The organism is Mesorhizobium sp. WSM3860, from assembly GCF_002294995.1.
In the GTDB taxonomy this organism is placed as follows: domain Bacteria; phylum Pseudomonadota; class Alphaproteobacteria; order Rhizobiales; family Rhizobiaceae; genus Mesorhizobium.
The window spans coordinates 56,851-112,726 of the sequence record NZ_NSGF01000015.1 but is presented as its reverse complement, the minus strand read 5'-3'; the positions used below and the strand labels follow the sequence as shown (position 1 = coordinate 112,726).

Below are 55,876 nucleotides of genomic sequence, written 5' to 3'. Positions count from 1 at the left end.
GCCTGCCGGACGCCGGCGGCGACATCATTCACGAGCTTGGCGCCGACCGCTTGTTCCTTGACGGTCTCGTTTCGGTCTGGCACCCTTGACAACCATTGGGACGAGCCAAATAAAGCAATAAAATCATCCTGATATTTGACCGCAGTGGTTTACGGGGAACGTTCATGATCAAGTCCGAGCTTGTGCAGATCATTGCCGCGCGCAACCCCCATCTTTTCCTCCGCGACGTTGAAAACATCGTCGGCGCGATCTTTGACGAGATCACCGACGCGCTCGCCGAAGGCAACAGGGTCGAGTTGCGCGGTTTCGGCGCCTTTTCGGTGAAAAACCGCCCTGCCCGCACCGGCCGCAACCCCCGCACCGGCGAATCCGTCGAGGTCGAGGAGAAGTGGGTGCCGTTCTTCAAGACCGGCAAGGAGTTGCGCGAAAGGCTGAACGGCGGCAAATAGGCGCTGCGCCGGCAGGTCGGGAAACGAGGGTTCGGCGTTTAAGCCACCTCCAGGAGATTTGATGTTCAATCGCGTCATGCTCGTCGTGGTCTTCGTGCCGCTGGCCGTCATCCTGATCGCGCTTGCCGTCGCCAACCGCGGTCCGGTCGCTTTCACGCTCGACCCGTTCCATCCGGGCAATCCGGCGCTGACGCTGAATTTGCCGCTCTTCATCTTCCTGTTCCTGGCCTTGGCCACCGGCATGATCGTCGGCAGCATGGCGACCTGGGTGAAGCAGGGCCACTACCGCAAGCTCGCGCGCCAGCGCGGGCTGGAGGCCGAGAACCTGCGCCAGGCAGTGAGCCGCGCACCCGCTGCGCCGAAAGGACCGGCGCTGCCCAAGCCGACGAACTGAACAGCGCCTTACGGAGCTTTCGATGCTGACTATTTCGGCCGCCGAGGTCGACCGCGCTCTGACCTTTTCAGGTCTGGTCGAGACGCTGCGCGCCGCCTTCCGCGAAGGCGCCGTGCAGCCGGTGCGTCACCATCACGCGGTCGAGCGGCCGGACGGCGCCGCCTCGACGCTTTTGTTGATGCCGGCCTGGACCGACTTCGACGCGGCCGGCACCTCGGCCGGCGGCCATATCGGCGTCAAGATCGTCACCGTCTCGCCGGACAACAACGCCATCGGCAAGCCGGCGGTGATGGGCCTTTATCTGCTGCTCGACGGCGTGACCGGCGAACCCCAGGCCCTGATCGACGGCCAGAGGCTGACGCAATGGCGGACCGCCTGCGCCTCGGCGCTCGCCGCATCCTATCTCGCCCGCGAGGACGCCTCGCGGCTCTTGGTGATCGGCGCCGGCGCGCTGTCACCTTTCCTCGCCAAGGCGCATTCGGCGGCCAGGCCGGTCAAGTCGATCCGCATCTGGAACCGCACGCCGGCCAATGCCGAAAAGGTAGCGGCGGCGCTGCGCGCCGAAGGCCTCCCGGCGAGCGTGGCCGGCGACCTCGAAACCGAGCTTGGCGAGGCCGACATCGTGTCGTCGGCGACGATCACGACCGCGCCGCTGATCAAGGGCGCGCTGTTGAAGCCCGGGGCCCATGTCGATCTGGTCGGCGGCTTCACGCCGCAAATGCGCGAGAGCGACGATGATGCAATTTCCCGCGCTCGCGTTTATGTCGATACCCGCGCCGGCGCCACCAAGGAGGCCGGCGACATCGTGCAGCCATTGGCTTCCGGTGTCCTGAAGCCTGAAGCGATCGTCGCCGACCTGCACGAACTGGCGCGTGGCCAAAAAGGCGGTCGGCAGAGCGACGACGAGATCACGCTGTTCAAGTCGGTCGGCGCTGCACTCGAGGACCTTGCTGCCGGTATCGCCGTCTACAAGGCGCTCAGCACAAGCCCGTAGGGGAATAGGGTAGTGGGCAATAACGAAGCACACACCCTATTGCCTATTGCCTATTGCCTATTGCCCTACTGTCCTGCCTCGTTCGGCCAGTAGACACGCAGCCGATGACCATCGGGATCGAGCGCGACGAAGGTGCGGCCGAAGTCGAGATCGACCGGCGCCTGCGGTATTTTCAGCCCGCGTCCCGCCCAGTCCGCATGCGTGGCGTCGACCGCGGCCGAATTCTCCACCGCAAGCACGAGCTCGCCGCCTCCGCCCGCGGCGGCGGCCGCCGGTTCAACCGTGTGGCGCGACCACAAGCCGAGCCTGAAGCCGTTGTCGAGGACGAACATGGCGAAGGTGGGCGAGGCCTCGACCGGCTGGCGCCCGAGCAGCGAGGCGTAGAACGCGCCGCTCTTCTCGGGGCTGTCGACATAGAGGATGACGAAATTGGGCGTGGTCATGTCGGTCTCCAAGGTGTCTGAACCTTGGCCAAGCTAGACCATCCCACTGTCAGATTCTGGCAGCAGAAATCAGTCAGCAGACTCCTGCGCCGTCTTCCGCGCCGATCCATCGAGCGTCGCTCGCCATTCCTTGAGCATCGCCTGGCGGCGGCGCGGATAGCGGATCTCGGTGGCTGTGAGAGCGGACATGCGGTCGGCGCGGAAATGCCGGAAATCCTGGCGCAATTCGCACCACGCCACCATCACCCGCACCTTGTCGAAGAAGCCGAGCGCGAACGGCCAGACCATGCGCTCAGACGCGGCGCCGCCAGCGTCGCGGTAGAGGAAGCCGAGCTTGCGCTCGCTGCGGATCGCCTGCCTGACGATGCCGAGATCGATCGCCTCGCCGCTCGCTGAACTCGGCCCGACCAGCAGCGTCGTGGCGTCGAGATCCTCGCGCAGATCGTCCGGCAGCACCGCCGCGATCTTGGACAGCGCATCCGTCGCCGCCGCGGCCAGCCGCTTGTCCGGCTGTTTCGCCACCCAGCGCGAGCCGAGCACGATCGCCTCGATCTCCTCGTCGGTGAACATTAGCGGCGGCAGCATGAAGCCGGGCTTCAGCACATAGCCCAGCCCCGCCTCGCCTTCGATTGGCGCGCCCTGCCCCTGCAGCGTCGCGATGTCGCGATAGAGCGTACGGATCGACACGCCCATTTCATCCGCAAGCGTGCGGCCGCAGACCGGCCGGCGGTGGCGGCGCAGAATCTGGATCAGGTCGAGCAGGCGTTCGGAACGGGACATGACCGGAGATTTGCCCGTTTCTTCGGGCGAGGTCCATCGCATCGCGATAGAACAGCGCCGGACCATCCGGTTGCGAAGCCGAAGGGCCTATGCCAAAAGCGGCGTGCCGTTCCGGAGATTGTTCTTGAAGTCCTTTCGCGACCGAAACCGCGACAACCGTCCGCGCCAGCCGGCGAATCCCCCCAGCCGGTCGCGGCTGCGGGAGGCGGCTTCGGCGGAGAGGTCGGAGCCGCACCCTCGTCAGGAAACAAAATCAGCGCAGCGTCCTCTTGCACGCCGCGAAGGCCCGTTGCCCGCCGAGCGCCTGCCGCTGATCCTCGAAGTCGCGCCCAATGCCGACTATGCTCTGCTGGACAGCGGCGCCGGCGAAAAACTAGAGCAGTATGGGCCCTACCGCATCGTGCGCCCCGAAGGCCAGGCGATCTGGCAGCGCGCGCTTCCCGCCAAGGAATGGCAGCGCGCCGACGCCATCTTCACCGGCGACACCGACGAGGAAGGCATCGGCCGCTGGCGTTTTCCAAAAACGCCGCTCGGCGAGACGTGGCCGATGAAGCATGACGGCATCGACTATCTCGGCCGCTTCACCTCATTCCGCCATGTCGGCGTCTTTCCCGAACAAGCCTCGCATTGGGACCACATGGCCGGGCTGATCGCCGCGGCAAAGCGACCGGTCAAGGTGCTGAACCTCTTCGGCTATACCGGCCTTGCCTCGCTGGTGGCGGCGCGCGCCGGCGCCGAGGTCACTCATGTCGACGCCTCGAAGAAGGCGATCGGATGGGCGCGCGAGAACCAGGAGAGAGCCGGCCTTTCCGATAAGCCGATCCGCTGGATCGTCGAGGACGCGGTCAAGTTCGCCGAGCGTGAGGAGCGCCGTGGCAGCCACTATGACATCGTGCTCTTCGACCCGCCCGCCTATGGCCGCGGTCCCAAGGGCGAAGTCTGGCAATTGTTCGAGGATCTGCCGGGCCTCACCGATCTCTGCCGCTCGATCCTGACGCCGAAGCCGATCGCCGTGGTGCTGACCGCCTATTCGATCCGCGCCTCCTTCTTCGCCATCCATGCCTTGATGCGGGACGCCTTCGCCGGCATGGGCGGCACGGTCGAATCCGGCGAGCTGATCATCCGCGAGAAATCCGCCGGCCGCGCGCTATCGACCTCGCTGTTCTCGCGCTGGGTGGCTTGAATGGTCCCGCATGATGGAGCCCGGCCCGTTGGGCAGGTCAAGGAAGTCACCAGCCTCGCCAATCCGCTGGTCAAGGACATCAAGGCGCTGGCCCTGAAGAAGTTCCGCGACCAGCAGAACGCCTTCATGGCGGAAGGCCTGAAGCTGGTCATCGACGCGCTCGACCTCGGCTGGTCGATCAGGACGCTCGTCTTCGCCAAGGCCGGGCGCGGCAACGCGGCGATAGAAAAGGTCGCGGCGCGCACGGTCGCCGCCGGCGGCACCGTGCTCGAAGTCTCGGAAAAGGTGCTGGCGGCAATCACCCGCCGGGAAAACCCGCAAATGGTCGTCGGCGTCTTCGTCCAGCAGACGCTGCCGCTGAAGGATATCCGCGCCACGGACGGCGACGTCTGGGTCGCGCTCGACCGCGTTCGCGATCCCGGCAATCTCGGCACGGTCATCCGCACCGTCGACGCCGTCGGCGCCAAGGGCGTCATCCTCGTTGGCGACACTACCGATCCGTTTTCGCTGGAAACGGTGCGCGCCACCATGGGCTCGATCTTTGCCGTGCCGGTCGCGAAGGCGACGGAGCAGGCTTTTCTGGCCTGGCGGCGCGACTTTCCGGGCCTCGTCGCCGGAACGCATCTGAAGGGCGCCGTCGATTTCCGTTCGGTCGACTTTTCGAGAGGCCCGGTGCTGCTCTTGATGGGCAATGAGCAGCAGGGCCTGCCCGACAGCCTCGCGGATAGTTGCGACCGGCTGCTCAGGATCCCGCAGGCCGGGCGCGCCGATTCTCTCAATCTGGCGGTTGCTACCGGCGTCATGCTGTTCGAGATCCGGCGTGGCGCGTTGAAGCTCGACCCCGCTGCCGACACGCGATGAGGAAATCGTGAAGTCCTGGTCCCCTTACGCCCTGCTGGTCGTGCTCGCAATCGCACTCGACCAGTGGATAAAACAGCTGGTGGAAAACGGTCTCGCCTTCCAGGAAAAGGTCGATCTGCTGCCTTTCCTGGCGCTGTTTCGCACCTACAACACCGGCATCGCCTTCTCGATGTTCGCCTCCCTCGGCGACACCGGTCTGGTGGTCATCGCCGCGCTCGTCGTCGCCTTCGTGCTCTATCTGGCGGTGCGCACGCCCGCCGGTCACGTCCTTGCCCGGATCGGCTTCGCCCTGATCGTCGGCGGCGCGCTCGGCAATCTGATCGACCGCGCGGTCTACGGCCACGTGATCGACTATATTCTTTTCCACACGCCAGTCTGGTCCTTTGCGGTGTTCAACTTTGCCGACGCCTTCATTTCCGTCGGCGCGGCGCTGGTCGTCTTCGACGAGCTGATCGGCTGGCGGCGGGAAACCAGGTCCCAGGATCCAGGCAATTGACCTAGCGCGGCCACCGCCGCAAAGTCGTTTCAAACAAAAAACGAGGAGACCAAAGTGTCCGATACCTTCAAAGCCATCCTCGTTTCGCGCGACGCCGAGAAGAAGCAGTCGGTCGAGATCGTCGACCTCACCGAAGCTGACCTGATGGAAGGCGATGTCACCGTCGCCGTCGAGGCGACGACGGTGAATTACAAGGATGGTCTGGCCATCACCGGCAAGGCCCCGGTCGTGCGCCGCTGGCCGCTGGTGCCCGGCATCGATTTCGCCGGCACTGTCATCGAATCTTCGCACGCTGACTGGCGCAAGGGCGACAAGGTCATCCTCAATGGCTGGGGCGTCGGCGAGACGCATTACGGCGCCTATGCCGCCCGCGCCCGCGTCAGGGGCGACTGGCTGGTGCCGCTGCCCGACGGCATGAGCCCGCATGATGCGATGGCCGTCGGCACCGCCGGCTATACGGCAATGCTCGCCGTCATGGCGCTGGAGCGGCATGGCATCGTGCCGGATCGCGGGCCGGTGGTGGTGACGGGGGCCGCCGGCGGCGTCGGCTCGGTCGCCATTTCGATCCTCTCCACCCTCGGCTACCATGTGATCGCCTCGACCGGGCGCAATGCCGAAAGCCCCTATCTGATCGACCTGGGCGCGGCCGAGGTGATCTCGCGCGACGAGCTCAGCCAGCCGGCCAAGCCGCTGGCCAAGGAACGCTGGGCCGGCGGCGTCGACTCGGTCGGCACCCATACGCTGGCCAACGTGCTGTCGATGACGTCCTATGGCGGCGCGATCGCCGCGTGCGGCCTGGCCGGCGGCATGGACCTTCCGACGAGCGTCGCCCCCTTCATCCTGCGCGGGGTCTCGCTGCTCGGCATCGATTCCGTCATGGCGCCGAAAGCGGTGCGCCTCGAGGCGTGGCGCCGCATCGGCGCCGACCTCGACCTCAAGAAACTGTCGATCCTGTCGCGCTCGATCGGCTTCGACGGCATCATCGGCGCCGCGCGCGACATCGTCGAGGGCAAGATCAGAGGCCGCGTGGTCGTCGATCTGTAGTACCCACGAATAGCGTCCGGCGATATCCCGTCCGAAGTTGCCCAAAACCAGGCAAAACTGCCGGATATCGGCATGGAAGACTAAAATTCGAACGATCCGCCGCAATCTTCCATAATCTCTGTCTGGCAAGGTTTTCCGCATGCTCGCGGACTCCGACTTCAGACAGGACAGCAAAGCCGCAGGCGACGGCGGACTGGGTCCTGACGCGCCGAAGCGGCAGGTGCTTGTCGCGCCGCCGCTGGTCCCCGCATTGCAAGCGGAAAGTCATGAAGGTCTGCCGTTCCTGACGATCGTCGCCATGGTCGTCCTGGCCGGGCTGGCGCATCTCACCGGAGCGCCGATCTTCATCACCATCGGCCTCCTGGCGACCGGCCTGGGCGGCCTGATGATGCATCTGCGCAACCAGCGTACTGAGCGCCGCACCGCCGCACTTCTCGACGAGACGGCCGCCCGCAGCCGCGCCGAGATCGAGACCCTCGCCGACCGCATGTGGGAGATGCAGGAGAGCGAGGAGCGTTTTCGCGGTCTGATCGATGCGCTCGGCGACCTCGTCGTCCATCGCGACCGCGACGGCCACATCGTCTACGCCAACAAGGTGTTCGCCTCGCTCGTCGACATCGATCAGCGCGACCTCGCCGGCAAGACGCTTTCCGAGCTCGGCATCGACGTCGGCGTCGTCCCCGAGGCCGCCTTTTCGGATCATGAGTGCCTGAGCTCTACCGATGTCGCCATCCGCACACCGAACGGGCCGCGCTGGTTCTCCTGGATCGAGCTCTCGGTGCGCGACAGAGACAGCGGTGCTGTTTCGCACCGGGCGATCGCCCGTGACATCACCGCCCGCAAGCGCGCTGAATCATCGCTGATCACCGCCCGCGAGCGGGCCGAATACGCCAGCCAGGCCAAGTCGCGCTTCCTTGCCACCGTCAGCCACGAGATCCGCACCCCGATGAATGGCATCATGGGCATGGCGAAGCTGCTTGCCGACACCGACCTGTCGCCCGAGCAGCGTACCTATGTCGGTGCAGTCTCGACTTCCGCAAGCTCGCTGCTGGCGCTGATCGAGGACCTGCTCGACTATTCCAAGATCGAGGCCGGCCGCTTCGATCCCGAGCCGCAGCCGACGTCGCTGCGCGAGATCGCCGACAACATCATCGAGCTGCTGGCGGCGAAGGCCTTCTCCAAGAACATCGGCCTCGGCTGTCACGTCGAGCCCGACGTGCCGCAGATGATCACCGCCGACCCCGGACGCGTGCGCCAGGTGCTGCTCAATCTCATCGGCAATGCCGTCAAGTTCACCGACGCAGGCGGCGTGCTGCTTATCGTCGCGCGCGCCAGCACCGAGGGCACCGACCGCATCCGCTTCACCATCGCCGACACCGGTCCGGGGCTGCGCGAAGAGGATATGGAGCGCATCTTCGAGGAATTCGAGCAATCCGACGGTACTTCGACCAGGGTGCACGGCGGCGCCGGTCTCGGCCTTGCCATCTCCAAGCGCCTGGTGATCGCCATGGGCGGCACGATCTCGGTTTCGAGCCGGCTCGGCGAGGGATCCGAATTCGTCTTCGACATTCCGGCGACCGCGGCAACCCAACCGCCGCAATATCGCCGGGACATCCTCTCGGACCGGCGCGCGGTGATCGTGTCCAAGAATGCGGTCGAGGCCGATGCCATCGCTCGCACCGTCCGCGCGCATGGCGGTGCCGTCGAGATCGCGGCCACGCCGGACCAGGCCGTTGGCTTCGCCGCCGGCTGCAACGTGCTTCTGGTCGATGCCGCGCTCGAGAACAGCGACGGCCGCCTGCTCAAGCGGCTGCGTCAGAGCGGTTTTGTCGACTGCCAGGCCATCACCCTGATTGCACCCGCCGATCGCGGCATGCTTGGCGAATTCCGCGCCAACGGCTACGCGACGTTCCTCGCCCGGCCGGTGCGCGGCGAAACGCTGCTGCGCGTGCTGTTGACCAGCCATGTGCCGGCGCCCGCCGAGCCGCGACCGGAACCGCGCGGCGCCGCGTCCGTCCGCCGCCGCGACCAGGGCCTGTCCGTGCTGATCGCCGAGGACAATGACATCAACGCGATGCTTGCCCGCGCCACGCTGCTCAAGGCGGGACATCGCGTCAAGATCGTCGGCAACGGCAAGGCCGCGGTCGAAGCCGTCACCGACGCCGGCCTAAAGCATCGTTTCGACGTCGTGCTGATGGACCTGCACATGCCGGTGATGGACGGGCTGGACGCGATCGCTGCCATCCGCCGCCATGAGGAAGCGCTTGCGGTGCCGCCGATCCCGATCATGGTGCTTTCGGCCGACAGCCAGGAAAAGACACGCCATACAGTGCTGGCCCACGGCGCCAGCGGTTTCGTCACCAAGCCTCTCGACCCTGATGCGCTCGTCCAAGCCGTTGAGAGCCAGGCTGCGGCGTAACGAATTTTTTAGACTTTCCCGAACGCCTTGGATTGCTTGGCTTTCGCAGCCATAGGATAGCCGGTTGAGGGTATTGCCCAGCCGACGAAGTATTGCCGGGATCGCCGTATCACGGTACTGTCACAATCCTGTTGCACCTACACCGTATCCCCGTGCCAAGAGGGATGGCTCGAAGGAGAATCACTCGTGCATACAGTCATGCCTGAATGCGATACTCGGCCGAACCCCAGCGCCCTTCTCGGCGCGCGTGCTGCCGACGCTGTCGCAAGCGGCGCACCGCTGGGCCGCATTGGCAACCTGGAAGTGCGGCTCGCCCGCAACGGGGCCGAGATCGCCGCCGCCCAGGAAGTGCGCTATCGGGTATTTTTTGACGAGCTTGGCGCGAGGAAGGATTTGTTCCAGGCGCAGGATCGGCGCGATGCCGACCGTTTCGACCCGCTCTGCGATCATCTCCTGGTTTTCGACACCGCGCTTCCCGGCCCGGAGCACCGCCGCATCGTCGGCACCTATCGCCTGCTGCGGCAGGAGATCGCCACCGCGGCGGGCGGCTTCTACTCCGAGGGCGAGTTCGAGCTGACCAAGCTGGTGGCGCGCCATCCGGGCCAGCGCTTCCTCGAGCTCGGGCGCTCCTGCGTGCTGCCGGAATACCGCTCCAAGCGCACCATCGAGGCGCTCTGGCAAGGCATCTGGGCCTATATCAACCATTACGGCATCGGCGTGATGACCGGTTGCGCCTCCTTCCACGGCACTGTGCCGGCCGCACATGCCGAGGCGCTTACCTATCTCGCCCATCACTGCCGCACCGACCAGGCTTGGGATGTCCGGGCGGTGGCCGGCCGCTACTGCTCGATGGACCTGATGCCGATCGAGGCGGTCAATGCCAAGGCCGCGATCGCCGCCATGCCGCCGCTCGTCAAAGGCTATCTGCGCGTCGGCGCCCGCATCGGTGACGGCTGCGTCATCGACCACGAATTCTCCACCGTCGACATTTTCGTCGTCATGCCGGTCAAGGAGATCGGCGCCCGCTACGTCAACTACTATGGCGGCGAAGGCCAGCGTTTCGCGGCGTGAGGCAATTGGTGAATGGTGAATGGTGAATGGTTGGGAGCACACGCCCTGCCGTTTGCCGACTATTCACTATTTACCATTCACCATTCACCATTCACTACTAAGGAATATCCTCCGGCCTTCGCCCGGGCCGGCTCTTATAGGCCGGGAACGACCAGCCGAATTTCAGCGCCCCGCCCCGCACCAGGAATGCCGCCGCAAAGCCGAGCAGGCTGGATGGCAGGGCCGACATGCCAACGAGATCGCCAAAGGTGAAGAGCGCTGCACCGGCAAGCGCCGCCGTGACATAGATTTCGGGCCTTAGCAGCACGGAAGGCTCGCCCGCGATCAGGTCGCGCAATATGCCGCCGAAGGTCGCGGTGAGCACCCCGGTGATGACTGACACGACCGGCGAGCCGGTGATCGCCAGGCCCTTTGCAGCGCCCATCACCGCAAACGCGGCAAGCCCGATCGCATCGAGCCAGAGCAGCAGCTTGTAACGGGATTCGACGCGATGGGCGCTGAAGAAGACAAGCACCGCCATTACGGCGCAGATCAACACATAGCCGCTGTTGGCGACCCAGAACACCGGCAGGTTGAGGATGACGTCGCGCAGCGTTCCGCCGCCGATGCCGGTGATGCTTGCCAGAAACAGGAAGCCGATGATGTCGAGCTCTTTGCGCGACGCGGCAAGCGCGCCGGTCGCCGCGAAGACGGCGACGCCGGCATAGTCGAGCAACTCGATCGGGTTCATGGGGGTGAATAATGAAACAGTGAGCGCGGAATAGCGAGCGACACCCACGAAAGGGATTGACCTTAGGTAAATTAAATGATTGAATAGTTCATTCAAATTATTAGGTGGGCGACTATGTCTCCTCGCCGCTACAGCATGGGTTCCCGGACTGCCGCCTTCGCCAATACGAGGCAGCGGATTCTCAACGCGACAATCAAGCTGCACACCAAGAACGGCATCTTCGGCACGACTTGGAAGGATATCGCCGGGGAAGCCGATGTCGCCGTTGGCACCGTGTACAAGCATTTTCCTACCCTGGATGACCTCGTGCCTGCGTGCGGCGAATTGCTGATGGAGCGCCTGCGTCCTCCGTCGCCCGAAGCGGTGAAGGAAATAATCGGCGGGGCGACTAATCCAAAAGAACGGTTACGCCGGGTCGCGAACGAGCTGTTCGCCTTCTACTCCCGTGGCGGACAGCATCTCGAAAGCGACCTGCGTGAGCGGGAGCTTCCTGCCATCCGGGAATGGGAAGAATACCTGCGGAACATGGTGGCTGGATTCGTGCGAGAGGCGCTGGCGGAGGCTGACCCCGGCGATGATGTCGTTCAGGCAATCAGCTTCCTGTTCGACTTTCCGACGTTCAACGCAATGCGAATACGCGGCATGACGGTGGATCTGGCCGTCGAAACGGCAACGGCAATGGCGCTCTGCTGGCTCAAGGGCAAAGGCCGGACGGGCACGTCTTGAACGAACAGAATGCGGGAGGCGAAATAAAGGGCAACGCTCGATAGCGAAGGAGGAAGTCATGGATACGAAAGTCGTTGAAGTCACCGAATTTGCATTGAAGCCCGGATTCACCGAGCAGATGTTCCTGCAGACCAAAGATGAAGTGAATGACGAGGTGCGGAAGCTCCATGGTTTCCTCAATCGTCGCCTACTCAAATCCGAGGGAGGCTGGACGGAGATATTCGAATGGGCGGACATGGACAGCGCCAAGGCGGCTGGCGAAGTCTGGTCCACTCTGCCCGGCATCAAAAACTATTGCTCGATGGTGAATTCCGCGTCGATCAAGGTCGGCTACCACTCCGTGGCGGCCGCGGCTGGCGGCGAAGGTGGCACGAGCACCCCCCGCGCCTTTTGCAGTCACGCCTTGGAAGGGGAGGCGCGCTGGTGGCTTGGCTCCCTGGCGGTGATCAAGGCGACAGCGGCCCAAACGGCGGGCCAGTTCACCCTGGTCGAAGTGCTCGAGAACGAAGGCGAGGCGCCGCTGCATGTCCATCATCGCGAGGATGAGTCATTCCAGGTGATGGAAGGCGAGATCGAGTTCGAGATCGGGAGCAGGAAGATCATGGCTGGACCCGGCTCGTTCCTGTTTGGGCCACGCGATGTACCGCATCGCTATAGGGTCAAGCGTGGGCCGGCCCGGATGCTGTTCTTCTTTACGCCCGGCGGTTTCGAGGACCTTTTGAGGGCGACCAGTGTGCCCGCTGGCGACAGAAACATCCCTCCGGACGGCGTAGGAATGCCGGACATGGAGACGTTTCCCGATGTGGTCAGCCGCTTTGGGTGTGAACTGCTTGGGTGAAGAAAAGGCAAGCGCTGCGCGGCAAATAAATTGTGGCGACCTTTTTGATCGTCCCCCGAAATCGGACAGGCTTCGGGGGCGGTCGATCATGCCGTAGGTTTTGGAGGCGGTTGCTAACTACTCTCGTCCCTCACGCATCCTTCTCGGCCTGCTCGTTCACCGGACCCGGCTCCACCGGCGCTTCGGCCGCGGCGGCCTTTGGGCCACCCTTGGAGACGCCGACCATCGCCGGCCTCAACACGCGCTCGCCGATCGAATAGCCGGGTTGCACGACCTGGACCACGGTGCCGGCCGGAACGTCGGGGTTGGGCACCTCGAACATCGCCTGATGGAAGTTCGGGTCGAACTTCTCTCCTTCGGGCGCGAGCTTCTTCACGCCGTGCCGCTCCAGCGCCGCCAGCATGGCGCGCTCGGTGAGGTCGACGCCCTCGATCAGCGCCTTGAAGCCGGCATCGCCGGAGGCCTTGGCCTCGGTCGGAATGGCGTCCAGCGCGCGGCGCAAATTGTCCGACACCGACAGCATGTCGCGCGCGAAATTGGCCACAGCGTAGGTGCGCGCATCATGTACGTCGCGCGCGGTACGGCGCCGCAGATTCTCCATTTCGGCAGCTACGCGAAGCGCGCGGTCCTTCAGTTCCTCGTTCTCCTTCAGCAGCCGCACAAGCGCCTCATAGTCGCCGTCGACGCCGCCTTCCGCACGTTCGCCGGAAGCCCGGGCCTCGGAAGCCTGGTTGACTTCGATTTCCTCGGGCGCGCGTTCGTCTTTTGCCTGGTCGCTCATCGCCGTTTCCCGTCATTCGAATTGGTTTGGATTTGCGCCCGATATCGAGGTTTAGGGGCCAAAAATCAAGGGGCAAGCACCGATGACTGTCCTTCCCCGATCGTTCCAAATTAATTCAAATTTTACCGTACCGGACGGCTTTACTTGCCACTGAGAGCCTATGCGGGAACCATTGCCGGGCTGCGAGAGTTTCGAAGCCGACACAGGATTTTGGGACCATGAAGGGCAACATTGGCGAAAGGCGCGCCAAGCTCGCCGACGATATCAGGCGACAGGTTGGCACGGAAGCGACCAAGCGCCTTCTGCGCACGCTGCCGGCATTTCGCCTGGAAAAGGAAGTGCCAAAGCAGTTCACGGATCTGCTCGACCGCCTGGACGGCGCCGAGACGGACAAGGCGGACGGCCAGCGGCAGCACTAGCCGCAGGCCGCCCTTTCCCTAGTTCCATAGCGTAAGGCGCTGAGGAACTACGCGGCCCTGCGCTCGTCGCGCATCAGCGCCTCGCCATGACGGATCTCGGTGCCGAGCACCTTGAGGCACTCCCGCATGAACGCCGCAAGGCCGGGCCATCCCTTTGCCGAAACCAGATTGCCGTCGACATGCACGCCGGTCGGCGACACGTCGATATATATGCCCCCGGCGAGCGTCACCTCGGGCTCGCAATACTGTAGCGCCGCGACCTCCCGGCCGCGCACCACGCCGTCGACGGCGATCAGGATTTGAACGCCGTGGCAGATGGTGAAGATCGGCTTGCCGGTTTCGTGGAAATGCCTGACCAGCGCCTGCACGCGCTTATCGATGCGAATATATTCCGGCCCGCGTCCGCCCGCAGCGTAGACCGCATCGTAATCGGCGGGGTTCACCTCGGCGAATGTCTTGTTGAGGATATAGTCGTGGCCGAGCTTTTCCGTATAGGTCTGATGACCTTCGAAGTCGTGCAGCGAGGTCTTGAGCACGTCGCCGGCCTTCTTGTCCGGGCAGACGACATGGACGGTGTGACCGACCGCATGCATTGCCTGCTCAAAGACGAAGATTTCGTATTCCTCGCTGAACTCACCAACGAGCATCAGTATCTTCTTGCCTGCCATGCCGATTCCTCCCTTTGCCGCCTGTTTATTTCGGAGCGCGAAATAATTATCCTATCCTAAGGGCAAGAGGGCGGAAGGGGAAGTGCAAATCGCATAAGTGGTCTGACCAGATCGCGGCAAAGAGGCCGTGGAAGCAGATCGCCCGCATCCCGGACGTCAAAAACAAGATTCTTGGTCAGACCAAAGCTGCAGGCTCGCTTGCTATCGGACGGGCGCCTTTCGGCTGGTCAGGGCCTCGCGGCGTCAGCCCGGGCGTTTGCGCCGCCAGGAATATTTCGGACCCTTGACTTCCGGCTCTACCGCCGGCTGGTAATAGACCGGCAACCCGCCTGTGCGCCCTTCCTCCAGCCGCTTCAACAGCACCGGATTGGAGACTTCGAACTCGTCGAAGCCGAGCCGCAGCATATGCGGCAACTGGTCGACCAAAACCTGGCCCGTGGCGCGGACCACGCCCTTGAAGTTATGCCGGGTGCGCAGCAATTCGCCCTTGGAGAAGGAGCGGCCGTCGTTGAAGGCCGGGAAGGCAAGCGCCACCAGCGACAGCTGGTCGAGCAGGCCGACGATCTTGTCGAGCGCGTCGCCGGGGAGCAGGAGCACGCCGAGGCGCTCCTTGGCTGACCTGCGGATATCGTAATCGAGCCCGAGGAAAGCCTGCAACGGCAGGATGAAGCGTCCATTGCCGGCAAGCGCCTCGGCGCTCTCGGCATGGGTCCATTCGTCCTCGCAAAAACCCTTCGGGGTCCAGAGGCGGGTTTCCGATTTGGTCGGCTCAGTCATCAAAATTCCTAATGCGCTAAGAATTGCAAGGATATGTCGCTGTGCAGGTCGGCCCGAGTCGGAAATGGTGGACTTCCGAGTACCGGAGCGCAGCGTACTTCAACTGCGTGAGCACCGGAAGCGCAGGAACCCGCCATTGCAGGCCGGCCTCACCTCAGTAGCTGCTATCCTTAAAGTGATGCGTCGGTCAGCGACTTCTCCAGCCCCGACAGATGGATGCCGCACTCGGTCTTGGCGTGCCCCGCCCAGCGGCCGCTGCGCGCATCCTCGCCTGGCTGTACCGGCTGCGTGCAGGGGAAGCAGCCGATCGACAGATAGCCATAGGCGACCAGCGGGTTTTCACGCAGCGCATGCGCGCGCATGTAGTCGGCCTGGTCGGACGTCGTCCAATGCGCGAGCGGATTGATGCGGATGCGCGAGCCGACCGCCTCGAAGACCGGGAGTGCCGCGCGCGTCGAAGCCTGGAAGCGCTTGCGCCCGGTGAACCAGGCGCGGAATGGCTCGACGCCACGCGCCAGTGGCTCGACCTTGCGCAGGTTGCAGCAGGCGTCGGTATCGGTCTCATGCAGCCGGCCGGTCGGATCGACGCGTTCGAGCGCCGCTTCGTCCGGCTTGATCACCCTGACATCGGTCAGGCCGAAATCGGCGACTAGCGCGTCACGGTAGCCGAGCGTCTCCTCGAAATGCTTGCCGGTGTCCAGGAAGATCACCGGCAGCGAGCGGTCGATCTCGGCAATCATGTGCAGGAGGACTGCCGAATCGGCGCCGAAGGACGACACGGCGGCAACCTCGCCGCGGAAGAATTCACGCGCCGAGCGCTCGAGGATCTCGATCGGCTTCAGGTGGCCGAGCAGCGCGTCGAGCCCCGCCGCTTCCGCGGCAACGCCGGCTTCGACGCCGCCGATCCGGTCAAGCGGCCTTGGTTTCGCCAGCATAGAGCGCCTCCTTGAACGGCGCGGGACCGACACGGCGGTAGGCGTCGATAAAGCGTTCGTCGGGATTGAGCCGAAGGCCGAGATAGGTCTCGACGATCTGCTCGATGGCGTCGGTGACCTCTTCCGAGGAGAAGCCGGGGCCGATGATCTCGCCGACGGACGTGTTCTCGTCGGCCGAGCCGCCGAGCGTCACCTGGTAGAGCTCGGTGCCTTTCTTCTCGACGCCGAGGATGCCGATATGGCCGACATGGTGGTGACCGCAGGCATTGATGCAGCCGGATATCTTCAGCTTCAGCTCACCGATCTCGCGCTGCCGCTCCAGCGAGGCGAAGCGGCGGGAGATTTCCTGGGCAACCGGGATCGAACGCGCGGTGGCCAGCGCGCAATAATCGAGGCCGGGGCAGGAGATGATATCGCTGATCAGGTTGGAATTGGCCGTTGCCAAGCCGATCTCGACCAGCGCGTCATAGACGGCCTTGAGGTCGGCGCGCGCCACATGCGGCAGGATCAGGTTCTGCTCGTGGCTGACGCGCAGCTCGTCGAAGGCGTATTTCTCGGCGATGTCGGCAACAGCTTCCATCTGGCTGTCGGTGGCGTCGCCGGGCACCTCGCCGATGCCCTTGAGCGAGATCGTCACCGCCGCATAGTCGGGATGGCGATGCGTCACGACATTCTGGTCGAGCCACTCCGAAAAACTCTTGGAATCGAGCCGCGCCTGCTTCACCGGCGCGTCGCCTTCCGGCCGGTCCGGCAATGCCGGCGGTGCGAAATAGGCATTGATCGCCTGGATGTCGGCTTCGGGCAGCTTCAGCTCCGCGTCCTTCAACTCCTGCCATTCGGCCTCGATCTGGCGGGTGATCTCCTCGACGCCGGTCTCGTGGACGAGGATCTTGATACGCGCTTTGAATTTGTTGTCGCGGCGGCCATAGAGGTTGTAAACGCGCAGGATTGCCGTGCAGTAGGACAACAGCTCGGCTTCCGGCAGGAAATCGCGGATCTTCCTAGCGACCATCGGCGTGCGGCCCTGGCCGCCACCGACATAGACCGCAAAGCCCAGCTCGCCGGCCGCGTTCTTCTTCAGATGCAGCCCTATGTCGTGCGTCTGGATGGCGGCGCGATCGCGCTCGGCGCCAGTCACCGCGATCTTGAACTTGCGCGGCAAGTACGAGAACTCCGGATGCACCGACGACCACTGGCGCAGGATCTCCGCATAGGGACGCGGATCGGCAACCTCGTCGGCGGCCGCGCCGGCGAAATGGTCCGCGGTGACATTGCGGATGCAGTTGCCGCTGGTCTGGATGGCGTGCATCTCGACGCTCGCCAGATCAGCAAGGATCGCCGGAATGTCGGACAGCGCCGGCCAGTTGAACTGGATGTTCTGGCGCGTGGTGAAGTGGCCGTAGCCCTTGTCGTATTTGCGGGCGATGTGACCGAGCATGCGCAATTGCCTGCTGTTCAGCGTGCCGTAGGGCACCGCGATGCGCAGCATATAGGCGTGCAGCTGCAGATAGACGCCGTTCATCAGCCGGAGCGGCCGGAACTGGTCCTCGGTGATCTCGCCGGCTAGCCGGCGCTGCACCTGGTCGCTGAACTCGGCGACGCGGGCCTTTACGAAATCGTGGTCGAACTCGTCGTAACGGTACATGCTTCGTCTTTCAGGGCGCGTCCGCCCGCTTTCTTGTGTTCTATGCCGCCCGTGCCGGAGCCGGGCTCGCCTGCTTGCCGATGTCGGTACGGATGGTGGGTCCCGCGGCGCGGATCTTCTCGCGCAGCCGCACCGGCTCGACCACGCCGTTGATCACGGTCACATCGATCAGGTTGACGTCGACGACTTCGTTGTTGGCGGCGGCCGCGGCGCCGATGGCCTCGAGCCGATCCTCCGCCGCCTTGTCGTGAGCGATGTCGGCATGGCCGACCGTCTCCGCCCAGCCGCCATCGGCGTACCAGACGGCGATACCGTCGGAGAGCCTGTTCGCGGTCAGAACCTTCATTGCTCAACTCCTTCGGCCGCTACGCCGGCCGTATCTTCACGCGTGTGCGCCGCAAGCGGTTCGGATTGCTCGAAATTGGCGCCGGCGACGGCGTCGCCGATGATGGTCATGACCGGACCGGTAAGATCGGCGCGCGCTTCCAGCGACGGCAGGTCGGCCAGCGTGCCGTGGAAGCGGCGGCGATTGCCAAGGCTGGCATTCTCGACCACGGCGACGGCGGTATCGGGTGACAGCCCGGCTTCGATCAGCCGGCCGGCGACTTCGGCTGCGACCGAGCGGCCCATATAGACGGCGACCGTGGCGCCGGCGATGGCGAGCTTTGCCCAATCGGGCAGTGAGTTGCCCTTGAGGTCATGCCCGGTGGTGAACACCATCGAGGACGTCACGCCGCGCAGCGTCAGCGGCAGTTCGAAATCGGCGGCCGCGGCGAAGGCGGCGGTCACGCCCGGAACCACCTCATAGGCGATGCCGGCCTCGCGAAGTGCTGCCATTTCCTCGCCCGCCCGCCCGAACACAAGCGGATCGCCTGACTTCAGCCGCACCACGCGCTTGCCGGCGCGGCCGAGCTCGATCAGCAGGGCGTTGATTTCTTCCTGGCTCTTGGAATGACAGCCTTTGCGCTTGCCGACGGGCAGCCGCTCGGCATCGCGGCGGCCCATGGCGACGATCCCTTCAGGTACCAACGCATCGTAGACGATCGCGTCGGCCTCCATCAGCAGGCGGTGGGCGCGCAGCGTCAAAAGGTCCTCCGCGCCCGGGCCGGCGCCGACCAGCGCGATGTGGCCGGCGGTCGGCGCGTCCGAAGTCAGAAGATCGAGCGCAGCACTATGCGCCCTGGCAAACTCTCCGGCTTCAACCGCCCTGGCCGGGACGCCGGCGAAGAAATCGCTCCAGAAGCGGCGGCGGCGATTGCCCTTCGGCAGCCGCTCGGCAGCAGTGCGGAACGACGACGCCAAGGCCGCCAGCCGGCCAAGCGACGGCGACAGCATGCGGTCGATGCGCACGCGCAGCAGTTGCGCCAGCACAGGGCCGGCGCCCTCGGTTCCGATGGCGATGGCGACGGGCGCGCGGTTAACCAGCGCCGGGGTGAAGAAATCGCAGAGCTCGGGCCGGTCGACCGCGTTGACCGGAATGCCCAGCCGGCGGGCGTCTTCGACGACACGGCGGTCGAGCGCCTCGTCGCCGCTGGCGGCAAACACCATGGCCGCGTCCTCGAGGTGCGCGGCATCGTAGGCGACATCGATGTGGACAGCGCCGGCGGTTGCAATGAAATTCAGAAGCTCAGCATCGGCACTGTCCGCAATGATGCGCAGCGTCGCGTTTGACTGAGCAAGCAGCCTGGCCTTGGCCAGTGCCTCCTCGCCGTTGCCGACGATGGCCACGGCTTCGCCGTCGACCCGCAGGAAGACGGGGAAGGCATTGAGCTTGGCATTGGCTGGCGACATGGCGATAAACAATACGAGAACAGTCTGGCAGTTTTATGCGGACCCGGCAAAAACCAGAAGGCAAGCACTCGCGCATCCCTTGATGGCAGGCAATCGCTTTTTCGCAGCCGCGAAAGGCAGGAGAAAAAAATTCTACGCCGGAGCTTGAGGCGGTCAGGCCCCCGCTCCGAGAGCTGTTGATCCAGCATAATTTTTAGCGCCGGGCAGCCGACACGGCAAAACGGTTTTTTCTAAATTCTACCAATCTAGTAGATTAAGACGCGTCTTGCTGGTGGGTGAGATCGCTGCCGCCTGCAGCACGTCGGTTCATCCGGAACTATCAGGCTCGGCGGCACGTTTCGCTCACGATCCATCCCGTCGGCCGAGCAGCGCTCGCGGGGCTTCGATTTGTGCATTAAGGCAAGGAGGAATTCATGAACATCGAGCTTAAACGCGGTCTCTGGGTGGTCGTGGCCGACGGCGAGAAGGCGCTTTTCCTCCGCAATGAAGGCGACAGCAAGTTTCCGAACCTCGAGGTGGTTCAGGAGATGGAGCAAGAGAATCCCGCCACCAGGGAGCAAGGCACCGACAAACCGGGTCGATATGCCGAAGGGCCACGCAGCGCGATCGAAGAGACCGACTGGCACCGCCTCGGCAAGGAACGTTTCGCAAGCGATATTGCCGACCGCCTCTACAAGCTTGCACATCGGGGTGAGTTCGACCAGCTCGTGTTGATCGCGCCGCCGCAGGTGCTCGGCGAGATGCGGCAGAAGCTGCACAAGGAAGTCAGCGAAAAAGTGCAGGCGGAAATCCCCAAGACGCTGACCAATCATACCGTCTTCGACATCGAGAATCTGCTCAAAGCGGCCTGAGCGGCACACAGGAACGCACAGTGCAGGAGACGATGCCGTGGCCCCCTGATGGCGGCTCGCTCTGATTTTCTCATCCGGCGCCCGATTGCGGCGCCGATCTCCTAGCGGTGGTTGCGTCACCGCCCCTCCCCCGACCATATTGCGAAGGCGGCGGCCCTCGGACGGCGCTTATCGACATCGTGAATTCTCGAAAGGCGCTCCATAGACAATGCCGCATGACACGCCCCTGATCGCCACCATCGTCGCCGGTTTGGGGCTTGCCTTCGTTTTCGGAGCATTGGCCAACCGTTTCCGCATCCCGCCGCTGGTCGGCTATCTGGTGGCCGGCGTGCTGGTCGGGCCGAACACGCCGGGCTTCGTCGCCGACGCCAGCCTTGCCAACGAACTCGCCGAGATCGGCGTCATCCTGCTGATGTTCGGCGTCGGCCTGCATTTCTCGCTGAAGGATCTTTTGTCGGTCCGCGCGATTGCCGTGCCCGGCGCGGTCGTGCAGATCGGATTTGCCACGCTGCTCGGCGTCGGCCTGGCCTGGCTGCTTGGCTGGTCGCTCGGCGCCGGCCTTGTCTTCGGGCTCGCGCTCTCCGTCGCCTCGACGGTCGTGCTGCTGCGCGCCATGCAGGAGCGGCGGCTGATCGAGACCGAGCGCGGCCGCATCGCCGTCGGCTGGCTGATCGTCGAGGATCTGGCCATGGTGATGGCGCTGGTGCTTTTGCCGGCGCTGGCCGGCGTGCTCGGCGGCCAGCGGCAGCCCGACGACCATGCGAGCCTGCTTTGGCTGCCCGCCAGCTACGGCATATGGGGCGTGGTCGGCATAACGCTGGCCAAAGTCGCCGTCTTCGTCGTCGTCATGCTGGTCGTGGGCCGCAGGGTCATTCCCCGGATCCTTCACTATATCGCCCATACCGGCTCACGCGAGCTGTTCCGGCTCTCGGTGCTCGCCATCGCGCTCGGCGTCGCCTTCGGCGCGGCGAAGCTGTTCGGCGTCTCGCTGGCGCTCGGCGCCTTCTTCGCCGGCATGATCATGAGCGAATCCGAGCTCAGCCACCGGGCGGCGGAAGAATCGCTGCCGCTTCGCGACGCCTTCTCGGTGCTGTTCTTCGTCTCGGTCGGCATGCTGTTCGATCCGTCAAGCCTGGTCAGCAACGGCCTGCCGATCCTGGCGACATTAGCCATCATCCTGATCGGCAAATCGATTGCCGCCTTCGTCATCGTCAGCGCCTTCCGCTATCCGGTAGCGACAGCGCTGATGATCTCGGCCAGCCTTGCGCAGATCGGCGAATTCTCCTTCATCCTGGCCGAGCTCGGCGTCGGGCTGAAGCTTCTGCCCGAACAGGGCCGCGACCTCATTCTGGCCGGCGCCATCCTGTCGATCGTGCTCAACCCGCTGATGTTCCTGATCGTCGATAGGATGAAGCCGTGGCTGGAAAAGCGCGCCGGCAAAACGGCAGAGCCCGAGGAAGCAAGGCCGATCGGCCCGGCGACCGAGCCCGGCCAGGTGGCCTCGGTGGCGGCAGCGTCTGAAAGCGAGGATGGTCCGCCGCCGCGGACGGCGCTCACCGGCCATTCCATCCTGATCGGCTATGGACGTGTCGGCAGCCTCGTGGGCGCGGCGCTGAAACAAGCCGCCTTGCCCTTCCTGGTCGTCGACGATGCCGACAAGACGCTGGCGAAGCTGAGGACCGACGGCGTCGAAACGGTGGCCGGCAATGCCGCCAATGCGGACGTCTTCGCCGCAGCCAATCCGGAAGGCGCCAAACGGCTGATCCTCGCCATCCCCAACGCCTTCGAGGCGGGACAGGTGGTGCTGCGGGCGCGCGCCGCCAATCCCGGCATCAGCGTCATTGCGCGCGCCCATTCCGATGCCGAGGTCGAGCATCTCAAGGGTCTCGGCGCCGATACCGTGATCATGGGCGAGCGCGAAATAGCACGCGGCATCGTCGAGGCGGTTACCGGCATGTCACCCGCTCGGTTGGACGACGCCGCTGTCGAGATCGGGCCGCAGCCTGTTTGATCTGCGCGTCCGTGCGCAAGGCGGCCCAGCGGATCAAGCGAATGCCGAACCGCCGTTTTGCGCGATGTCGCTGAGATATTTCGCCGGCGGCTTGCCGAGCGCCTTCTTGAACATGGTGATGAAGGCGCTGACCGATTCATAGCCGAGATCGCCTGAGACCTGCTGCACGCTGGCGCCGGCGGACAGTCCCCCCAATGCGACGATCAGGTGCAGCTGCTGGCGCCAGCGCCCGAACGTCAGGCCGGTCTCTTTCACCACCAGGCGCGCGAGACTGCTCTCGCTGAGCGCCGCACGGTTTGCCCATTCCGCCAGAGTGCTGCGGTCGGCGGGATTTTCGGCCAATGCTTCAGCGATCCGCCGCAAGCGTGGCTCGGACGAGATCGGCAGATGCAATTGCTGGACGGGCATTCGCGGCAACTCGGCGAGCAGAACACCTCCGAGGAAAGCGCATCTCGCGTCGTCCGGCGCGCAGTCCGATAGCTCGACGATCAGCTCGCGCAGCAGCGGCGAGATCGAGAACGTGCAGCAGCGGCCCGGCAGTTCGGCCGCGCCCGGCTCGATGTAGACAAAGAAAATCCGCGCGTTTGCGGTCGCGATGTTGCTGTGCTCCATTTTGCTCGGCACCCACACACCGCAATGCGGCGGCACCATCCATAGGCCGCTCGGAACACGACATGTGACACCGCCTCCCAGCGCGAAGACGAGTTGTCCCTTGCGGTGCCAGTGGTCGGACACCTCTGTCTTGGTCTCGCTCACGTGGACGCGCACGGCGATTGCCGGTGCCAACACTGCATCGACATCGAAATCCGGCCACGGCCAGCGAAGGGGTTGTCTCATATTGCCGGTTTTTAGCGATTGAATGCTACAATAGCTAAATTTTTCCAGCGGAAAAGTCGTTAGGCCTCGGCTTGCGCGTGGCGAGCAACAGTCGACCGCGCTCCACAACCAGCAAGAAGGCACGACCCTATGCTCGTCCTGGTCACTTCTCGCGACACCGCCAACGGACTGAGTCTCGCCGAGTTCGATGAACCTCGGCCACTCGCTAACCAGGCGCTTGTCTCGGTCCAGGCAACCTCGTTGAACCGCGGCGAGCTGCGCCTGCTCGCCATACGTCCCGACGGTTTTGTACCCGGTCAGGACATCGCTGGGTTTGTCGAACGGGCCGCACCCGATGGCTCCGGGCCAGCCGTCGGGTCCCGGGTTGCGGCTTTGGTGGACCAGGCCGGCTGGGCTGAACGCGTCGCCGTTCCGACCGACCGTCTCGCCGTCCTGCCGGATGACGTCAGCTTCGCCTCCGCCGCCACGCTTCCGGTCGCGGGCACGACGGCGCTGAGGACTTTGCGCCATGGCGGTGACCTGGCCGGCCAGCGCATCCTGATCACCGGCGCAAGCGGCGCGGTCGGTCGTTTTCAGATCCAGATTGCTCGCGAGCAGGGCGCCTCGGTGACCGCCGTCGCTGCCTCCCGGCACGACGAGGACCTCCGTGGGCTGGGAGCCCACCTAGTCGTCGAGTCGATAGAGCTGGCCGAGGGGCCGTTTTCGTTGATCACCGAGTCCGTCGGCGGCCAAAGTCTCGCACGCGCGATCGAACGCGTCGCGCCTGGCGGGATCATCGTAATGTTCGGTTCGAGCACGGGTGAGCTGACGCCCGTCGGATTCCGTCAGCTCGTTCCGGGTCACGAAGGGGCGAGGCTTCAGTCTTTCGCCTACTACACCTCTGGCCCCGACATCGGCGCGGACATCGCCTCGCTGCTCGCTCTTGTCGCGGCTGGCCGGCTGGAAACCCGCGTGGCCATGACCGTGCCGTGGACCGACATCGCCCAAGCCTTGGACGCGCTGCGACGGCGCAGCTTCAGCGGCAAGGCCGTTCTCACCATGACCGGATGACCAATTCTTGGAGCATGATCCCGATAAGTGGATTCCGGTTTTCGGACGAGATCATGCTCAAACAAAGAGACTCACACGTGCTGGCCGCCATTGATGTGGATTTCCGAGCCGGTCACGTAGGACGCCTGGCCCGAACACAGGAAGAAGATGATGTCGGCGACCTCCGACGTTGCGCCGAGGCGCCGCAGCGGGATCGTCTCGACGATCTTGTCGGTGCCGGGCGAAAGGATGGCCGTATCGATCTCGCCCGGCGCGATCGCGTTGACGCGGATGCCGTGCGGCCCGAAGTCATGCGCCATCTCGCGCGTCAGGGAACCCAGCGCAGCCTTCGACGTCGCATAGGCCGTGCCGGCAAATGGATGCACGCGCGTGCCGGCGATCGAGGTGACGTTGACGATGGAGCCCTTGGCCGCAGCGAGTTCCTTGAACAGCCCTCTCGCCAGCATGATCGGCGCGAAGAAATTGACCTGGAACACATCGCGCCAGACATGCATCGGCGTCTCGATCGAGTTCATCCGGCCGCCGTCCTTGAGCTTCGGCGAGATGCCGGCATTGTTGACCAGCGCGTTGAGCTGCCCGCCATGCGCCTCCAGTCGGTGGCGGATTTCCGAGACCGCAATGCCGACATCCTCCTGGTCCGCTAGATCGACCTTGATGTGGTCTTCAGGGCCGGCCGGCCACGGGCAATCCTCGGCGAAGGCCTGTCGCGAGCAGGTGATGACGCGCCAGCCCTCGCGCGAAAAGCGCTTCACCGTCGCATGGCCGATGCCGCGGCTGGCGCCGGTGAGCACGATAGTTTTTCTGCTGTCGATTTCGGCCATGGCTTGATCTCCGGCCGGACATGTAGCCGAAGGCGCCAGTCATTGCGAGAGGCGAGTTGCCGCTCAACCTCCGCTGAGGATGTCGAGGATCGACGTCTGCCGCCTTTTCTTCGGGCCGCCGACGTCGCCGGGCGGCACCGGATGCCCGACCGAGGCGGTGGCGCCGCCGTCGCTCGGCATATCGAAGCCGTCGGCATCGACCGTCTGGGCCGGGCGCGCCTGGCGCGCAGTTGCCTGGGCAACGGGCGCCGGCTGACCGACAGACGCTGGTGGTGCCGGCGGCGGCTGTGAAGCATCCGCCGAGGGTATCTCGTCCGGCACGATCGTATCGGGCGGCGTCGACTTCCACGTGCCGGGCAGCGGCCTGACCGGCAAGCCTTCATGCGCGGCGACCATGAATTCGTGCCATGCCTGCGCCGGCAAGGCGCCGCCGGTCACCTTCTTCATCGGGCTGCCATCGTCATTGCCGAACCACACACCCGTCGTGAGGTTGGCGGTATAGCCGACGAACCAGGCATCGCGCGAATTCTGGCTGGTGCCGGTCTTGCCGGCCGAGGGCCAGTTGAAGGCCGCCTTCTTGGCGGTGCCGACTTCGACCGTGCCCGTCATCATCGAGTTCATCATGCCAACGATGTCGGCCTTGAGGACGCGCGGCGCGCTGCCGCCATTGTTCTCGTAGAGCACCTTGCCGCTAGCCGTGGTGACGCGCTGGATGAAATGGATATCTGGCTTGTAGCCGCCATTGGCGAAAGGCACATAGGCGGCGGTCAGTTCCAGCGGCGTGACTTCCGAGGTGCCGAGCGCGATCGAGGTGTTCGACTGCAGCTCGGACTGGATGCCCATGCGGTGCGCCGCCTCAACCACCGCGTCGGGCCCGACTTCCATGGTGAGCTGCGCCGCTACTGAATTCAGCGACTTGGCCAGCGCGGTGGCCAGCGTCACCTTGCCATAATATTTGCCGCCGTAATTGTCGGGCGTCCATTTGCCGATTTTGATAGGGGCGTCGTTGCGCACGCTGTCCGGCGTGCGGCCTGCTTCCAGCGCCGCCATGTAGACGAAAGGCTTGAACGCCGATCCCGGCTGGCGCCGCGCTTCCGAGGCGCGGTCGAACTGGCTGGTCGAATAGTCGTAGCCGCCGACCATGGCCCGCACCGCGCCGGAATCGTCGATCGACACCAGCGCGCCCTGGGTGGCGTTGAGCTTCTTGCCGCTCTCGTCGATAAGCCGGCGGATCGACTGCTCGGCGAGCTTCTGCAGCGTCAGATCCACGGTAGTGTCGATGACGATGTCGCCGCGCACGTCGCCGATCAGGTCGGGAAGTTCCTCCATGACCGTGTCGGCGACGTAGTTCTCCGAGCCGGTCCAGTAGGAGGGCGAGCGCGTCGCCGGGGCGCTCAGCGCCATCTTGTATTCCTTGTCGCCGATCTTGCCTTCCTCGCGCATGGCGGCGAGCACGAGCTGTGCGCGTTCTTCCGCCGCCTTCGGATCGCGCGCCGGCGAAAGCCGCGAGGGCGCCTTGAGCAGGCCGGCAAGAAGCGCTGCCTCGGAAAGTGTGACATCGCGCGCGCTCTTGCCGAAATACCGCCGCGAGGCGGCCTCCACGCCATAGGCGCCCGAGCCGAAATAGACCCGGTTGAGATACATTTCGAGGATCTGGTCCTTGCTGTGCTTGTGCTCCAGCCAGAGCGCCAGCAGCACCTCCTGCACCTTGCGCTCCAGCGTCCGATCCGGCGTCAGGAACAGGTTCTTGGCCAGCTGCTGCGTCAGCGTCGAGCCGCCCTGCGAGAAATGCCCGCCAAGCACGTTGGTGACCATGGCGCGCGTCAGCCCGACCGGATCGATGCCGAAATGCGAATAGAAGCGCCGGTCCTCGATGGCGACGACGGCCTCTGGAATGTAGGGCGACATTTCATTCAGGCCGACGGCCTCGCCGCCCGACATGCCGCGGTTGGCGATGAGTTGCCCGTCGACCGAGACGATCTTGATGTTGGGCGCGCGGTCGGGGATCGACCATGTCGTCGCAGCCGGCATCTTGGCGCCGTAATAGACGACGACGCCGGCCACCGCGATGCCGCCCCAGATGCAGAAGACGAAGCACCAGTAGAGCAGGCGGCCGAAAATGGAAAACAGCCCGCGCTGGCTGCGATCGCGCCCCCGGCCGCGCGATTTCGCCTTGGCGGATTTGCGTTTCGCTGCGGATTTGCGATTTGCCGGCACGACGCGATCCTCCTCGCTGACCGAAAAGCCGTCGGAGGATTTCGCGCGCGGCGAACCCTCGAAGCTCGGTTCGATGCGACTGTCTCTGCGGTTCGCCATTGCGCTGTGCTTGCTGTCCCCGATGCCGATGGCGCTCGGGTTGCAGAGTAGATGCGGCGGTTTAAAGGCGCGTTAAGTGGGGAAAGATCGCAGCAATTGAAAATTAAATGTTTGGTAAGCGCCGGCCGTCGGAGCGCGATCGGCGTGGGAATCCGGCCGCGCTCCCTGAGAATGGATACGGCGGGCGAGCCGGCTCGGACTAGTCGAGCACGGCACGGACCGAGAGCGCCGCTCTCGATGCCCGCATTACGTCGCCGACATGGCAATAGCAGACGATCTCGTGCAGCTGATAGTCGGTCAGCTCGAAGAAGCGTTTTGCTTCGCCGTAAGTGTCGTTCTTCAAACCCTCGTCGTGCAGAACGGGGTCTTCCAGGGCGACGGATATGGGCGAGCCGGCGCCTCGCATGACATTGCGTTCCCGCGGGGCACGATATTCGGTGCCGGTAAGCGCGGTCAGGAGCCGGTTTGGCTCACGTTCGAGAAGCTCCGCCCAACGTGCGAGGCGCTGGGTTCGGCTCATGACGGGTTTGGCGGTGCGGACTTCGGCAACGGCGTGCAGCTGGTCCAGTGTTTGGTGCTTCATGGCAACCTCCTAGAGGCTAGGTTGGTCGGCCCCAAACTCCCTATGCCCAGGATGATATCGCCGAACCGCGCGAACGTCATCTTGTTTGCCGTCCACCCCGCAAGATTTGATGGACCTGTGCGCGGGTCCCGCCATTCTTCACGCCGATGGCCAGAATAGGGAGACGAAACTAGACACTATCCTGGACGTCAAGGACGGGCTCCGCCGCCGTTCGACCGACGATCGACGACACGCCGTAGAAAGCCAGCGCCTGTTCCTGACAAGTCACCGCCACGACCCTGTTCGACCTGTCTATGTCGAGGCCCTTCGGCCCACCCTCCTCGATACTGGCCCTGCCGCGCAGAAAGCTTTCGCTGTCGAGCACGGCGACCGAACGCGACGGCCTGCGGCGTCCCTTCCAGCCCTGGTCGCTTGCATAGACGTGAACCATCGGGCTGCCCGCGTCGGCGACGAGGATGCTGCTGCCGTCCTGCGTGAAGCGCAGGCCATGCGGGTAGTTGGCATTTTCCAGGACACCGGCGGGTCGGGTCTCACGGCCAAGCGGCGCCGACATGTCGTAGATCTTCACGTCGTTGGTGCCGTGGCTGCTGACGGCGACCCACCGCCCGTCATGGCTGAGCGCGATGCCGTCCGGGATGTTGAGGCCCTGCTCGAGAAGAAGCTGATTCCATAGAGCGCGGTATCCCCATCGCCGGTGAATGACATGGCGGGTCACCCGATGCGTGTAGTTGTTACAGACCAGCAGGCTGAACCGGCCATGTGACTCACGCCTGACGGCGACCGAGCCGGGCGTTCTCAATCTGCACAATCGGCTGCCTTTGATCACGCGAAGTGGCGGGATTTCGTGCCCTTGTCCGGCCGGTTCGCCTCGCGGCAGGGCGAAGACTGCAACCAGCCCATCGCGATTGGCGACCACAAAAGTCCGGTTGTCGATGAAATCGAGGCCATGCACCTCGCCCATGCTTTCCGATCTGAGCTCCGTGAAATCGCGGATAGCGATCCTCGGTGCACCGGCCGTCGGCTCGATGTCGATGCGCAGCATCAGGCATCGCCTGCGTCCATATCCGGCGACGGCAAGCAAGCGGTTGTCGGGCGAAAAGCGCAGGTCCTCGGTCCGTCCGATCGCGGCGAGCGCATCGTTCACGGCACTGGTGGCCTCGAAATCGATCCGTGGAATCATATCAAAAACCCACCTCCGCCCCAGCGAGCGAACCCGGATGCAATAAGCGCTATCCGGAGCCGACCGGTCAAGTCCGCGAGATGCGGACGTGGTGAGATCAATTCTGCTGGATCGAAATCCCCTTGTCGTCGATCTTGAGCTCCACGCCTTTCGGCCTGGTCTGCTCGCGATAGACGTAGATGCCAAGCGCGATGACCACGACGACCAATGCGCCAATGATGAAGTAGAGCAGGTTCTGTCTCATCTCGCCCCCTTCTTGCTGCCGAGTCTTGCGCCTGCTTCAAGGCCCTGCGTCGATCGCTCACTGGTCGCTGTCATCATCGCCCGATGCAGGCCGCCAACTGGTCGGATCGACTTTTTTCTGGGTGTTGCTGTCGGTGTAGACCCACCAGCCGCCGTCGCGATATTGCCCGACGGATTCGTTGATCACGCCGTGCTCGTCGTTCCACAGGATCGTGACCTTCGAACCGTCCTTCGGCGCGCTCGCTATCGATTTGCGCTCTGCCATTCATTCCCTCCCATCTCACGCCGATAATGGACCGGCAGGAACGTCGCTCGACGCGCCGGGTTCCGTCAGCTGTGCGCGAAGATATCCTCTTCCGCCCACCCCATCAGGTCGAGCTTGGCGCGCGTCGGCAGGAAGCGGAAGCAGGCTTCGGCCTCCTTGATGCGATCCTCTCGCGCCAGCCGCGCGGCCAGCGCCTCGCGCAGCCGGTGCAGGTAAAGCACGTCGGAGGCGGCATATTCGAGCTGCTCGGGCGACAGCGTCTCGGCCGCCCAGTCCGAAGATTGCTGCGCCTTGGAGAGGCCGATGCCGAGCAGTTCGTTGCAGAGATCCTTCAGCCCGTGGCGGTCGGTGTAGGTACGGGTCAACCGCGAGGCGATCTTGGTGCAGAAAACCGGTTCGGCCATGACGCCGAAAGCGTGATAAAGGACAGCGATGTCGAAACGGCCGTAGTGAAACAGCTTCACCACCGCGTCGTTCCTGAGAAGGCTGACGAGGTTGGGCGCCTCCTTCTGGCCCGGCGCGATCTGGATGACGTCGGCGCTGCCGTCGCCGGGCGAGATCTGAACCACGCAGAGCCGGTCGCGATGCGGGTTCAGGCCCAGCGTTTCCGTGTCGATGGCGACCGCACCGACATTGTAGCGGGACAGGTCCGGCAGATCGTTCTTGTGGAAACGGATGTCGGTCATTCTCTTCTCCGGAGCGCCGCCTGCCGCGCATCCATTTGGACCGCAAAGGCGCCGCATTTGCGCTGGTAAGCCCGTCCTTGCCGCGATCCGGGAAAAAATCAACAGAAAGTTGATTTTCGCTGCCTTCCGCGCGCTCACCTCAGCGTGTCAGAGCATCGAGAATGCGCGCCCACGAACGCTGCCCCTTGTGGAAGGAAGTGAGTTCGTATTTCTCGTTGGGCGAATGGATGCGGTCGTCGTCGAGGCCGAAGCCGACCAGCAGCGATTCCATGCCGAGATAAGTCTGGAAATCGCCGACCACGGGGATAGACCCGCCGCCGCCGGTGGTGACGGCCTGCTTTTCCCATTCCTCGGAGAGCGCATCCTTGGCCTTGGCCAGGAAAGGCGAGTCGTAGGAAAGCTGGATCGCCGGCGAGCCGCCATGCGGATGGAATTCGACCGAGCAGTCGCCGGGAATGCGTTCGCGCACGAAAGCCTGGAAGGCGGTGCGGATCTTCTTCGGATCCTGCTTGTGGACGAGCCGGAACGACACTTTCGCCGATGCTTCCGCCGCGATCACCGTCTTGAAGCCCTTGCCGGTATAGCCGCCGATAATACCGTTGAATTCGGCTGTTGGCCGCGCCCAGGTGAGTTCGAGCACGGAGCGGCCCTTTTCGCCGGCGGGAATGGAAAGCCCGACCGGTCCGAGGAAGGTCTCGGCAGTCTCGCCGAGCCCCTCCCAGGATTTCAGCACCTGCGCGGGCGTCTCCTCGACGCCGTCATAGAAGCCCGGAATGGTGACGCGGCCATCCTTGTCATGAATGTCGGCCAGGATTTTGGTCAGGATCCGGATCGGGTTGGCGGCCGGGCCGCCATAGAGGCCTGAATGCAGGTCGCGGCTGGCTGCCTTGACGGTGACTTCCTCGCCGACCATGCCCCGTAGCGACACGCAGATCGACGGCGTCTCGCGGTCCCACATGCTGGTGTCGCAGACCAGCGCGAAATCTGCCTTCAGCTCGGCGGCGTTCGCCTCGAGGAAAGGCTTGAGCGACGGCGAGCCGGACTCTTCCTCGCCCTCGAACAGGATGGTGACGCGGCACGGCAGATTGCTGTGCACCTGCTTCCAGGCGCGGCAGGCCTCGACGAAGGTCATCAGCTGACCCTTGTCGTCCGCCGAGCCGCGCCCGGCGATCACCTTGCGGCCGGGCTCGATCTCCTTGATCGACGGCGCGAACGGATCTGTTTCCCACAGCTCGATCGGATCCACCGGCTGCACGTCGTAGTGGCCGTAGAACAGCACATGCGGCGCGCCGGCCGGTCCTGCGTGATGCGCCACCACCATCGGGTGGCCGGGCGTGTCGCGCACGCCGGCGTCGAAGCCGATCCGCTTGAGCTCGGCCGCCAGCCATTCGGCGCCCTTGCGGCAATCGGCGGCAAAGGCCGGGTCGGTGGAGATCGACTTGATGCCGAGCAGGCCGAAAAGCCGCTCCAGGCTCTGGTCGAGATTCTGGTCGAGACGGTCAAGGACGGGGGAGAGTCTGGACATTTCTTCAGCCTTTCGATTCTGGCCCGACCCTAAAGGGACGAGCCGAAAACGCAAAGCAGCGAGCGTTGGACCACAGGTTCCGGAGTCGCTAACAGGATGGCTGCAGGGCAAAAAAGAACCGCCGTGGTGGAGGGGGAACCACGGCGGTCTCTACTCGAAACGTTGCGGCAGCCCGGAGAGGGGGGATAGGCTGCCGCAGTTGCCCGGGATAGGCGGGGGACGGGCCTTACTCCGGACTTCGGCGAAAAATGCCGATGCCAGCTATTTGGGTCTGTGAACATGGCGATTCAAGGGCACGAAGATTACACTTTTGTAACATGCCCGTGAGCGGCTGAATTTGTCCGAGACAGTGTCTGTCAGGGGTGTTGCCGGAACCGGCGGTTTGCGCAGCCTTTGGCATGGACCGCGAAGCTTGGCCGCGCTATCCCTGCCGGCATGAAAAAAGGCGATCATCTCTTTCTTGTCGACGGCTCCGGCTATATTTTCCGCGCCTATCACGCGCTGCCGCCGCTCAACCGCAAATCCGACGGTCTGCCCACCAGCGCCGTGCTCGGCTTCTGCAACATGGTATGGAAGCTGATGCAAGACACCCGCAACACCAGCGTGGGCATTGTGCCGACGCATTTCGCGGTCATCTTCGACTATTCGGCCAAAACTTTCCGCAGCGATCTCTATCCCGAATATAAGGCCAACCGCTCGGCGCCGCCGGAAGATCTGATCCCGCAATTCGGCCTGATCCGCCAGGCGACCGTGGCCTTCAACTTGCCCTGCATCGAGATGGAGGGTTTCGAGGCCGACGACATCATCGCCACCTATTGCCGCCTAGCCTGCGAGGTCGGCGCCGACACCACCATCATCTCCTCCGACAAGGACCTGATGCAATTGGTCGGCCCGACCGTCGGCATGTACGACCCGATGAAGGACCGCCAGATCGGCATTCCCGAAGTGATCGAGAAATGGGGCGTGCCGCCGGAAAAGATGATCGACCTGCAGGCGCTGACCGGCGACTCCGTCGACAACGTGCCCGGCGTGCCCGGCATCGGACCGAAGACCGCGGCGCAGCTCCTGGAGCAGTTCGGAGACCTTGACGGCCTGCTCGCGCGCGCCGGCGAGATCAAGCAGGAAAAGCGGCGCGAATCGATCATCGCCAATGCCGACAAGGCGCGCATCTCGCGCGAGCTGGTGACGTTGAAGAACGACGTTCCGCTGAAGGAAGGGCTGGACGACCTTGTGCTGCATGCCCCGGACGGGCCGAAGCTGATCGGCTTCCTGAAGACGATGGAATTCACCACGCTGACACGCCGCGTCGCGGAGGCGACTGTGACCGAGATCGGCGACGTCCAGGCTTCCACTGTCACCATCGAGCGCGCCGACACCGCGCATGGTCCAGACGTCGGCGCCGGCGCGCCGACTGCCTCAGGGCGGTCGGCGACGCCGAACGGCGCCGCGAAGCCCGCAGCACCGGTCAGGGCCGAGGATGCCCCACCGCAGGGCGATACTCCTTCCCTGCTCTCGGCGCTGCGGCTGGAGCAGGCGACGGCGCGCAAGATCGATCCCTCGGCCTATGTCGCCATTCGCGATACGGCCGCGCTGAAGGCCTGGATCGCCGAAGCGAGGGAGGCCGGCATCCTTGCCTTCGACGCCGAAACCTCTTCGTCCGACCCGATGCAAGCCGACTTGATCGGCCTTTCCATGGCAATTGCGCCGGGCCGCGCCGCCTACGTGCCGCTCGCGCACACGAGCGGCAATGGCGACCTGCTTGGCGGCGGCATGCTGTCGGACCAGGTCCCGGTCCGCGACGCGCTGGGGCTGCTCAAGCCCCTGCTCGAGGACCGGTCGGTCCTCAAGCTCGTCCAGGATATGAAATACGACATCGTCGTCATGAGCCGGCATGGTATCGAGGTCGACCCGTTCGACGACACGATGCTGATCTCCTACGTGCTCGACGCCGGCACATCCGGCGGCCATGACCTCGCCTCGCTGTCGGAGAAGTGGCTCGGCCATGCGCCGGGCACGAAGAAGGAGCTTGCCGGCTCGGGCAAGAGCGCCATCGGCTTCGATCAGGTCGACATCGAGCGGGCCGCCGCCTATGCCGGCGAGCAGGCCGATCTGGCGCTGCGGCTCTGGCAGTTGCTGAAGCCGCGGCTCGCCGCCAAGGGTCTCGTCTCCGTTTATGAAAGGCTGGAGCGGCCGCTTGTGCCCGTGCTCGCCCGCATGGAGCAGCGCGGCATTTCGGTCGATCGCCAGATTCTCTCGCGACTGTCGGGTGAGCTGGCGCAAGGCGCCGCCCGGGCCGAGGAAGAGATCTATGGGATCGTCGGCGAGCGCATCAACATCGGCTCGCCGAAGCAGCTCGGCGACATATTGTTCGGCAAGATGGGCCTGCCGGGCGGCTCCAAGACCAAGACCGGCCAGTGGTCGACCTCGGCGCAGCTTCTGGAGGATCTTGCCGCCGAAGGTCACGAGCTGCCGCGCAAGATCGTCGACTGGCGCCAGCTCACCAAGCTTAAATCGACCTATACCGACGCGCTGCCCGGCTTCATCAATCCCGGCACGAACCGCGTCCACACTTCCTATGCGCTGGCCGCGACGACGACCGGGCGCCTGTCGTCCTCCGACCCCAACCTGCAGAACATCCCGGTGCGCACCGCGGAAGGCCGCAAGATCAGGACCGCCTTCATCGCCGAAAAGGGCCACAAGCTGGTCTCGGCCGACTACAGCCAGATCGAATTGCGCGTGCTAGCCCATGTCGCCGAAATCCCGCAGCTCAAGCAGGCTTTTGCCGACGGCGCCGACATCCACGCCATCACCGCGTCCGAGATGTTCAACGTGCCGGTAGAAGGCATGCCTTCGGAAGTGCGGCGGCGTGCCAAGGCGATCAATTTCGGCATCATCTACGGCATCTCGGCCTTCGGTCTTGCGAACCAGCTGTCGATCCCGCGCGAGGAGGCGAGCGCCTACATCAAGCGCTATTTCGAGCGCTTCCCCGGCATCCGCGACTATATCGAGGAAACCAAGGCCTATGCGCGAGAATACGGCTTCGTCGAAACCATCTTCGGCCGCCGGATCCACTATCCGGAGATAAGGTCCTCCAACCCGTCGGTTCGCGCTTTCAACGAGCGCGCTTCGATCAATGCGAGGCTCCAGGGCACTGCGGCCGACATCATCCGCCGCGCCATGGTGCATATGGAAGAGGCGCTGGAGAAGGCGAAACTTTCGGCCCGCATGCTCTTGCAGGTGCATGACGAGCTGATCTTCGAGACGGTGGAAGCGGAAGTCGAAGCGACAATTCCGGTGGTGCGCCGCGTGATGGAGAACGCGCCGATGCCGGCGGTTTCGATGTCAGTGCCGCTGCATGTCGATGCGCGCGCCGCCGACAACTGGGACGAGGCGCATTAGTTTCGCGAGCGACAAACGCCGCGATCCTTGCAAGATGAGCGGAGCGCGGAAACTGCCAATCTCCCCCCTTGCGGAGATGTCCGGCAGGACAGAGGGGGGTGCCTCGCGCCAGCATCAACAGGCCGGCTGACTCATCAAGCCGCCTCAGCCCGACACTTCGCGCAAACCCCGCGAAACTCGATCACCGCCTTCTTGGCGGCGAAGCCGGTCGAGCGCACCCATTCGTCCAGCCGATGATCGACGTCGTGGTCGGACATCTCGGTCACCTGGCCACAGCTGTCGCAGATGGCGAATGCCGTCATCGAATGGCTGTGGTCATGCGGCTCGGCGCAGGCGACGAAGGAATTCAAGCTTTCGAGCCGGTGCACAAAGCCCGACTTCACCAGCGTGTCGAGCGCGCGGTAGACCTGCAGCGGCGCCCGGAAGCCGCGCTCGCGCAACTGGTCGAGCAGCATATAGGCGCTGAGCGGGCCGCTGGCAGCTTCGAGCTTCTCAAGCACGCACAACTGGTTCTTGGTCAGCGCATCCCTTGCCGTCATCTATTCCGTTCCGCTCGTCGCATCGCTTCGCGTGCCGACTGTGCACGCGAACGGCCTCTGGTCCAGAGATAGCGACGAACGCGCATCTTTGCCACTGTTTCCGCAGTTGGCCGCCCGGCGCGGCCACTACTTGCGCGGCGGTCCCTTGCGCTCGGCGGAGGCCGCCCACAGGTTGATGTCGGCCTCGCGCGCATAGGTGTCGATCTCAGCGAGCTCGGTATCGCTGAAGTCGAGCGCCTTGAGAGCGCCGACGCAATCTTCGACCTGTTCAGGCCGGCTGGCGCCGATCAGCGCCGTCGTCACCCGGCCCCTGCGCAGCACCCAGGCCAGCGCCATCTGCGCCAGCGTCTGCCCGCGCCGGCCGGCGATGCCATTCAAAGCCTTGATGTTGGTGACCGACTTATCGTTGATGAAGGCCGGACGCAGCGACTTGCCCTGGGATGCGCGGCTGCCTTCCGGGATGCCGCCGAGATATTTATCGGTCAGCATGCCCTGCGCCAGCGGCGAGAACACGATCGAGCCGATGCCGAGCCCTTCCAGCGTATCGAGCAGCCCGTCTTCCTCGACCCAGCGGTTGAGCATGGAATAGCTCGGCTGGTGGATCAGGCAAGGCGTGCCGAGCCGCCGCAGGATGTCGGCCGCATCGCGGGTGCGCTGCGAATTGTAGGAGGAGATGCCGGCATAGAGCGCCTTGCCCGAGCGCACCGCATGGTCGAGCGCGCTCATCGTTTCTTCCAGCGGCGTCTCGGGATCGAAGCGGTGGGAATAGAAGATATCGACATAGTCGAGCCCCATCCTCTTGAGGCTCTGGTCGAGGCTCGCGAGCACATATTTGCGGCTGCCCCATTCGCCGTAGGGACCGGCCCACATCTCGTAGCCGGCCTTGGTCGAGATGATCAGCTCGTCACGATAGGCGGCGAAATCGGTGCGCAGGATCTCGCCGAAGGCGGTCTCGGCCGAGCCGGGCGGCGGGCCGTAATTGTTGGCGAGATCGAAATGCGTGATGCCGAGGTCGAAGGCCTTGCGCACGATCGCCTGCTTGGTCCTGTGCGGCGTGTCGTTGCCGAAATTGTGCCACAGCCCGAGCGAGATGGCCGGCAGCTTGAGGCCGGACCGTCCGCAGCGGTTGTAGATCATCTTCTCGTAGCGATTCTCGGCGGCGACATAGGGCATAGGGAATCCTTGGAATCAAGGCGGCCGGGATCGCCGCCAGGTGACTTGAATCGATGCTCGCCCCGCACCTTTACCCTCTCCCCGCCGAAACGGGGAGAGGGGGTTGCCACCTACTTTTTCATCACCAGCAGCGCCTTCGCTTCCTTGATGCCGAGCGCCGCCGGTCGCTCGCAGGTCGTCTGCATGGCGACGAACTTGCCGCTTTCGCCGGAGCGCAGGACGCCGGTCATGACATCGACGGCATGCAGCGCCAGCTCCATCGAGCAGCGGTGCGGCCGCCCTTCGCCGATCGCGATCGCCATGTCGGCAAGGCCTGCGGTGCGGTAATTGGCCATCATGCCTTGGCTGTGCATCTCATTGGGCACGCCGAACGGATGATCCCACTTCGGCAGCTTCTTCACCGGCTTGGTGGCATCGGTGAAACGCACTTCGCCGCCGAAGAAATTCGGATCCGGCACGAAGACGGTGCCCGCCTCGCCGTAGAGCTCCATCGGCGCGTGGCCATGGCTCCAGACGTCCCACGAGGTGTTGAGCGTCACCACCGCGCCGTTCGCGAATTCCAGCAGCGCATGGATGGTGGTCGGCGTGTTGACCGGGATTTTTTCGCCCGCGCGCGGTTTGGAGCTGATGGTGCGCTGCTTGGCCGGCGTCGCCGCGAAAGCCGCGACCTGCTTCACCGGCCCGATCAGTTGGATCAGGTTGGTGACATAGTAGGGGCCGATGTCGAGCACCGGACCAGCGCCCGGCTGGAAGAAGAAGTCGGGATTGGGGTGCCAGTGTTCCATGCCGTGGCCCATCACATGGCAGGTGCCGCTGGTGATCTTGCCAAGCTTGCCGCTGTCGATCAGATCGCGCGCCAGCTGATGCGCGCCGCCGAAGAACGTGTCGGGCGCCGAGCCGATGCGCAGTCCCTTCTTCTCGGCACGCTTCTTGAGATCCAGTCCTTCCTTGACCGACAGCACGAAGGGCTTTTCCGAATAGACGTGCTTGCCGGCGTCAAGCACTGCCTTCGACACATCATAGTGCACGGCCGGAATGGTCAGGTTGACGACGATGTCGATGTCGTCGTCTTTGAGAAGGTCGTTGACCGTCTCGGCGCGGAGCTTGAACTCCTTCGCCCGCATCTTCGCCGCGTCCATGTTGATGTCCGCGCAGGCGCGCATCTCGATGCCGCGGAAGAGCGGCGCCAGCGAGAAATACGCCTTCGAGATGTTGCCGCAGCCGATGACGCCTACGCCAAGTTTGTTTGCCATGATGATGTGTCCTAGTAATTCTTGACGGATTCGATCGAGCGACGGGCGAAGCGCTCGATGTCGTTGGGGTTGTCCTGCTCCATGACGAAGTACTTCGTCGCGCTTTTCGCGCGCAACGTCTTGATCAGGCCCGCCCAGTCGATGGTGCCGTGGCCGACATCCGACCAGCCGTCCTCGTCCAGCCCCTCCCCCGGCTTTGCCATATCCTTGACGTGGACGGCATTGATGCGCTTGCCGTGCTTTTCGATCCAGGGCAGCGGATCGGCGCCGCCACGCACCACCCAGGCGACGTCCATCTCCCAGCCGATGTCTGGAGCGGCGGACAGGATGTGGTCCTGCGGCAGCGAGCCGTCGGCGAGCCGCTTGAACTCGAAATCATGATTGTGCCAAGCAAAGCCGTAGCCGGCCTTCTTCGCGGTGTCGCCTACCTCGGCAAGCCGCTCGCCGAAGCCGCGCCAGCCGGCGGCATCGCCCGGCCGCGCATCCGGCATGAGGTAGGGGCAGATCAGCAGCGAGATGCCGAGCGCATCGGCAATTCTGCGCACGCCGTCGAAATCCTTTTCCAGCGCATCGATCGAGAAATGCCCGGTCGGCATGGCGAGCCCGTTCTTGTCGAGCTCGGCGCGGAAAGCCTTGGGATCGTCATAGACGCCGCCGAAGCCTTCGACTTCTTTGTAGCCCAGTTCGCCGAGCATTTTCAGCACGCCGTCCCATGGCTGGAAATTGCGGGCACTGTAAAGTTGGAATGACCAGTTCATCTGTCTGTCCGTTCTGTTTGATGGTTCCGGGAGTTGTGGTCTGGGGGTTAGAGCCTGCTGTCGGTCTCGGCGTCGAACAGCGAGGCGCGCGCCGGATCGAAGCCGATGCGGATCGCATCGCCGTTGCGCAGCGTCTTGTCGGCTTCGACGCGGAAGGAGAGGATCTGGCCGCCGAGCTTCGTCCACACCAGCGTGTCGGAGCCCATCGGATCGACGATTTCGACACTGGACTCGGCGCTGAACGGCATGGCCCTCGCCGCTTCGCCAAAAGCGATATGCTCCGGCCGGATGCCGAACACGCAAGGCTTGGCGGCGCGCCCGCTTTCGTTGTCGAATTGATAGCGGCCGAGCGGCACCGAAACACCGTCGGCCTTGAACACCGGCGCGTCGCTTGCCTCCAGGTGCCCCTTGATAAAGTTCATCGCCGGCGAGCCGAGGAAGCCGGCGACGAAGCGGTTGACCGGGCGATTGTAGATCGTCTGCGGCGCATCGAGCTGCTGGATGACGCCGCCCTTCATCACCGCGATACGGTCGGCCAGCGTCATCGCCTCGATCTGGTCGTGGGTGACGTAGATCATCGTGTTCTGCAGCCTGCGGTGCAAAAGCTTGATCTCGACGCGCAATTCCGAGCGCAGCTTGGCGTCGAGATTGGAGAGCGGCTCGTCGAACAGGAAGACGTCGACGTCGCGCACCAGTGCCCGCCCGATCGCCACGCGCTGCCGCTGGCCGCCGGAAAGCGCCGACGGCTTCCTCTGCAACAGCGGCTCGATCTGCAGGATCTCCGCCGCGCGCGCGATGCGTTTGGCGATCTCGTCCTTGGGCACGCCGGCGACGCGCAGGCCGAAGGAGAGGTTCTTCTCCACCGTCATCTGCGGGTAGAGCGCGTAGGACTGGAACACCATGCCGATGCCGCGATCCTTCGGCTCCTCCCAGGTGACATTCTTGCCCTTGATGAAGATGCGGCCCTGGGAGATGTCGAGCAGGCCGGCGATGCAGTTGAGCAAGGTCGACTTGCCGCAGCCGGATGGCCCGAGCAGCACGATGAATTCGCCCTCGGCGACATCGAGATTGAGCGTCTTCAGCACCGACATGACGCCGAAATTCAGCGACAGGTCCTGGATCGAAACGCTGGGATTGGCGATCGCTGCTGCCATCATCATCCTTTCACCGCGCCGGCGGCGATGCCGCGCACGAACAGCTTGCCGGAAACGAAGTAGACGATGAGCGGCACAAGGCCGGTCAGGATGGTTGCAGCCATGTTGACGTTGTACTCCTTCACGCCCTGTACCGAGTTGACGATGTTGTTGAGCTGCACTGTCATCGGATAGGTGTCGGGGCGGGTGTAGACGACGCCAAACAGGAAGTCGTTCCAGATGCCGGTCACCTGCAGGATGATGGCGACGACGAAGATCGGCAGCGACATCGGCAGCATGATGCGCAGATAGATGCCCCAGAAGCCGGCCCCGTCGACGCGCGCAGCGCGGAACAGTTCCTCCGGCATGGACGTGAAATAGTTGCGGAACAGGAGCGTCAGGATCGGCATGCCGAAGATCGAATGCACGATCACCAGGCCCGTCAGCGTGCCGTAGATGCCGATCTCGCGCAGGATGATGACGATCGGATAGATCATCACCTGATAGGGAATGAAGGCGCCGACGATCAGGATGATGAAGAACGTGTCGGCGCCCTTGAAGCGCCAGTTGGCCAAGGCATAACCGTTCACCGAGGCGATCGCGATCGACAGCAGCACCGACGGTACGGTGATGCGCACCGAGTTCCAGAAGCCGCGCGACAGCCCGTCGCAATTCAGCCCGGTGCAGGCCTGCGACCACGCCTTGATCCAAGGCTCGAAGGTGATCTCCAGCGGCGGCGAGAAGATGTTGCCGAGCCGGATTTCCGGCATGCCCTTCAGCGATGTGACGATCATCACGTAGAGGGGCAAAAGGTAATAGAGCGCCACGACGATCAGCGTGCCGTAGAGAAAGATGTTGCGGCGCGAGAGCACGTGCCGCGGCTTCGTTCCGCTCGGCCCCGATGCGTCGCGCGATAAGGCTTCGCGCCGGAGAGCGTCACCGGACATGGAGGCAGCAGCTTCAGCCATGCTTCTTGCCTCCGAATTCGAGATAGGCCCATGGCACGATGACGATTACCACCGAGAGCAGCATCATGGTCGAGGCGGCAAAACCCTGGCCGAGATTCTGGGCGAAGAACATGTAGTCGTAGACGTATTTCGCCGGCACTTCGGAGGCGATGCCCGGACCGCCGCTGGTCTGCGCCACCACAAGATCGTAGACCTTGACGATGCCGGCGGCGATGATGACCAAGGTGGTGATAAAGACGGGCCGCATCATCGGTATGATGATGAAGACATAGGTCTTCCACATTGGTATGCCGTCAACCCGTGCGGCCTTCCAGATGTCCTCGTCGATGCCGCGTAGGCCGGCGAGCATCAGGCACATGATCAGCCCCGTGCCTTGCCAGAGGGCCGCGATCGAGATGCCGTAGATGACGATGCTGGAATTGTAGAGCGGATCGAAGCTGAAGTTCGTCCAGCCAAGGTCGCGCACGACGCGCTGGATGCCGAAATCGGGATTGAGCAGCCACTGCCAGACCAGCCCGGTGACGATGAAGGAGAGTGCGAAAGGGTAGAGGAAGATCGTGCGGAACGTGTCCTCGAAGCGGATCTTCTGATCGAGCAATGCCGCCAGGATGAAGCCGATCACCAGCGAGAACACCAGCGAGATCACGCCGTAGATCAAAAGGTTCTCGATCGACACCAGCCAGCGCGGCGTCGCCCATAGCCGGTAATATTGGTCGAGGCCGACGAAGTTCAGCCGCGGCAAGAGCTTCGAATTGGTGAAGGAATACAGCACCGTCCAGGCCGTGCCGCCGACGAAGACGACCAGCGCGGTCAGGATCATCGGGATCGATGCGACCTTGGCGTTGAGGTTGCGTAAAAGCTGGTTAGGGCGTTCGCTGTTGCTCATCTCGGCAGCCGGGCTGGGACAATGAGGGCCTCACGCTCCCGACCCCGGATAGGTGGGGGCCGGGAGCTGGCGGGGGCGCCGTTGATCAGTCGGCCGACGCGATGATGTCGGCGAAGCGCTTCTGCGCCTCTTCGAGCGTCATGTCGGGCTTGGCGAAGAATTCGGAGAACAGATCCTCCTTCTGCTTCTGGCTGTCCTGCGACAAGAGCTGGTCCGTCCACGGGATCACCGCGCCTTTGGCGAGGATGGCGAGGCCCTTCTTCATGCAGTCGTTCGCCGTGTTGAGGTCGACGTCGCCGCGCACCGGAAGCGAGCCCTTCTTGAGATTGAAGGCGACCTGCGTCTTCGGGTCGAGCAGCGTCTCGGCCAGAACTTCCTGAGCCTTGGCCTTGTCGGCATCCTTGAGCAGCGGGAAATAGAAGGCGTCGCCGCCGGTGGCGATGACCTCGTTCAGGCCGAGACCGGGCAGGCAGGTATAGTCCTTGCCGGCGGTCTTGCCGGCGACCTGGAACTCGCCCTGCGCCCAGTCGCCCATGATCTGGCCACCGGCCTTGCCGGTGATGACCAGATTGGTCGCCTGGTTCCAGTCCTGCACATTGGTGTTCTTGGCCATCTTACGAGCGTCGTCGGCGGCCTTGAACACCTTGGCGATTTCGGGACCGCCTGCGAATTTGGCGTCCTTTTCCTTGTAGACCTTGAGGAAGGCGTCGGTGCCGCCGACGGCGGCAAGCAGCACGTCGAAGGCGCCGGACGCCTGCCAGGGCTGCCCGCCGACGGCGAGCGGGATGATGCCGGCCTTTTCCAGCGCCGGCGCAGCCGCCACGAATTCATTCCAGTCCTTCGGCATCGGCACGCCGGCCTTCTGGAAGGCTTCGTTCGACAGCCACAGCCACTGCCAGGAATGGATGTTGACCGGCACGCAATAGATCTTGCCGTCGATGGTGCACGAGTCGAGCAGGCTCTTCGGCCGCACGATTTCCGTCCACTTTTCCTTGGTGGCGAGATCGGTGAGGTCGCGCATCAGCCCGGCCTGGACGAGTTCCTCCGCCTGCCGGCCGTGGTTGAACTGGGTGGCGCCCATTGGGTCGCCGCCGGTGATGCGGCTGATCATGATCGGCCGCGCCGTGCCGCCGGAACCGGCGATGGCGCCGTCGACCCAGTGATTGCCGGTCGCGTCAAACGCCTTGGCGAGTTCGGCCACCGCCGCCGCCTCGCCGCCCGAAGTCCACCAATGGGTGACTTCGAGATCGGTCGCGGCCGCCGGTCCGGCGAAGTTCAGCGCGGCCGTCGCGGCGAACGCGGCGGCCTGAAATTTGTATCGCATTTCGGTTCCTCCCAGAATCTGAAACGTTACAGATTTTCGATACGGCAAATGGCCGGTGTAGGCAACCCCTCGAATGGAAACGGCATGAGATTTCTTCGGGGCACGAACAAAATCCTCTCCAAAGGCCTGCCGGAGAGTCGCCGGTGCGGCTAGCTGGTGCAGAGAGCTGAGGGAAATCGAGATTTCTTTATGATTCCAGTGTCTTTCAGCCCCCTCCGGAGCTGACCGCAACGATTGCAACCTGCCGGTCGATCACGGGCGTTGGCAATCTGTAACGTTTCAGTATATTGAACCGTGTGACGGGCTGAAAGCCGCGCAAAATGCCAATGCGCGCGATTGCCGGCCGACCTCGCGGCTGCTATGCGCCTGATGGGCGGGACGGATGGACAGACGAGCAAAAGAGAAGGATGACGATACGTCGGCGAAGGAAAGGCCGACGCTGAAGACGCTTGCCTTCATGACCGGGCTCGGCGTCACCACCGTCTCGCGCGCGCTGAAGGACGCGCCGGAGATCGGCGCCGAGACCAGGCGACGCGTGCAGCTCGTCGCCAAGCAGATCGGCTATCGCCCGAATCGCGCCGGCGTGAGGCTGAGGACCGGCAAGACCAACGTCATCAGCCTGGTGCTCAACACCGAGCACGAGCTGATGAGCTTCGTCTCGGACATCATCTACGGCGTCACCGAGGTGATCGCCGACACGCCCTATCACCTGATCGTCACGCCCTATTCGCGCTCGCAAGACCCGCTGGATCCGGTGCGCTATCTGGTGGAGACGGGCTCCGCCGACGGCGTCATCATCTCGCGCACTCAGCCCAACGATCCGCGCGCCCGCTATATGCTGGAGCGCGGCATTCCATTTGCCACGCATGGCCGCACCGACATGGGGCTGGTGCATCCCTATCACGACTTCGACAACTATGCCTTCGCCGGCGAGGCGGTCCGCCATCTCGCCGGCATGGGCCGGCGCCGGCTCGCTTTGGTGACGCCGCCGGTCGGTCTCACCTATTACGACCACACCGTGAACGGCTTTGCCGATGCGCTGAGCGAAGTCGGCGCCAGCGAGGTGCCGTTCAACACCGTCTCCATCGACCACACGATCGAGCAGATCAGGATGCGCACCGCTCAGCTCATGCGCCGCGAGGACCGTCCGGACGGCATCGTCAGCAGCGCCGCCGCCGCTACGCTCGCCGTCGTTGCCGGCATCGAGGATGCCGGCCTGAAGCTTGGCCGCGATGTGGATTTGGTCTCCAAACAGTCGTCGGAGCTGCTGCACCTGTTTCGGCGGGAACTGTTCGTTGTGAACGAGAGCTTCCGCCTGGCCGGCTCCGAGCTTGCCCGCGCCGTGCTCGGCTGGATCGGCGGCATGGATCCTGGCTCGCTGCAATCGCTCAGCACGCCGGGAGGGGTCTTGCCCTACCGCGGCTGACCGGCGCGACTTGAGAGTCAGGCCAGTCCGGGTCGGAGTCGAAGACGGGCGCGAAGCGACCAAACTGGGCGGCTTCCGAGAACCGGAGCGGAGCGTACTTGAATTTGCAGGCCGGCCTCACCTGACTCTAGGCGACACCGCTTCCCCACGGCCCATGGAACGCGCCCTGCTCGCCGATGCGCTCGAAACCGTGCGCGCCGAAAAAATCGCGCTGCGCCTGGATCAGGTTCGAGGTGCCGCGGCCCTGGCGGTAGCTGTCGAAATAGGCGAGAGCCGACGACAGCGCCGGCACCGGCGAGCCGGCCTCGGAGGCCCTGGCCACGATGCGCCGCAACGACGGATGCGCCTCCTTCATCATGGCGATGAAGGCCGGCGCCATCAGGAGATTGGTCGAAGCGCCGCCTGAGCCGAAGGCCTCCGCCATCGTGTCCAGCATCTGCGAGCGGATGATGCAGCCGGCCCGCCAGATCTTGGCGATGGTCGGCATCGGCAGGTTCCAGTTGAATTCCTTTGAGGCGCCGCTCATCACGGCGAACCCTTGCGCGTAGGCCGCGATCTTGCCGGCGAACAGCGCCAGCTCGAGATCCTTCAGCAGCGCCGCCTTGTCGCCGGAAATCTGCTCGACGCCGATATTGCCGTAGGCCTTTTCCGCCGCCTGCCGTTCGTCCTTGATCGATGACAGCACGCGCGCCGCGACGGCCGCCTCGATGGCCGTCGCCGGAATGCCGAGCTGCTGCGCTTCGATGACCGACCATTTGCCGGTGCCCTTCTGGCCGGCGCGGTCGAGGATGATGTCGACCACCGGCTTGCCGGTCTTGGGGTCGTCGGCTGCGAGAACCTTGGCGGTGATCTCGATGAGGTATGAGTTGAGCCGGCCCTTGTTCCAGCCGTCGAAGACCTTGCCGATCTCCTTCGGCCCCATACCGAGACCGTCGCGCAGGATGCCGTAGATCTCGGCGATCATCTGCATGTCGGCATACTCGATGCCGTTGTGAATGGTCTTGACGAAATGGCCGGCGCCGTCGGTGCCGAGCCAGGCGGCGCAAGGCTCGTCCTTGAACTTGGCGGAGATCGCGGTCAGCACTTTTTCGACGCGCTTCCAAGAGTCTTCCGTGCCGCCGACCATGATCGACGGCCCGTGGCGCGCGCCCTCCTCGCCGCCCGACACGCCCATGCCGATGAAGGTCAAGCCGGAGCCCGACAGCTCGGAGAAGCGCCGCATCGTGTCGCGGAAATTCGCATTGCCGGCATCGATGACGATGTCGTTGTCGGAGAGCACGCCGCGCAGCGCCGCGATCTGCTCGTCGACCGGCTTGCCGGCCAGCACCATGATGATGATCGGCCGAGGCGGCCGGATCGCCGCGGCGAGTTCCTGCAGGCTGTAGCAGGGCACAACCATATCCCTGAGCGCCCCTGCGCTCTCGATGAAGGCGTCGGTGCGCGAACGGGTGCGGTTGAAGACGGCGATGCGGTGCCCATGCTCGGCGATGTTGAGCGCCAGGTTGGAGCCCATCGTGCCAAGGCCGATCAGGCCGATTTCGGCTTTTTCCATCGTTTCTTCCCTGCTTTCGAACTTTTGTTGAGGCCGCGTTTTGGACGGATGATTGACGGGCCTTCGCGACGGCGTCAACCGCCTCGCCGAATTGTGTCGCGGCCGATGGGTGAATGGTGAATGGTGAATGGTAAACGTCGAAGTCGAACCTCGTCGCGGCCCCGCGACGGAAATCGCCTACTATTCACTATTCACTATTCACCATTCACTTTTCACTCACTCAGCGCGGATGTCGATCGGCGCCTCTATCTTCACCATCTCGAAGTCGGAAACCAGGATATCGAGCCGGGCGTTCCAGCGGCCGGGCAGCGGGATGACGAGATCGTCGACGCGCCAGGTGCCGTCGACGCGTTTCGTCGCGGGCCGCTTGATCGGCTCGATGCCGGAATCCGGCTTTGACAGCACCAGGGTCACCTGCTTGGCATCCAACGACCCGAAATCGCCGGTCATGATCACCATGGAAGCCGCGACCTGGCCGGCATGGCCGGGCGTGATGCTGAGATCGGCCATCGCCTGCAGCGTGTGGATGTGGATCGAGACCGGCTGCGCGGCAGCGATCGCCAGCGCCCGTGGCGGCGGCGTGAAGCGCCAGCCGGCGGCGACGCCGAAGATGGCGAGCACGATCAGCGTCTCGATGCCGATCGAACGCATAAGCCGCCGCTGCACTTCCGTGTCGCCCGTTTCGGCCGGCGCAGTCAGCGTCCATCGGTTCACTGAGGCAAGGGTGAACAGGAACAAAAGCAGGGCCAGTTTCAGCAGCAGCAGGCGCCCATAGGCGGTGTTGATGAGCGCTGCCGGTTCGCGCACCTGGATGACCGCCAGCACGATGCCGCTTATCGCGAGCACGGCAACCACGGGCAGGATCGCGTGCGAAAACCGGCGCAGGAAGATTTTCGCCTCCGCCGGCTGGAATCGCAACGCAAGGCCGAGCGGCGCCAGCGCGCCGGTCCAGAAGGCGATGGCTGTGCCGTGCAGGAACACCAGCGGCCGCGTCAGCCATTGCGGCTCGGCGGCACTGGCGTGGCCGCTGGCGGCAAGTGCCGCGCCCACGCCGACAAGCCCGGCAAGCGCAAGCAGCTTGCGAAGAGCGGGCGGTCCCACGACGGACAGCAACGCAAGCCCGAGCGCAATCAGGGCCGCAAGCACCGTCCAGCCGAAGCTGGTCGCAAGCGCGGTCTCCCACACGATGGGTGCCGCAAACCGGGCGAGCGGCGCGTCGAGCGCGTCCAGCCCCTGAAAGCCAAGCGACAACGGGGCGGCGGCCAGTCCGCACAGAAGAGCGCCGATGACGAAACGCCGGCCGCAGCGATAGTCTCCCGCGAGCCAGGCGAGCGCGAAGGCGCCGCCGGTGCCGAGGAAGAGCCCGGCATAGAGCAAGAGCTTGCCGATCCAGATTGCCGTGCGCAGCGACAAATCGACGGCTTCGCCCGCTACCGGCGCGGCACTTGGCGCGCCGACGGAAAACAGCGCCGAGCCGCCGACCGGATGGCCGTCCTCCGAAATCACGCGCCAACTCAGCACATGCGTGCCGGATTTGAGCGTCTCCGGATTATCGATCTCGACAGTCTGATCGTTGAGCCGGGAGGAGGTCAGCGAAAGCTGCGTGCCGTCCGACCGCACCAGGGTGAGCACCAGCGGCGAGACCGGCTCGCTGAAGGTCAGCGAGAACCGCGTGGGACTCTGCGACAGCACCGCACCATCGGGCGGATCGGTCGCGACCAATGCCGCATGCGCGAGGGCGTGGCCGGGCAGCACCAGCAGCAGCACCAGCACGAAGGCGGCGACCAGGGCTCCGGTGCCTGGCCCGATGCGGATGCCGCTCGGGCGGCCTGGGAAAGTTGCTGCGTTCATGCTGTCTTTCGAGAAGGGACGGCGCGCCCGAATAGGACGCGCCATCAAGACATCATTTCTTCGGCAGCAATTTGATGCCGGGGGCCGGATTTTCCAGCGCATCCTCATCCTGTCCCGCCGCCGGAATCTCGATCCAGCGGTTGGCGGCGTCGCCGCATTCCTGGACCACCGGGAAATAGAGCATCCGGCCGGCCGGAAGATCGGCGGCGAGCGAAGCACGGAAAATGAACTCGTCATAGAATTCGTCCGGCAGGTTGCCGCCGCTCCAGTCGACTTCCTTGACGCCGGTGGTCAGCGTCTCGCCATATAGCTGGTAGGACTTCTCGTATCGGCCTTTCTTGGTCTGCAGCGTCCAGCCGGGCTTCGGCATCGGCTTCACCGAGATGACGCCTTCCGGAATCTGCACGCGCACCGCGGTCGTCGCCTTGCCCTCGCAGCCATGCGGCACGCGCAGGACAGCCTTATAGGTCGAACCGACGGCCGCTTCCTGCGTTTCGAGCGTGATGTGGGCGAGCGCGGCGTTTGTTCCGAGCGCGAAAAGCGTGCCAACCGCTAAACAAAAATGTTTCTTCATGAATTGTCCCTCTGATTTGGAAATGATCACTCGGCGTGATCGTCCATGCCGCCGGCCTCGCCCATGCCCTCGACGGCGAACTCGACTTTGACGCTACCGGCCCTCTCGAACGTCAGCGTGGCCGGAAATTTCTCGCCCTGCTTGGGCTGTCGCTTCAGGCCGATGAACATCAGGTGATAGCCGCCCGGCTTCAGTGCGACCTTGCCGCCGGCCGGGATCTCGAGTCCGCCGCTCACCGGCCGCATGGTCATGACACCGTCCTTGACACCCATTTCATGCAGTTCGGCCTTGTCGGAAAGGTCGGAGGAGATCGACAGCAGCCGGTCGGGCACGTTGCCCTTGTTGGTGACGGTGAAATAGCCGCCGGCCACCTTGGCCCCAGGCGGCGTGGCACGCGACCACGGGTGCCCGACCTCCAGGTCACCGGCCTTGAATTCATGCGCCTGGGCGCCGGGAACGCATGCGAACAGGAGAAGAAGAGCGAACACGGCAAGGCCGAGCCGTTCGAAACCGCGCGGACGAGCTTGCGCTCGCGCTGCGGGAAGAAGATAGGACATGGTTGCTCCATGAGTATGAGGTCGCGCCGTGATCCGGCCGCGAGCAGTCTGATCTTTGATGAACGCGCCCGCGAAAGGTTTCGCGGGTTTTTCGTCAGACTGCGGTCGGCGGCGCCCGCGGATTGACCGGAGAGCGGTCGCGGGCAAAATCGAGATGCCGGAAGGCCGGAGGCGGGAAAGCGACCGCGTCGAACACCAGCACCCTGGCAGGCCCGCCCGTATCCGGCGGCGGCAGGTGCGCCGGCGAAACCATGCTGCAGCCAGCCAAGCAGCAGGCTGGCATATGCTGCTGGTGCGGATCGCTGCCCGGAAGCTTGACCGCCCCGTCATGCGTGCAGATGACGTTGCCGAAGGCATCGAGCTGCGAAGGCGCGCCAAACGCGAAGGCGCCAAGCGCCGACTGCAGCAACAGCAGCAGCGCCGCGACGAACGCGGCCGGCATGCTCCATCGTCTCAGCCGGATATCCAAAAAAACCTGCCTCTTTCCAGCAATTCGACTGACCCTAGCATGGGGCCGGCGGCCGGAAAATCGGCAAAACCGCGCTGCGGCAACGCGGCGCGATGCGCCTGATCAGGCGGGCTGCACCTGCCGCCCTTCCGGAATGGAGCTCAACAGCGTCTGGCGCGCCGACTTCAGATGCTTGCGGCAGGCGGCGTCCACCTTGGCGGGATCGCGCGATTTCAGCGCCGCGATATAGGCCAGATGCTCCTGGACCGCGACCTCGTTGCGCTCGCGTTCCTGCGCCTTGTTCCATTGGTAGTGGTAGTGGAAGATCATCGCGATCACATCGTAGAAATCGACGATGAAGCGGTTGTGCGAGGCGCGGTGGATCAGCCGGTGGAAACGCTCATCGAGCTCGGAGAATTCGTTGAAGCGCGTCGCGATCGCGCTGGCCAGTTGGCGATGTTCGATCTCCAGCCGGTCGAGATCGGCCCAGACCGCGCTATCCTCCGGCAGCGCTGCGAAGGCGGCGGCCGAGCGCAGCTCGAACATCTCGCGGATCTCGGTCAGCTCCAGCGCGAAGGCGCGGGTGAAGCCCTTCAGCACCCAATGGCTGTTGCGCCGCTTCTCGATCAGGCCGAAGCGCGAGAAGCGGATCAGGAACTCGCGCACGCTGGTGGTGCCGACGCCGATCTCGCGCGCCAGCTCGAGCTCGTTGATCTGCATGCCTGCTTCTGCGCCGCCGGCGAGCAGCCGGCGCATGAAGGAGCGCTCGATGATCTCGGCCAGCGAGTCGGTCTCTTCCTCGGGGAAGAAATCTTCCGGCTTCGGCGCCCGCAGCACCGTCTTACTGCGCTTGTTCCAGGCGATCAGCCCGGTTTCTTCCATGCGTGAAAGAATGCTGCGCACCGTGGTGCGGCTGACGCCGAGCAGCGTTCCGAGCTCGGGCTCGGACGGCAGGCTCCTGGTTTCGTCGAGCAGCCGCAGTCCGCGGTTGAAGGCGTCCTTATAGACGTTGTTGCTCTTCGACATGCCCCGTATCCCCCAACGCTTGCGGCCGCCGGCCGGAAGCGCGATATGATCGGTGTTCCTAGCGCAAGCCTCCGAAATGCGGAACGAATTTCGCCGGCTTTGCCAAAACGGGCAGCCATGCACCCGAAGACGCACGGCGCGCGGTGAAAAAACAATTGACGCAAAAATGTTTTTTCACGATAAAAGACATTATCCTCAAACGTTCGCATGTCAATCCGCCCACACTCCCAGGTTTACCCAGGACAGCCGCCCGTGAACGCCGCAAACACCATTCTTCTTTCCCCGGCCGACAATGTCGCGGTCGCCAATGGCCGCATCGAGATCGGCGCGGCGCTGCCCGGCGGCGCGGTCGCGGTGGCGGCGATCGATCCGGGGCACAAAGTTGCGATCAAGCCGATCGCGGCGGGCCAGGCGGTGGTGAAATATGCGCAGGCCATCGGCCGCGCCACTCAAGCCATCGCGCCGGGCGAGCACGTCCACTCGCACAATCTTGTCTTCGAGAGCGGCCGCTTGCCGGTGGTGCCGCCGAGCGAGGCCGAGCACGCCACCGAGGCGGACCGCACGCGCACCTTCATGGGCTATCGCCGCGCCGATGGCCGCGCGGGAACGCGCAACTTCATCGGCATCATTGCCAGCGTCAATTGCTCGTCCACCGTCTGTCATGCGATCGCCGACGAGGCCAACCGCACGCTTTTGCCGAACTATCCAGGCATCGACGGTTTCGTGCCGATCGTTCACGGCCAGGGCTGCGGCATGAGCGCCACCGGCGACGGCATGATGGTGCTGCACCGCACGCTCGCCGGCTATGCCCGCCACCCGAATTTCGGCGGCGTGCTGATGGTCGGCCTGGGCTGCGAGGTCAACCAGCTCACCCTTTATGGCCAGAAGGGCGTCGCGGCGGGAAAGCGGCACTTCAACATCCAGGAGGCCGGCGGCTCGCGCAAGTCCGTCGAGCGGGCGATGGGCGTGCTGGCCGAGATTGCCGAGGAAGTCGGCCAGTTGCAGCGCGAACCGATCCCGGTCAGCGAGATCGTCGTCGGTCTGCAATGCGGCGGCTCGGACGGCATGTCCGGCATCACCGCCAATCCGGCACTGGGAGCAGCGGTCGATATTCTGGCTGGCTGCGGCGGCATCGGCATCCTGTCCGAGACGACCGAGATCTACGGCGCCGAGCATCTGCTTGCCTATCGCGCCGCCTCGCCCGAGATCGCCGCCAAGCTCGACGGCTTTGTGAAATGGTGGGAGGACCATACTGCCAAGCACGGCGCCTCGATCGACAACAACCCCTCGCCGGGCAACAAGCGCGGCGGCCTGACCACCATCCTGGAGAAGTCGCTGGGTGCTGTTGCAAAGGGCGGTCAGACGCCGCTCAACGGCGTCTTCGGTTACGCCGAGAAGGTCAGCGGCAGCGGCTTGGTGTTCATGGACACGCCCGGCTACGATCCGGTCTCGGCCACCGGCCAGGTGGCGGGCGGCGCCAATGTCATCGTCTTCACCACCGGCCGCGGCTCCTGCTTCGGCTGCCGACCGACGCCGTCGATCAAGGTCGCCACCAACTCGACCATGTATCACCAGATGGAAGAGGACATGGACGTCAATTGCGGCGTCATCGCTTCGGGCGAGAAGACCATCGCCGGCATGGGCCGCGAGATCTTCGAGCTGATCATCGAGACGGCGTCCGGCCGCAAGACCAAGAGTGAGGCGTTCGGCTACGGCGACAATGAGTTCGTGCCCTGGCATCTCGGCGCGACGCTCTAAACATTCGAAACAACCGCCAGTCGAACGGCAAGAGGGAGGCTTTGATGAACAAACGCCGGATCGGCACGACCGCGCTCGAAGTCACCGAAATCAGCTTCGGCGGCGCCGCCATCGGCGGCCTTTATCGCGCCTGTCCGCGCGAGCCCGCAATGGAAACGCTGCAGACGGCCTGGGACGGCGGGCTGCGCTACTTCGACACCGCGCCCTTCTATGGCTTCGGCCTGTCGGAGCGGCGCACAGGCGATTTCCTGCGTGAGAAGCCGCGGTCCTCCTACGTGCTCTCGACCAAGGTCGGCCGGCTGTTCAGGCCGGTGCCGGAGGACCAGGTTCCCGATCATTCCTATGTCGATCCGCTCCCCTTCGCGCTCGACTACGACTATTCCTATGACGGCATCATGCGGTCGGTGGATTTTTCCTACGCCCGGCTCGGCCTCAACAGAATAGACATCCTGTTCGTCCACGACGTCGGCGTCTACACGCATGGCGTCGAGAAGACGAAGCTGCATTTCCGACAGCTGATGGATGGCGGGCTGAAGGCGCTGGAGGAGCTGAAATCGTCCGGCACGATTTCCGCCTACGGCCTTGGCGTCAACGAGGTCCAGATCTGCCTCGACGTGCTTCGCCGCGCGCCGCTCGACTGCATCCTGCTCGCCAGCCGCTATTCGCTGCTCGACCGCAGCGCCGAGGCCGACCTGCTGCCGCTATGCCGCGAGCGGCGGACCTCGCTGATCATCGGCGGCGTCTTCAACTCGGGCATATTGGCGACGGGACCGGTACACGGCGCGCATTTCGATTATCTGCCGGCGAGCAAGGATATCCTCGACCGGGTCGACGCGATGGAAAAGATCGCGGCACAAGGCGGCTACCCGCTGGCCGCTGCCGCGTTTCAGTTCCCCCTGCACGAGCCTGTCGTCGCCTCGGTGCTGACCGGCACGGCCAAGCCCGCCAATCTGACACGCAATCTCGACCTGCTCGACATCAATGTGCCGCTGGCGGAGTTCACCAAATACGATCCTTACACGGTCGTCCAGCAGCTTGGCTGAGATGCGGAGAACCCGGCAATGCCAATCAGCCGCCACTCCGCCTCACGCAAACGGCATCAGACACCGCTTGCATCGATGAGGGCAATGCACTATCAAAAAGCGGCAAATGTTTTTTATTGATAAAGTTCTGTTTGGCTCGCGCCTATCCAGATGGAGCTTCCGAACCTTCACCGGGCGACCTTAGGGAGGAACCTAATGAAATTTGTAACCAGCCTTCTCAACCGCCGCGCCTTCGTGGCTTTAGCCGCCGCCTCGATGCTCGCCGGTGCGATGCATTCGGCACCGGCCTCGGCGGCCGACGTGACCATCCCGATCATCGTCAAGGACACCACTTCGTTCTACTGGCAGATCGTGCTGGCCGGCGCCCGCAAGGCCGGCAAGGATCTCGGCATCAACGTGCCGGAGCTCGGCGCCCAGGCCGAAACCGACGTCAACGGCCAGATCTCGATCCTCGAGAACGCCGTCGCCGGCAATCCGGCCGCGATCGTGATAGCGCCGACGGAGGCCAAGGCGCTCGGCAAGCCGATCGACGAGGCGGCGACCAAGGTCAAGGTCATCGGCATCGACTCCAGCGCCGAATCCAAAGCTTTCACCTCCTTCCTCACCACCGACAACGTCCAGGGCGGCCGTGTCGCGGCTGACGGTCTCGCCGCCGCGATCGGCGCCGCCAATGGCGGCAAGGTCGAGGGCAAGGTTGCGCTGATCACCGCGCTGCCCGGCGCCGGCTCGCTCGAGCAGCGCGCGCAAGGGTTCAAGGAACAGCTCAAGGCGAAATATCCCGGCCTCGAACTGGTCGCCGACAAATATGCCGACGGCCAGGCCACCACCGGCCTCAACATCGCCACCGACCTGATCACCGCCAATCCGGACCTCAAGGGCATCTTCGCCTCGAACCTGATCATGGCGCAGGGCGTCGGCCAGGCGATTGCCGAGAACAACCTCGCCGGCAAGGTGGCGTTGATCGGTTTCGACAGCGACGAGAAGCTGATCAAGTTCCTCAATGACGGCGTCATCTCCGGCCTCGTCGTCCAGGATCCATACCGGATGGGCTACGACGGCATCAAGACCGCTTTAGCAGCCTCGAAGGGCGAGAAGGTCGAGGCCAATGTCGACACCGGCGCCAACCTCGTCACCAAGGACAACATGAAGGATCCGAAGATCGACGCGCTGCTCAACCCGAAGCTCAACTGATCTTCGCGACAATCGTTTCCGGGGCTTCGCCGCCCCGGAAACATCGCCGCGACTGTTTGGAAATCCGCCGGCTTGCTTTAGGCTCCGCCTTCTAGATGCGCGCCAGACGCATCACTGCGTATCCAACGATTGGATCAATCTGGGAGGATTGTCATGACTTCGACGGCGCAGGAACTGCACCCGCCCCCCACGCTCAAACCGGGCAGGACCATCCTCGAGCTGAAAGGCCTGGAAAAGCGCTATCCCGGCACGCATGCGCTGAAGCCGGTCGACCTTGCCTTCAAGTCGGGCGAGATCCACGCCATCGTCGGCGAGAACGGCGCCGGCAAATCGACGCTGATCAAGCTTTTAACCGGCGTCATGCCGCGCACCTCCGGCGAAGTCATCTGGGAAGGTAAACCCGAGGCGCTGGCCACGCCGCACGAGGCGATGGCGCTCGGCATCAATGCCGTCCACCAGGAAGTGGTGCTCTGCCGCCACCTCACCGTCGCCGCCAACATGTTCCTCGGCGAGGAGAATTCGCGCTTTGGCCTCTTGCAGCAGCGCGCCATGGTGAAGGAAGCGCAGAAGATCATCGACGGCCTCGGCTTCGACCTGCCCGCGCATGTCATGCTCGGCGATCTCACCATCGGCCAGCAGCAGCTGATCGCCGCCGCCCGCGCCACCGTACGCGGCACAAAGTTCCTGATCTTCGACGAGCCGACCGCCTACCTCACCCGCAAGGAGGCCGACCAGTTGTTCAAGCTGATCCGCCGTCTGAAAGGCGAAGGCGTCACCATCATCTATATCAGCCACCGCATGGAGGAGGTGTTCGAGCTTGCCGACCGCGTTTCGGTGCTGCGCGACGGCACGCTCGTCGGCACCCGCAACATCGCCGAGACCAGCGAGCCGGAACTGGTCAAGCTGATGATCAACCGCTCGATCGAGCAGATCTACCACAAGGAGCATTTCACGCCGGGCGCGACGATCGTCGAGACGCGGAATCTCTCCGGCAAGGGGTTCGAGAACGTCTCGGTGACCGTCCGCGCGGGCGAGATCGTCGGACTTTACGGATTGATCGGCGCCGGCCGCAGCGAGTTCGTCACCACACTTTATGGTCGCCACAGGAAGTCGGCCGGCCAGATCCTGTGGCAAGGCAAGGAGGTGCAAGTCAACTCCGAGCATGACGCGATAAGGCTCGGCATGGCGCTCGCCCCCGAAAGTCG

Annotated in this window: 55 protein-coding genes (2 of these 55 running past the window's edge); 22 read left to right on the top strand and 33 right to left on the bottom strand. The window is 64.2% G+C overall.

The genetic code is table 11. From position 1 onward, the window contains the following. From sppA to CK220_RS22300, 4 genes are all read left to right on the top strand, one after another. Positions 1-89: the end of a signal peptide peptidase SppA gene (sppA, locus tag CK220_RS22315; protein ID WP_095813599.1), read on the top strand. It extends 865 nt beyond the left edge of the window; only the last 89 of its 954 coding nucleotides appear in the window; its start codon lies off the left edge, out of view; the stop codon is at positions 87-89. A gap of 75 nt (positions 90-164) precedes the next feature. After that, positions 165-449 carry an integration host factor subunit beta gene (locus tag CK220_RS22310; RefSeq protein ID WP_027165368.1) on the top strand — a complete coding sequence of 95 codons (285 nt, stop codon included), beginning with the start codon at positions 165-167 and terminating at the stop codon, positions 447-449. A gap of 61 nt (positions 450-510) precedes the next feature. Further along, on the top strand, positions 511-843 hold the full coding sequence (locus CK220_RS22305) for a DUF1049 domain-containing protein (RefSeq protein WP_095813598.1): 333 nt from the start codon (positions 511-513) through the stop codon (positions 841-843). Positions 844-865: 22 nt separating this feature from the next. Continuing rightward, the gene (locus CK220_RS22300; protein WP_095813597.1) at positions 866-1,837 is read left to right on the top strand and encodes an ornithine cyclodeaminase family protein; all 972 of its coding nucleotides are present in this window, start codon (positions 866-868) and stop codon (positions 1,835-1,837) included. A 65-nt stretch (positions 1,838-1,902) separates the two neighbouring features. Here CK220_RS22300 and CK220_RS22295 read toward each other — a convergent pair whose 3' ends face one another. Next, positions 1,903-2,280: a VOC family protein gene (locus CK220_RS22295; RefSeq protein ID WP_095813640.1), complete on the bottom strand. Its 378-nt coding sequence runs from the start codon at positions 2,278-2,280 to the stop codon at positions 1,903-1,905. A gap of 69 nt (positions 2,281-2,349) precedes the next feature. After that, positions 2,350-3,060, bottom strand: coding sequence for a YafY family protein (locus tag CK220_RS22290; protein ID WP_095813596.1), 711 nt, complete (start codon positions 3,058-3,060; stop codon positions 2,350-2,352). 124 nt (positions 3,061-3,184) lie between these two features. On the opposite strand from CK220_RS22290, the gene CK220_RS22285 reads away from it, so the two are divergent. From CK220_RS22285 to CK220_RS22260, 6 genes are all read left to right on the top strand, one after another. Further along, positions 3,185-4,243 (top strand): class I SAM-dependent rRNA methyltransferase, encoded by a 1,059-nt coding sequence (locus CK220_RS22285; protein WP_095813639.1) that lies wholly within the window; start codon positions 3,185-3,187, stop codon positions 4,241-4,243. Beyond that, positions 4,244-5,104 (top strand): RNA methyltransferase, encoded by an 861-nt coding sequence (locus CK220_RS22280; RefSeq protein WP_095813595.1) that lies wholly within the window; start codon positions 4,244-4,246, stop codon positions 5,102-5,104. Positions 5,105-5,111: 7 nt separating this feature from the next. Beyond that, complete coding sequence (lspA, locus tag CK220_RS22275) at positions 5,112-5,600, top strand: signal peptidase II (RefSeq protein ID WP_095813594.1); 489 nt, start codon at positions 5,112-5,114, stop codon at positions 5,598-5,600. 54 nt (positions 5,601-5,654) lie between these two features. Next, entirely contained in the window at positions 5,655-6,644 is a 990-nt protein-coding gene (locus tag CK220_RS22270) for an MDR family oxidoreductase (protein WP_095813593.1), read from the top strand. A gap of 139 nt (positions 6,645-6,783) precedes the next feature. Then, positions 6,784-9,063: a PAS domain-containing hybrid sensor histidine kinase/response regulator gene (locus tag CK220_RS22265; protein ID WP_095813592.1), complete on the top strand. Its 2,280-nt coding sequence runs from the start codon at positions 6,784-6,786 to the stop codon at positions 9,061-9,063. A 186-nt stretch (positions 9,064-9,249) separates the two neighbouring features. Further along, the gene (locus CK220_RS22260) at positions 9,250-10,134 is read left to right on the top strand and encodes a GNAT family N-acetyltransferase (RefSeq protein ID WP_095813591.1); all 885 of its coding nucleotides are present in this window, start codon (positions 9,250-9,252) and stop codon (positions 10,132-10,134) included. A gap of 97 nt (positions 10,135-10,231) precedes the next feature. Here CK220_RS22260 and CK220_RS22255 read toward each other — a convergent pair whose 3' ends face one another. Continuing rightward, positions 10,232-10,864: a trimeric intracellular cation channel family protein gene (locus tag CK220_RS22255; RefSeq protein ID WP_095778725.1), complete on the bottom strand. Its 633-nt coding sequence runs from the start codon at positions 10,862-10,864 to the stop codon at positions 10,232-10,234. 114 nt (positions 10,865-10,978) lie between these two features. On the opposite strand from CK220_RS22255, the gene CK220_RS22250 reads away from it, so the two are divergent. Both CK220_RS22250 and CK220_RS22245 read left to right on the top strand, forming a co-directional pair. Further along, on the top strand, positions 10,979-11,590 hold the full coding sequence (locus tag CK220_RS22250; protein ID WP_095813590.1) for a TetR/AcrR family transcriptional regulator: 612 nt from the start codon (positions 10,979-10,981) through the stop codon (positions 11,588-11,590). Between the two features lie 58 nt (positions 11,591-11,648). Further along, positions 11,649-12,428, top strand: coding sequence for a quercetin 2,3-dioxygenase (locus CK220_RS22245; protein WP_210201441.1), 780 nt, complete (start codon positions 11,649-11,651; stop codon positions 12,426-12,428). 130 nt (positions 12,429-12,558) lie between these two features. On the opposite strand, the gene grpE is transcribed toward CK220_RS22245, so the two are convergent. Continuing rightward, the gene (gene grpE, locus CK220_RS22240) at positions 12,559-13,209 is read right to left on the bottom strand and encodes a nucleotide exchange factor GrpE (protein ID WP_095813589.1); all 651 of its coding nucleotides are present in this window, start codon (positions 13,207-13,209) and stop codon (positions 12,559-12,561) included. Between the two features lie 218 nt (positions 13,210-13,427). Between grpE and CK220_RS22235 the strand changes: the two genes are divergently transcribed. Next, entirely contained in the window at positions 13,428-13,628 is a 201-nt protein-coding gene (locus CK220_RS22235) for a hypothetical protein (protein WP_067318902.1), read from the top strand. A gap of 47 nt (positions 13,629-13,675) precedes the next feature. On the opposite strand, the gene CK220_RS22230 is transcribed toward CK220_RS22235, so the two are convergent. From CK220_RS22230 to cysG, 6 genes are all read right to left on the bottom strand, one after another. Continuing rightward, a complete protein-coding gene (locus tag CK220_RS22230) occupies positions 13,676-14,296 on the bottom strand; it encodes a DJ-1/PfpI family protein (protein WP_095813588.1) in 621 nt (206 codons plus the stop codon). 243 nt (positions 14,297-14,539) lie between these two features. After that, on the bottom strand, positions 14,540-15,073 hold the full coding sequence (locus CK220_RS22225) for a DUF934 domain-containing protein (protein WP_095813587.1): 534 nt from the start codon (positions 15,071-15,073) through the stop codon (positions 14,540-14,542). 170 nt (positions 15,074-15,243) lie between these two features. Then, positions 15,244-16,008: a phosphoadenylyl-sulfate reductase gene (locus CK220_RS22220; RefSeq protein ID WP_095813586.1), complete on the bottom strand. Its 765-nt coding sequence runs from the start codon at positions 16,006-16,008 to the stop codon at positions 15,244-15,246. After that, the gene (locus tag CK220_RS22215) at positions 15,983-17,653 is read right to left on the bottom strand and encodes a nitrite/sulfite reductase (protein ID WP_095813585.1); all 1,671 of its coding nucleotides are present in this window, start codon (positions 17,651-17,653) and stop codon (positions 15,983-15,985) included. The genes CK220_RS22220 and CK220_RS22215 overlap by 26 nt, the downstream gene beginning before the upstream one ends. 40 nt (positions 17,654-17,693) lie before the next feature. Beyond that, entirely contained in the window at positions 17,694-17,999 is a 306-nt protein-coding gene (locus CK220_RS22210) for a DUF2849 domain-containing protein (protein ID WP_095813584.1), read from the bottom strand. Then, a complete protein-coding gene (cysG, locus tag CK220_RS22205) occupies positions 17,996-19,444 on the bottom strand; it encodes a siroheme synthase CysG (RefSeq protein WP_095813583.1) in 1,449 nt (482 codons plus the stop codon). The genes CK220_RS22210 and cysG overlap by 4 nt, the downstream gene beginning before the upstream one ends. Before the next feature lie 413 nt (positions 19,445-19,857). Between cysG and CK220_RS22200 the strand changes: the two genes are divergently transcribed. Both CK220_RS22200 and ybaL read left to right on the top strand, forming a co-directional pair. Next, on the top strand, positions 19,858-20,295 hold the full coding sequence (locus CK220_RS22200) for a host attachment family protein (RefSeq protein WP_095813582.1): 438 nt from the start codon (positions 19,858-19,860) through the stop codon (positions 20,293-20,295). A 208-nt stretch (positions 20,296-20,503) separates the two neighbouring features. After that, positions 20,504-22,306 carry a YbaL family putative K(+) efflux transporter gene (gene ybaL, locus CK220_RS22195; RefSeq protein WP_176479160.1) on the top strand — a complete coding sequence of 601 codons (1,803 nt, stop codon included), beginning with the start codon at positions 20,504-20,506 and terminating at the stop codon, positions 22,304-22,306. 33 nt (positions 22,307-22,339) lie between these two features. Here the strand turns inward: ybaL and CK220_RS22190 are convergent, their stop codons facing one another. Continuing rightward, on the bottom strand, positions 22,340-23,143 hold the full coding sequence (locus CK220_RS22190) for a helix-turn-helix transcriptional regulator (RefSeq protein ID WP_095813581.1): 804 nt from the start codon (positions 23,141-23,143) through the stop codon (positions 22,340-22,342). Positions 23,144-23,272: 129 nt separating this feature from the next. On the opposite strand from CK220_RS22190, the gene CK220_RS22185 reads away from it, so the two are divergent. Next, on the top strand, positions 23,273-24,193 hold the full coding sequence (locus CK220_RS22185; RefSeq protein ID WP_095813580.1) for a zinc-binding dehydrogenase: 921 nt from the start codon (positions 23,273-23,275) through the stop codon (positions 24,191-24,193). 71 nt (positions 24,194-24,264) lie between these two features. Here CK220_RS22185 and CK220_RS22180 read toward each other — a convergent pair whose 3' ends face one another. The 8 genes from CK220_RS22180 to CK220_RS22145 form a co-directional block, all read right to left on the bottom strand. Further along, complete coding sequence (locus CK220_RS22180) at positions 24,265-25,014, bottom strand: SDR family oxidoreductase (RefSeq protein ID WP_095813579.1); 750 nt, start codon at positions 25,012-25,014, stop codon at positions 24,265-24,267. A gap of 63 nt (positions 25,015-25,077) precedes the next feature. Next, a complete protein-coding gene (locus CK220_RS22175; protein WP_095813578.1) occupies positions 25,078-27,330 on the bottom strand; it encodes a transglycosylase domain-containing protein in 2,253 nt (750 codons plus the stop codon). Between the two features lie 199 nt (positions 27,331-27,529). Continuing rightward, on the bottom strand, positions 27,530-27,913 hold the full coding sequence (locus CK220_RS22170; RefSeq protein WP_095813577.1) for a hypothetical protein: 384 nt from the start codon (positions 27,911-27,913) through the stop codon (positions 27,530-27,532). Between the two features lie 169 nt (positions 27,914-28,082). Continuing rightward, positions 28,083-29,093, bottom strand: a complete 1,011-nt coding sequence (locus tag CK220_RS22165; RefSeq protein ID WP_095813576.1) for a beta-propeller fold lactonase family protein — start codon at positions 29,091-29,093, stop codon at positions 28,083-28,085. 97 nt (positions 29,094-29,190) lie between these two features. After that, positions 29,191-29,337 (bottom strand): hypothetical protein, encoded by a 147-nt coding sequence (locus tag CK220_RS22160; RefSeq protein WP_095813575.1) that lies wholly within the window; start codon positions 29,335-29,337, stop codon positions 29,191-29,193. 57 nt (positions 29,338-29,394) lie between these two features. Then, on the bottom strand, positions 29,395-29,601 hold the full coding sequence (locus CK220_RS22155; RefSeq protein WP_095813574.1) for a hypothetical protein: 207 nt from the start codon (positions 29,599-29,601) through the stop codon (positions 29,395-29,397). Positions 29,602-29,666: 65 nt separating this feature from the next. After that, a complete protein-coding gene (locus CK220_RS22150; RefSeq protein ID WP_095813573.1) occupies positions 29,667-30,287 on the bottom strand; it encodes a ribonuclease D in 621 nt (206 codons plus the stop codon). A gap of 139 nt (positions 30,288-30,426) precedes the next feature. Further along, complete coding sequence (locus CK220_RS22145; RefSeq protein ID WP_095813572.1) at positions 30,427-31,812, bottom strand: M20/M25/M40 family metallo-hydrolase; 1,386 nt, start codon at positions 31,810-31,812, stop codon at positions 30,427-30,429. Positions 31,813-32,247: 435 nt separating this feature from the next. On the opposite strand from CK220_RS22145, the gene polA reads away from it, so the two are divergent. Next, positions 32,248-35,211 (top strand): DNA polymerase I, encoded by a 2,964-nt coding sequence (polA, locus tag CK220_RS22140; RefSeq protein WP_176479159.1) that lies wholly within the window; start codon positions 32,248-32,250, stop codon positions 35,209-35,211. 134 nt (positions 35,212-35,345) lie between these two features. On the opposite strand, the gene CK220_RS22135 is transcribed toward polA, so the two are convergent. From CK220_RS22135 to CK220_RS22100, 8 genes are all read right to left on the bottom strand, one after another. Beyond that, entirely contained in the window at positions 35,346-35,750 is a 405-nt protein-coding gene (locus tag CK220_RS22135) for a Fur family transcriptional regulator (RefSeq protein ID WP_059184736.1), read from the bottom strand. 126 nt (positions 35,751-35,876) lie between these two features. Beyond that, on the bottom strand, positions 35,877-36,923 hold the full coding sequence (gene mgrA, locus CK220_RS22130) for an L-glyceraldehyde 3-phosphate reductase (RefSeq protein WP_095813570.1): 1,047 nt from the start codon (positions 36,921-36,923) through the stop codon (positions 35,877-35,879). Between the two features lie 110 nt (positions 36,924-37,033). Next, positions 37,034-38,176 carry a Gfo/Idh/MocA family oxidoreductase gene (locus CK220_RS22125; RefSeq protein WP_095813569.1) on the bottom strand — a complete coding sequence of 381 codons (1,143 nt, stop codon included), beginning with the start codon at positions 38,174-38,176 and terminating at the stop codon, positions 37,034-37,036. An 11-nt stretch (positions 38,177-38,187) separates the two neighbouring features. Next, entirely contained in the window at positions 38,188-38,934 is a 747-nt protein-coding gene (locus CK220_RS22120; RefSeq protein ID WP_095813568.1) for a sugar phosphate isomerase/epimerase, read from the bottom strand. 47 nt (positions 38,935-38,981) lie between these two features. Next, positions 38,982-40,091, bottom strand: coding sequence for an ABC transporter ATP-binding protein (locus tag CK220_RS22115; protein WP_176479162.1), 1,110 nt, complete (start codon positions 40,089-40,091; stop codon positions 38,982-38,984). After that, a complete protein-coding gene (locus CK220_RS22110) occupies positions 40,091-41,014 on the bottom strand; it encodes a carbohydrate ABC transporter permease (protein ID WP_095813636.1) in 924 nt (307 codons plus the stop codon). The genes CK220_RS22115 and CK220_RS22110 overlap by 1 nt, the downstream gene beginning before the upstream one ends. Positions 41,015-41,027: 13 nt before the next feature. After that, a complete protein-coding gene (locus tag CK220_RS22105) occupies positions 41,028-41,921 on the bottom strand; it encodes a sugar ABC transporter permease (RefSeq protein ID WP_095813567.1) in 894 nt (297 codons plus the stop codon). 85 nt (positions 41,922-42,006) lie between these two features. Further along, positions 42,007-43,245, bottom strand: coding sequence for an ABC transporter substrate-binding protein (locus CK220_RS22100; protein ID WP_095813566.1), 1,239 nt, complete (start codon positions 43,243-43,245; stop codon positions 42,007-42,009). Between the two features lie 382 nt (positions 43,246-43,627). Between CK220_RS22100 and CK220_RS22095 the strand changes: the two genes are divergently transcribed. Then, entirely contained in the window at positions 43,628-44,671 is a 1,044-nt protein-coding gene (locus CK220_RS22095; RefSeq protein ID WP_095813565.1) for a LacI family transcriptional regulator, read from the top strand. A 127-nt stretch (positions 44,672-44,798) separates the two neighbouring features. Here CK220_RS22095 and gndA read toward each other — a convergent pair whose 3' ends face one another. From gndA to CK220_RS22065, 6 genes are all read right to left on the bottom strand, one after another. Then, on the bottom strand, positions 44,799-46,223 hold the full coding sequence (gene gndA / locus CK220_RS22090) for an NADP-dependent phosphogluconate dehydrogenase (protein WP_095813564.1): 1,425 nt from the start codon (positions 46,221-46,223) through the stop codon (positions 44,799-44,801). Positions 46,224-46,439: 216 nt separating this feature from the next. Continuing rightward, a complete protein-coding gene (locus tag CK220_RS22085; RefSeq protein WP_095813563.1) occupies positions 46,440-48,074 on the bottom strand; it encodes a CopD family protein in 1,635 nt (544 codons plus the stop codon). A gap of 52 nt (positions 48,075-48,126) precedes the next feature. After that, positions 48,127-48,648, bottom strand: coding sequence for a YcnI family protein (locus CK220_RS22080; RefSeq protein ID WP_095813562.1), 522 nt, complete (start codon positions 48,646-48,648; stop codon positions 48,127-48,129). 26 nt (positions 48,649-48,674) lie between these two features. Beyond that, on the bottom strand, positions 48,675-49,205 hold the full coding sequence (locus CK220_RS22075; RefSeq protein WP_095813561.1) for a copper chaperone PCu(A)C: 531 nt from the start codon (positions 49,203-49,205) through the stop codon (positions 48,675-48,677). A 94-nt stretch (positions 49,206-49,299) separates the two neighbouring features. Beyond that, a complete protein-coding gene (locus CK220_RS22070) occupies positions 49,300-49,647 on the bottom strand; it encodes a hypothetical protein (protein ID WP_095813560.1) in 348 nt (115 codons plus the stop codon). Positions 49,648-49,776: 129 nt separating this feature from the next. Next, a complete protein-coding gene (locus CK220_RS22065; RefSeq protein ID WP_095813559.1) occupies positions 49,777-50,679 on the bottom strand; it encodes a GntR family transcriptional regulator in 903 nt (300 codons plus the stop codon). A 252-nt stretch (positions 50,680-50,931) separates the two neighbouring features. On the opposite strand from CK220_RS22065, the gene CK220_RS22060 reads away from it, so the two are divergent. The 4 genes from CK220_RS22060 to CK220_RS22045 all read left to right on the top strand — a co-directional run. After that, entirely contained in the window at positions 50,932-52,437 is a 1,506-nt protein-coding gene (locus CK220_RS22060; protein WP_095813558.1) for an altronate dehydratase family protein, read from the top strand. A 44-nt stretch (positions 52,438-52,481) separates the two neighbouring features. Further along, a complete protein-coding gene (locus tag CK220_RS22055; RefSeq protein ID WP_095813635.1) occupies positions 52,482-53,480 on the top strand; it encodes an aldo/keto reductase in 999 nt (332 codons plus the stop codon). A 195-nt stretch (positions 53,481-53,675) separates the two neighbouring features. After that, positions 53,676-54,671 (top strand): ABC transporter substrate-binding protein, encoded by a 996-nt coding sequence (locus tag CK220_RS22050; RefSeq protein WP_067004132.1) that lies wholly within the window; start codon positions 53,676-53,678, stop codon positions 54,669-54,671. A gap of 153 nt (positions 54,672-54,824) precedes the next feature. Then, positions 54,825-55,876, top strand: partial view of a sugar ABC transporter ATP-binding protein gene (locus CK220_RS22045; RefSeq protein ID WP_095813557.1) — the 5' portion only. Its footprint extends 502 nt past the window's final position; the window shows 1,052 of its 1,554 coding nt (coding positions 1-1,052); its start codon is at positions 54,825-54,827; its stop codon lies beyond the right edge, outside the window.

What these genes read in the sequence shown, in the direction of transcription:
- CK220_RS22310 (WP_027165368.1), top strand. Translation starts at nt 165, where the DNA reads ATGATCAAGTCCGAGCTTGTGCAGATCATTGCCGCGCGCAACCCCCAT.
- CK220_RS22305 (WP_095813598.1), top strand. Translation starts at nt 511, where the DNA reads ATGTTCAATCGCGTCATGCTCGTCGTGGTCTTCGTGCCGCTGGCCGTC.
- CK220_RS22300 (WP_095813597.1), top strand. Translation starts at nt 866, where the DNA reads ATGCTGACTATTTCGGCCGCCGAGGTCGACCGCGCTCTGACCTTTTCA.
- CK220_RS22295 (WP_095813640.1), bottom strand. Translation starts at nt 2,280, where the DNA reads ATGACCACGCCCAATTTCGTCATCCTCTATGTCGACAGCCCCGAGAAG.
- CK220_RS22290 (WP_095813596.1), bottom strand. Translation starts at nt 3,060, where the DNA reads ATGTCCCGTTCCGAACGCCTGCTCGACCTGATCCAGATTCTGCGCCGC.
- CK220_RS22280 (WP_095813595.1), top strand. Translation starts at nt 4,244, where the DNA reads ATGGTCCCGCATGATGGAGCCCGGCCCGTTGGGCAGGTCAAGGAAGTC.
- CK220_RS22265 (WP_095813592.1), top strand. Translation starts at nt 6,784, where the DNA reads ATGCTCGCGGACTCCGACTTCAGACAGGACAGCAAAGCCGCAGGCGAC.
- CK220_RS22255 (WP_095778725.1), bottom strand. Translation starts at nt 10,864, where the DNA reads ATGAACCCGATCGAGTTGCTCGACTATGCCGGCGTCGCCGTCTTCGCG.
- CK220_RS22250 (WP_095813590.1), top strand. Translation starts at nt 10,979, where the DNA reads ATGTCTCCTCGCCGCTACAGCATGGGTTCCCGGACTGCCGCCTTCGCC.
- CK220_RS22245 (WP_210201441.1), top strand. Translation starts at nt 11,649, where the DNA reads ATGGATACGAAAGTCGTTGAAGTCACCGAATTTGCATTGAAGCCCGGA.
- grpE (WP_095813589.1), bottom strand. Translation starts at nt 13,209, where the DNA reads ATGAGCGACCAGGCAAAAGACGAACGCGCGCCCGAGGAAATCGAAGTC.
- CK220_RS22235 (WP_067318902.1), top strand. Translation starts at nt 13,428, where the DNA reads ATGAAGGGCAACATTGGCGAAAGGCGCGCCAAGCTCGCCGACGATATC.
- CK220_RS22230 (WP_095813588.1), bottom strand. Translation starts at nt 14,296, where the DNA reads ATGGCAGGCAAGAAGATACTGATGCTCGTTGGTGAGTTCAGCGAGGAA.
- CK220_RS22225 (WP_095813587.1), bottom strand. Translation starts at nt 15,073, where the DNA reads ATGACTGAGCCGACCAAATCGGAAACCCGCCTCTGGACCCCGAAGGGT.
- CK220_RS22220 (WP_095813586.1), bottom strand. Translation starts at nt 16,008, where the DNA reads ATGCTGGCGAAACCAAGGCCGCTTGACCGGATCGGCGGCGTCGAAGCC.
- CK220_RS22215 (WP_095813585.1), bottom strand. Translation starts at nt 17,653, where the DNA reads ATGTACCGTTACGACGAGTTCGACCACGATTTCGTAAAGGCCCGCGTC.
- CK220_RS22210 (WP_095813584.1), bottom strand. Translation starts at nt 17,999, where the DNA reads ATGAAGGTTCTGACCGCGAACAGGCTCTCCGACGGTATCGCCGTCTGG.
- cysG (WP_095813583.1), bottom strand. Translation starts at nt 19,444, where the DNA reads ATGTCGCCAGCCAATGCCAAGCTCAATGCCTTCCCCGTCTTCCTGCGG.
- CK220_RS22200 (WP_095813582.1), top strand. Translation starts at nt 19,858, where the DNA reads ATGAACATCGAGCTTAAACGCGGTCTCTGGGTGGTCGTGGCCGACGGC.
- ybaL (WP_176479160.1), top strand. Translation starts at nt 20,504, where the DNA reads ATGCCGCATGACACGCCCCTGATCGCCACCATCGTCGCCGGTTTGGGG.
- CK220_RS22190 (WP_095813581.1), bottom strand. Translation starts at nt 23,143, where the DNA reads ATGAGACAACCCCTTCGCTGGCCGTGGCCGGATTTCGATGTCGATGCA.
- CK220_RS22185 (WP_095813580.1), top strand. Translation starts at nt 23,273, where the DNA reads ATGCTCGTCCTGGTCACTTCTCGCGACACCGCCAACGGACTGAGTCTC.
- CK220_RS22180 (WP_095813579.1), bottom strand. Translation starts at nt 25,014, where the DNA reads ATGGCCGAAATCGACAGCAGAAAAACTATCGTGCTCACCGGCGCCAGC.
- CK220_RS22175 (WP_095813578.1), bottom strand. Translation starts at nt 27,330, where the DNA reads ATGGCGAACCGCAGAGACAGTCGCATCGAACCGAGCTTCGAGGGTTCG.
- CK220_RS22170 (WP_095813577.1), bottom strand. Translation starts at nt 27,913, where the DNA reads ATGAAGCACCAAACACTGGACCAGCTGCACGCCGTTGCCGAAGTCCGC.
- CK220_RS22165 (WP_095813576.1), bottom strand. Translation starts at nt 29,093, where the DNA reads ATGATTCCACGGATCGATTTCGAGGCCACCAGTGCCGTGAACGATGCG.
- CK220_RS22160 (WP_095813575.1), bottom strand. Translation starts at nt 29,337, where the DNA reads ATGAGACAGAACCTGCTCTACTTCATCATTGGCGCATTGGTCGTCGTG.
- CK220_RS22155 (WP_095813574.1), bottom strand. Translation starts at nt 29,601, where the DNA reads ATGGCAGAGCGCAAATCGATAGCGAGCGCGCCGAAGGACGGTTCGAAG.
- CK220_RS22150 (WP_095813573.1), bottom strand. Translation starts at nt 30,287, where the DNA reads ATGACCGACATCCGTTTCCACAAGAACGATCTGCCGGACCTGTCCCGC.
- CK220_RS22145 (WP_095813572.1), bottom strand. Translation starts at nt 31,812, where the DNA reads ATGTCCAGACTCTCCCCCGTCCTTGACCGTCTCGACCAGAATCTCGAC.
- polA (WP_176479159.1), top strand. Translation starts at nt 32,248, where the DNA reads ATGAAAAAAGGCGATCATCTCTTTCTTGTCGACGGCTCCGGCTATATT.
- CK220_RS22135 (WP_059184736.1), bottom strand. Translation starts at nt 35,750, where the DNA reads ATGACGGCAAGGGATGCGCTGACCAAGAACCAGTTGTGCGTGCTTGAG.
- mgrA (WP_095813570.1), bottom strand. Translation starts at nt 36,923, where the DNA reads ATGCCCTATGTCGCCGCCGAGAATCGCTACGAGAAGATGATCTACAAC.
- CK220_RS22125 (WP_095813569.1), bottom strand. Translation starts at nt 38,176, where the DNA reads ATGGCAAACAAACTTGGCGTAGGCGTCATCGGCTGCGGCAACATCTCG.
- CK220_RS22120 (WP_095813568.1), bottom strand. Translation starts at nt 38,934, where the DNA reads ATGAACTGGTCATTCCAACTTTACAGTGCCCGCAATTTCCAGCCATGG.
- CK220_RS22115 (WP_176479162.1), bottom strand. Translation starts at nt 40,091, where the DNA reads ATGATGGCAGCAGCGATCGCCAATCCCAGCGTTTCGATCCAGGACCTG.
- CK220_RS22110 (WP_095813636.1), bottom strand. Translation starts at nt 41,014, where the DNA reads ATGTCCGGTGACGCTCTCCGGCGCGAAGCCTTATCGCGCGACGCATCG.
- CK220_RS22105 (WP_095813567.1), bottom strand. Translation starts at nt 41,921, where the DNA reads ATGAGCAACAGCGAACGCCCTAACCAGCTTTTACGCAACCTCAACGCC.
- CK220_RS22100 (WP_095813566.1), bottom strand. Translation starts at nt 43,245, where the DNA reads ATGCGATACAAATTTCAGGCCGCCGCGTTCGCCGCGACGGCCGCGCTG.
- CK220_RS22095 (WP_095813565.1), top strand. Translation starts at nt 43,628, where the DNA reads ATGGACAGACGAGCAAAAGAGAAGGATGACGATACGTCGGCGAAGGAA.
- gndA (WP_095813564.1), bottom strand. Translation starts at nt 46,223, where the DNA reads ATGGAAAAAGCCGAAATCGGCCTGATCGGCCTTGGCACGATGGGCTCC.
- CK220_RS22085 (WP_095813563.1), bottom strand. Translation starts at nt 48,074, where the DNA reads ATGAACGCAGCAACTTTCCCAGGCCGCCCGAGCGGCATCCGCATCGGG.
- CK220_RS22080 (WP_095813562.1), bottom strand. Translation starts at nt 48,648, where the DNA reads ATGAAGAAACATTTTTGTTTAGCGGTTGGCACGCTTTTCGCGCTCGGA.
- CK220_RS22075 (WP_095813561.1), bottom strand. Translation starts at nt 49,205, where the DNA reads ATGTCCTATCTTCTTCCCGCAGCGCGAGCGCAAGCTCGTCCGCGCGGT.
- CK220_RS22070 (WP_095813560.1), bottom strand. Translation starts at nt 49,647, where the DNA reads ATGCCGGCCGCGTTCGTCGCGGCGCTGCTGCTGTTGCTGCAGTCGGCG.
- CK220_RS22065 (WP_095813559.1), bottom strand. Translation starts at nt 50,679, where the DNA reads ATGTCGAAGAGCAACAACGTCTATAAGGACGCCTTCAACCGCGGACTG.
- CK220_RS22055 (WP_095813635.1), top strand. Translation starts at nt 52,482, where the DNA reads ATGAACAAACGCCGGATCGGCACGACCGCGCTCGAAGTCACCGAAATC.
- CK220_RS22050 (WP_067004132.1), top strand. Translation starts at nt 53,676, where the DNA reads ATGAAATTTGTAACCAGCCTTCTCAACCGCCGCGCCTTCGTGGCTTTA.